General features: G+C 43.0%; 50 protein-coding genes and 1 pseudogene. 31 read left to right on the forward strand and 20 right to left on the reverse strand.

Annotated elements, in window-relative coordinates; genetic code table 11:
• Positions 1–384 precede the first annotated feature (384 nt).
• The 5 genes from FW759_RS13165 to FW759_RS13185 all read left to right on the forward strand — a co-directional run bounded on the left by FW759_RS13165 (position 385) and on the right by FW759_RS13185 (position 5,319).
• Positions 385–1,443 (forward strand): TRAP transporter substrate-binding protein, encoded by a 1,059-nt coding sequence (locus tag FW759_RS13165; RefSeq protein WP_443531146.1) that lies wholly within the window; start codon positions 385–387, stop codon positions 1,441–1,443.
• 17 nt (positions 1,444–1,460) lie between these two features.
• Complete coding sequence (locus FW759_RS13170; protein ID WP_062845576.1) at positions 1,461–1,988, forward strand: TRAP transporter small permease; 528 nt, start codon at positions 1,461–1,463, stop codon at positions 1,986–1,988.
• Positions 1,985–3,274, forward strand: coding sequence for a TRAP transporter large permease (locus FW759_RS13175; protein WP_062845575.1), 1,290 nt, complete (start codon positions 1,985–1,987; stop codon positions 3,272–3,274). The genes FW759_RS13170 and FW759_RS13175 overlap by 4 nt, the downstream gene beginning before the upstream one ends.
• A gap of 347 nt (positions 3,275–3,621) precedes the next feature.
• Positions 3,622–4,674, forward strand: coding sequence for a 5'-nucleotidase (locus tag FW759_RS13180; RefSeq protein ID WP_446443224.1), 1,053 nt, complete (start codon positions 3,622–3,624; stop codon positions 4,672–4,674).
• Between the two features lie 39 nt (positions 4,675–4,713).
• Positions 4,714–5,319 carry a rhomboid family intramembrane serine protease gene (locus FW759_RS13185; RefSeq protein ID WP_443531143.1) on the forward strand — a complete coding sequence of 202 codons (606 nt, stop codon included), beginning with the start codon at positions 4,714–4,716 and terminating at the stop codon, positions 5,317–5,319.
• Positions 5,320–5,423: 104 nt separating this feature from the next.
• On the opposite strand, the gene FW759_RS13190 is transcribed toward FW759_RS13185, so the two are convergent.
• The 3 genes from FW759_RS13190 to FW759_RS13200 all read right to left on the reverse strand — a co-directional run bounded on the left by FW759_RS13190 (position 5,424) and on the right by FW759_RS13200 (position 8,256).
• Positions 5,424–5,963: a hypothetical protein gene (locus FW759_RS13190; RefSeq protein ID WP_443531142.1), complete on the reverse strand. Its 540-nt coding sequence runs from the start codon at positions 5,961–5,963 to the stop codon at positions 5,424–5,426.
• Between the two features lie 159 nt (positions 5,964–6,122).
• The gene (locus FW759_RS13195) at positions 6,123–7,991 is read right to left on the reverse strand and encodes a sodium:solute symporter family protein (RefSeq protein ID WP_062845571.1); all 1,869 of its coding nucleotides are present in this window, start codon (positions 7,989–7,991) and stop codon (positions 6,123–6,125) included.
• Between the two features lie 4 nt (positions 7,992–7,995).
• Positions 7,996–8,256 (reverse strand): DUF4212 domain-containing protein, encoded by a 261-nt coding sequence (locus FW759_RS13200; protein ID WP_062845570.1) that lies wholly within the window; start codon positions 8,254–8,256, stop codon positions 7,996–7,998.
• Positions 8,257–9,136: 880 nt separating this feature from the next.
• Here FW759_RS13200 and FW759_RS13205 point away from each other — a divergent pair.
• Positions 9,137–10,633: an alanine/glycine:cation symporter family protein gene (locus tag FW759_RS13205; RefSeq protein WP_446443225.1), complete on the forward strand. Its 1,497-nt coding sequence runs from the start codon at positions 9,137–9,139 to the stop codon at positions 10,631–10,633.
• Between the two features lie 180 nt (positions 10,634–10,813).
• Here the strand turns inward: FW759_RS13205 and FW759_RS13210 are convergent, their stop codons facing one another.
• Positions 10,814–12,664, reverse strand: coding sequence for an electron transfer flavoprotein-ubiquinone oxidoreductase (locus tag FW759_RS13210; protein ID WP_443531141.1), 1,851 nt, complete (start codon positions 12,662–12,664; stop codon positions 10,814–10,816).
• A 405-nt stretch (positions 12,665–13,069) separates the two neighbouring features.
• On the opposite strand from FW759_RS13210, the gene FW759_RS13215 reads away from it, so the two are divergent.
• From FW759_RS13215 to FW759_RS13230, 4 genes are all read left to right on the forward strand, one after another.
• Complete coding sequence (locus FW759_RS13215; protein WP_446443226.1) at positions 13,070–13,783, forward strand: DUF1285 domain-containing protein; 714 nt, start codon at positions 13,070–13,072, stop codon at positions 13,781–13,783.
• A 326-nt stretch (positions 13,784–14,109) separates the two neighbouring features.
• Positions 14,110–14,979 (forward strand): glutamate racemase, encoded by an 870-nt coding sequence (gene murI / locus FW759_RS13220; RefSeq protein WP_443531149.1) that lies wholly within the window; start codon positions 14,110–14,112, stop codon positions 14,977–14,979.
• A gap of 165 nt (positions 14,980–15,144) precedes the next feature.
• Positions 15,145–16,131 (forward strand): DUF4062 domain-containing protein, encoded by a 987-nt coding sequence (locus FW759_RS13225; RefSeq protein ID WP_443505801.1) that lies wholly within the window; start codon positions 15,145–15,147, stop codon positions 16,129–16,131.
• Positions 16,132–16,376: 245 nt separating this feature from the next.
• Positions 16,377–16,676: a hypothetical protein gene (locus FW759_RS13230; RefSeq protein WP_443531139.1), complete on the forward strand. Its 300-nt coding sequence runs from the start codon at positions 16,377–16,379 to the stop codon at positions 16,674–16,676.
• Between the two features lie 127 nt (positions 16,677–16,803).
• On the opposite strand, the gene FW759_RS13235 is transcribed toward FW759_RS13230, so the two are convergent.
• The gene (locus FW759_RS13235; protein ID WP_443531138.1) at positions 16,804–18,276 is read right to left on the reverse strand and encodes a lytic murein transglycosylase; all 1,473 of its coding nucleotides are present in this window, start codon (positions 18,274–18,276) and stop codon (positions 16,804–16,806) included.
• A 295-nt stretch (positions 18,277–18,571) separates the two neighbouring features.
• Here FW759_RS13235 and FW759_RS13240 point away from each other — a divergent pair, with 295 nt between their 5' ends.
• Positions 18,572–20,125, forward strand: coding sequence for an AAA family ATPase (locus tag FW759_RS13240; RefSeq protein ID WP_446443227.1), 1,554 nt, complete (start codon positions 18,572–18,574; stop codon positions 20,123–20,125).
• Entirely contained in the window at positions 20,112–20,717 is a 606-nt protein-coding gene (locus FW759_RS13245) for a retron system putative HNH endonuclease (protein WP_443531135.1), read from the forward strand. The genes FW759_RS13240 and FW759_RS13245 overlap by 14 nt, the downstream gene beginning before the upstream one ends.
• 31 nt (positions 20,718–20,748) lie before the next feature.
• On the opposite strand, the gene tmpT is transcribed toward FW759_RS13245, so the two are convergent.
• Positions 20,749–21,414, reverse strand: a complete 666-nt coding sequence (tmpT, locus tag FW759_RS13250) for a thiopurine S-methyltransferase (protein WP_443531134.1) — start codon at positions 21,412–21,414, stop codon at positions 20,749–20,751.
• 137 nt (positions 21,415–21,551) lie between these two features.
• The gene (gene msrA / locus FW759_RS13255; RefSeq protein ID WP_095569706.1) at positions 21,552–22,073 is read right to left on the reverse strand and encodes a peptide-methionine (S)-S-oxide reductase MsrA; all 522 of its coding nucleotides are present in this window, start codon (positions 22,071–22,073) and stop codon (positions 21,552–21,554) included.
• A 212-nt stretch (positions 22,074–22,285) separates the two neighbouring features.
• On the opposite strand from msrA, the gene cmoA reads away from it, so the two are divergent.
• The 3 genes from cmoA to FW759_RS13270 all read left to right on the forward strand — a co-directional run bounded on the left by cmoA (position 22,286) and on the right by FW759_RS13270 (position 25,355).
• Positions 22,286–23,068: a carboxy-S-adenosyl-L-methionine synthase CmoA gene (gene cmoA, locus FW759_RS13260; RefSeq protein ID WP_443531132.1), complete on the forward strand. Its 783-nt coding sequence runs from the start codon at positions 22,286–22,288 to the stop codon at positions 23,066–23,068.
• An 83-nt stretch (positions 23,069–23,151) separates the two neighbouring features.
• Complete coding sequence (cmoB, locus tag FW759_RS13265) at positions 23,152–24,186, forward strand: tRNA 5-methoxyuridine(34)/uridine 5-oxyacetic acid(34) synthase CmoB (protein ID WP_446443228.1); 1,035 nt, start codon at positions 23,152–23,154, stop codon at positions 24,184–24,186.
• A gap of 32 nt (positions 24,187–24,218) precedes the next feature.
• On the forward strand, positions 24,219–25,355 hold the full coding sequence (locus tag FW759_RS13270) for a DUF1176 domain-containing protein (RefSeq protein ID WP_446443229.1): 1,137 nt from the start codon (positions 24,219–24,221) through the stop codon (positions 25,353–25,355).
• Positions 25,356–25,479: 124 nt separating this feature from the next.
• On the opposite strand, the gene FW759_RS13275 is transcribed toward FW759_RS13270, so the two are convergent.
• The gene (locus tag FW759_RS13275) at positions 25,480–25,698 is read right to left on the reverse strand and encodes a DUF2788 domain-containing protein (protein ID WP_062845557.1); all 219 of its coding nucleotides are present in this window, start codon (positions 25,696–25,698) and stop codon (positions 25,480–25,482) included.
• Positions 25,699–26,160: 462 nt separating this feature from the next.
• Between FW759_RS13275 and argS the strand changes: the two genes are divergently transcribed.
• From argS to FW759_RS13290, 3 genes are all read left to right on the forward strand, one after another.
• Positions 26,161–27,990 carry an arginine--tRNA ligase gene (gene argS, locus FW759_RS13280; protein WP_443531129.1) on the forward strand — a complete coding sequence of 610 codons (1,830 nt, stop codon included), beginning with the start codon at positions 26,161–26,163 and terminating at the stop codon, positions 27,988–27,990.
• A 120-nt stretch (positions 27,991–28,110) separates the two neighbouring features.
• On the forward strand, positions 28,111–28,914 hold the full coding sequence (locus tag FW759_RS13285; RefSeq protein WP_095569711.1) for an SPOR domain-containing protein: 804 nt from the start codon (positions 28,111–28,113) through the stop codon (positions 28,912–28,914).
• Positions 28,915–29,072: 158 nt separating this feature from the next.
• Positions 29,073–30,167 carry a PTS transporter subunit IIC gene (locus FW759_RS13290; protein ID WP_443531128.1) on the forward strand — a complete coding sequence of 365 codons (1,095 nt, stop codon included), beginning with the start codon at positions 29,073–29,075 and terminating at the stop codon, positions 30,165–30,167.
• Between the two features lie 264 nt (positions 30,168–30,431).
• Here the strand turns inward: FW759_RS13290 and FW759_RS13295 are convergent, their stop codons facing one another.
• The 5 genes from FW759_RS13295 to rdgB form a co-directional block, all read right to left on the reverse strand.
• Positions 30,432–31,460, reverse strand: a complete 1,029-nt coding sequence (locus FW759_RS13295; RefSeq protein ID WP_443531127.1) for an SDR family NAD(P)-dependent oxidoreductase — start codon at positions 31,458–31,460, stop codon at positions 30,432–30,434.
• A 353-nt stretch (positions 31,461–31,813) separates the two neighbouring features.
• Positions 31,814–33,088, reverse strand: a complete 1,275-nt coding sequence (gene clpX / locus FW759_RS13300; protein ID WP_443531125.1) for an ATP-dependent protease ATP-binding subunit ClpX — start codon at positions 33,086–33,088, stop codon at positions 31,814–31,816.
• Between the two features lie 107 nt (positions 33,089–33,195).
• Positions 33,196–33,870, reverse strand: coding sequence for an ATP-dependent Clp endopeptidase proteolytic subunit ClpP (gene clpP, locus FW759_RS13305; RefSeq protein ID WP_062845552.1), 675 nt, complete (start codon positions 33,868–33,870; stop codon positions 33,196–33,198).
• 415 nt (positions 33,871–34,285) lie between these two features.
• Positions 34,286–35,629 carry a trigger factor gene (gene tig, locus FW759_RS13310; protein WP_062845551.1) on the reverse strand — a complete coding sequence of 448 codons (1,344 nt, stop codon included), beginning with the start codon at positions 35,627–35,629 and terminating at the stop codon, positions 34,286–34,288.
• A gap of 512 nt (positions 35,630–36,141) precedes the next feature.
• Entirely contained in the window at positions 36,142–36,798 is a 657-nt protein-coding gene (gene rdgB / locus FW759_RS13315) for an RdgB/HAM1 family non-canonical purine NTP pyrophosphatase (RefSeq protein WP_443531124.1), read from the reverse strand.
• A 382-nt stretch (positions 36,799–37,180) separates the two neighbouring features.
• Between rdgB and FW759_RS13320 the strand changes: the two genes are divergently transcribed.
• The 3 genes from FW759_RS13320 to FW759_RS13330 all read left to right on the forward strand — a co-directional run bounded on the left by FW759_RS13320 (position 37,181) and on the right by FW759_RS13330 (position 39,017).
• Entirely contained in the window at positions 37,181–37,810 is a 630-nt protein-coding gene (locus FW759_RS13320; protein WP_062845550.1) for a superoxide dismutase, read from the forward strand.
• A gap of 177 nt (positions 37,811–37,987) precedes the next feature.
• A complete protein-coding gene (locus FW759_RS13325) occupies positions 37,988–38,536 on the forward strand; it encodes a GNAT family N-acetyltransferase (protein WP_095569716.1) in 549 nt (182 codons plus the stop codon).
• A 76-nt stretch (positions 38,537–38,612) separates the two neighbouring features.
• On the forward strand, positions 38,613–39,017 hold the full coding sequence (locus FW759_RS13330) for a hypothetical protein (protein WP_443531123.1): 405 nt from the start codon (positions 38,613–38,615) through the stop codon (positions 39,015–39,017).
• Between the two features lie 219 nt (positions 39,018–39,236).
• On the opposite strand, the gene FW759_RS13335 is transcribed toward FW759_RS13330, so the two are convergent.
• The 3 genes from FW759_RS13335 to FW759_RS13345 are packed head-to-tail and all read right to left on the reverse strand — an operon-like array spanning position 39,237 to position 42,020.
• Positions 39,237–40,013, reverse strand: a complete 777-nt coding sequence (locus tag FW759_RS13335; RefSeq protein ID WP_443531122.1) for a hypothetical protein — start codon at positions 40,011–40,013, stop codon at positions 39,237–39,239.
• Positions 40,013–40,831: a DUF72 domain-containing protein gene (locus tag FW759_RS13340; protein ID WP_443531121.1), complete on the reverse strand. Its 819-nt coding sequence runs from the start codon at positions 40,829–40,831 to the stop codon at positions 40,013–40,015. The genes FW759_RS13335 and FW759_RS13340 overlap by 1 nt, the downstream gene beginning before the upstream one ends.
• A gap of 52 nt (positions 40,832–40,883) precedes the next feature.
• The gene (locus FW759_RS13345) at positions 40,884–42,020 is read right to left on the reverse strand and encodes a polyprenyl synthetase family protein (RefSeq protein ID WP_446443230.1); all 1,137 of its coding nucleotides are present in this window, start codon (positions 42,018–42,020) and stop codon (positions 40,884–40,886) included.
• A 763-nt stretch (positions 42,021–42,783) separates the two neighbouring features.
• Here FW759_RS13345 and fadB point away from each other — a divergent pair.
• From fadB to FW759_RS13370, 5 genes and pseudogenes are all read left to right on the forward strand, one after another.
• Entirely contained in the window at positions 42,784–44,943 is a 2,160-nt protein-coding gene (gene fadB / locus FW759_RS13350; RefSeq protein ID WP_062845544.1) for a fatty acid oxidation complex subunit alpha FadB, read from the forward strand.
• A 230-nt stretch (positions 44,944–45,173) separates the two neighbouring features.
• Positions 45,174–46,346, forward strand: a complete 1,173-nt coding sequence (gene fadA / locus FW759_RS13355; RefSeq protein WP_446443231.1) for an acetyl-CoA C-acyltransferase FadA — start codon at positions 45,174–45,176, stop codon at positions 46,344–46,346.
• A gap of 276 nt (positions 46,347–46,622) precedes the next feature.
• Complete coding sequence (locus tag FW759_RS13360; protein WP_062845542.1) at positions 46,623–47,198, forward strand: isochorismatase family protein; 576 nt, start codon at positions 46,623–46,625, stop codon at positions 47,196–47,198.
• Positions 47,199–47,342: 144 nt separating this feature from the next.
• A pseudogene (locus FW759_RS13365) lies at positions 47,343–47,936 on the forward strand (HD domain-containing protein).
• A gap of 149 nt (positions 47,937–48,085) precedes the next feature.
• Positions 48,086–48,637 (forward strand): DUF1287 domain-containing protein, encoded by a 552-nt coding sequence (locus tag FW759_RS13370; RefSeq protein ID WP_062845540.1) that lies wholly within the window; start codon positions 48,086–48,088, stop codon positions 48,635–48,637.
• A gap of 97 nt (positions 48,638–48,734) precedes the next feature.
• Here FW759_RS13370 and asd read toward each other — a convergent pair whose 3' ends face one another.
• Complete coding sequence (gene asd / locus FW759_RS13375; RefSeq protein ID WP_446443232.1) at positions 48,735–49,568, reverse strand: archaetidylserine decarboxylase; 834 nt, start codon at positions 49,566–49,568, stop codon at positions 48,735–48,737.
• 112 nt (positions 49,569–49,680) lie between these two features.
• Here asd and dtd point away from each other — a divergent pair, with 112 nt between their 5' ends.
• The 3 genes from dtd to phoR all read left to right on the forward strand — a co-directional run bounded on the left by dtd (position 49,681) and on the right by phoR (position 52,130).
• Complete coding sequence (dtd, locus tag FW759_RS13380) at positions 49,681–50,136, forward strand: D-aminoacyl-tRNA deacylase (RefSeq protein ID WP_446443233.1); 456 nt, start codon at positions 49,681–49,683, stop codon at positions 50,134–50,136.
• 125 nt (positions 50,137–50,261) lie between these two features.
• Positions 50,262–50,966, forward strand: a complete 705-nt coding sequence (gene phoB / locus FW759_RS13385; protein ID WP_095569724.1) for a phosphate regulon transcriptional regulator PhoB — start codon at positions 50,262–50,264, stop codon at positions 50,964–50,966.
• Between the two features lie 84 nt (positions 50,967–51,050).
• Positions 51,051–52,130, forward strand: coding sequence for a phosphate regulon sensor histidine kinase PhoR (gene phoR / locus FW759_RS13390; RefSeq protein WP_257011725.1), 1,080 nt, complete (start codon positions 51,051–51,053; stop codon positions 52,128–52,130).
• Between the two features lie 58 nt (positions 52,131–52,188).
• Here the strand turns inward: phoR and FW759_RS13395 are convergent, their stop codons facing one another.
• Complete coding sequence (locus FW759_RS13395) at positions 52,189–52,779, reverse strand: M23 family metallopeptidase (protein WP_446443234.1); 591 nt, start codon at positions 52,777–52,779, stop codon at positions 52,189–52,191.
• 203 nt (positions 52,780–52,982) lie between these two features.
• Here FW759_RS13395 and FW759_RS13400 point away from each other — a divergent pair, with 203 nt between their 5' ends.
• Positions 52,983–53,681: a putative quorum-sensing-regulated virulence factor gene (locus FW759_RS13400; protein ID WP_446443235.1), complete on the forward strand. Its 699-nt coding sequence runs from the start codon at positions 52,983–52,985 to the stop codon at positions 53,679–53,681.
• Positions 53,682–53,694: 13 nt separating this feature from the next.
• Here the strand turns inward: FW759_RS13400 and FW759_RS13405 are convergent, their stop codons facing one another.
• Entirely contained in the window at positions 53,695–54,657 is a 963-nt protein-coding gene (locus FW759_RS13405; RefSeq protein WP_446443236.1) for an alpha/beta hydrolase family protein, read from the reverse strand.
• Between the two features lie 335 nt (positions 54,658–54,992).
• Between FW759_RS13405 and FW759_RS13410 the strand changes: the two genes are divergently transcribed.
• Positions 54,993–55,676, forward strand: coding sequence for an LOG family protein (locus FW759_RS13410; RefSeq protein WP_062845534.1), 684 nt, complete (start codon positions 54,993–54,995; stop codon positions 55,674–55,676).
• A gap of 129 nt (positions 55,677–55,805) precedes the next feature.
• Here the strand turns inward: FW759_RS13410 and FW759_RS13415 are convergent, their stop codons facing one another.
• The gene (locus FW759_RS13415; RefSeq protein ID WP_446443237.1) at positions 55,806–57,407 is read right to left on the reverse strand and encodes an FAD-dependent oxidoreductase; all 1,602 of its coding nucleotides are present in this window, start codon (positions 57,405–57,407) and stop codon (positions 55,806–55,808) included.
• Positions 57,408–57,671 lie beyond the last annotated feature (264 nt).

Raw genomic sequence — 57,671 nt, forward strand, 5'->3', positions numbered from 1 at the left:
CTAGCCCCTTGATACTAACGTATCAAGGGGCTTTTCTTTGCGCGCTGTTTTATACAGGCTTGCCCTAATTCTTACCAGCTCATAATCTCAATTCGGCCATATCTTCTTTTCATTCAAATCATAAATTTTTGAAAACCATCGTTGTATCTAAAATAGTAGATATTGGGTTTTGTGACCATTATCTTTTCCCTAAGAAATATAGCGTTATAGAGCCGTATTAAAATGATTTGACTTATATCGTTTTAACTGATAATTTTAAACAGTCTTTTTATTTAAGTTAATAACACGGAGGTGTTAACTGATTAAATAAAGTAATTTCTATCGAATCAAAGTATTAAATTTACGTGCTGTTCCTACCCCTACAATTATCAAAAGGAATTGATAATGAAGTTAGCTCCTCTTTTTTCAATTGGTGCTTTAGCCGCTATCAGCCTTTTTGGCTGTTCTAACCAGTCAGCTGACACAACTGATGGATCATCTGCAACCTCTCAAGATACGACCGTCTTACGCTTCTCTCATTTTTGGCCAGCGACTTCTTCCATTAGTACAGAAGTTTTTGAACCTTGGGCTAAGCAAATAGAAACAGATTCTAATGGTCGCTTAAAAGTAGAGTTATATCCATCAGCAGGTCTTGCGAAAGCTGACGTCACTTATGAATCGGCTGCTAAAGGTACCATTGATATCGGTTCACAAGCCCATGGCTATACTAGTGGTCGCTTTCCGCTGACTCAGATTACTGAGCTTCCAGGTTTATCAAATTCAGCCACTCAGATGGGTTGTATGCTACAGACGCTCTATGAAGACGGAACGCTTGCCAGTGAATACAAAGACACGCATATGCTATTTATGTATGGCGCTGGACCAGGCTCTCTGCATACTACTGATAAACTGATTCGTACACCTGCGGATATGAAAGGTATGCGCATTCGTCGTCCTTCGGCAGTCGCTGGTGACATTATTGAAAGTGCGGGCGCATCACCTGTTGGTCTACCTGCAAATGACATGTATACCTCTTTACAGCGCGGTGTTGTTGATGGTCTCAGTTTCCCATGGGAAGCCGTAACGGCTTTTAAAATTGACGAAATTACTAAGTACCATACCAATATTCCTTTTTATAGCTCAGCACTCATGGTGACGATGAATAAAGACAAGTACGACAATCTGCCTGATGATTTGAAACAAGTTTTGGATAAAAATTCAGGTATGGCCCTTGCTAATAAAGTGGGTGAAGTATTTGATAAACATGATCAGATGGCCATACAAGCGGCTAAAGATAAGGGCGACGAAATTATCGAGATTCCTGACCCACTCAATGATCCAAATTGGAAAGGTCCGCTTGAAAAGGGTACTAAGAAATATTTGAGTGATGTCAAAGCATTAGGTCTGGATGCTGATAGTGTCTATGAAAAAGCCAAAGCTGCTAGCGCAGCCTGTAAGGTATAGCCTACTGGAGGTATTACATGATCTTTTTAATTAAAATCAGTACCTTCATCTCTAGGTTATGCCAGTTTTTTGGCGGTATCAGTCTTATCATCATCGTGTTAGCGACCATGCTAGATGTGACAGCTCGTTATATTTTTAAGCTCACGGGTGGCGAGTTTGGGTTTACGGTAAAAGGCAGTGTAGAGATTGTCTCTTACTTTATGTTATTTGCTTTACTCGCCGCTTTTGCCGCCTTTGTAGAGCGATCACAAATTATCGTCGATGTATTCACTCAAAAGATGCCTCAGACTATTAAAGGTTACATGATGGGCGTCTTTATGTTGGGCTTTTTCGTCATTGGGATCGTTTTCTCGTGGGGGCTCTATGAAAGTGCAATTGATGCTATAGAGTATGGCAAGGTCACTCAAGATCTTAGAGTTTCAATGATGCCCATTTATATGTTTAGTGCCTTTCTGAGCCTTTTGCTTGCCATTCGCTCGCTGATAGAATCCATCAATATTTTTAAAACGGGCGAGTTCTTTGACGCAGAGGAGACAGGCGCATGAGTCCAGAAATTATTGGTGCCATTGGCCTGCTGGTCATGATTGTATTGGTGGTGCTGCGAGTGCCAGTGGCATTGGCCATGTTGGGCGTGGGACTGGTCGGTTTTGGTGCTGTGACTGCGCCAAGTGGGGCACTGCAAATGCTCAAAGACATTCCAGTGGATGTTTTGGCAAAGTATGATTTTAGTGCCATTCCTTTATTTATTCTAATGGGTGTATTTGCGACTCATTCAGGTATGGCTGGCAAATTGTTTGACGCTACTAGAACTATATTTGGTGGGGTAAGAGGTAGCCTTGGTATTGCAGGTATTGGCTCATCTGGTATTTTTGCTTCTATTTCAGGCTCTTCTTTGGCGACTGCATCTACAATGACAAAGGTCGCGTTACCTCAAATGGAAAAGTATGGCTATCAGCCAGGTTTTGCCTGTGGCGTTTTGGCGGCTGGCGGTACGTTAGGGATTATGATTCCTCCCAGTATTGCATTACTGGTCTATGCTATTTTAACTCAGCAATCTGTCGGTGATATGTTTATCGCCGGTTTTTTGCCTGGCATCTTAGGTATGGTGATGTACTCTATCACTGTTATGATTATGGTACGCTGGAAACCGCATCTCGCACGTCGCGGTGAACCAACGTCTTGGAAAGCAAAACTACTATCATTGACTGGTTTAATACCGTTCAGCTTTATTTTTATCATTATTATCGCTGGTATTTTCTTTGGGCTATTCACTCCAACAGAGGGCGCAGCAGTTGGCGCTTTTGTATCATGGGCCTATGCTTTTGCCAAAGGCATGCGCTTAAAAGGCCTGAAACAGTCACTCATTGAAACGCTTGCACTATCAGCAGTGGTCTTTTTTATGCTACTTGGTGCAGAGGCGTTGGGTTATTTTATTTCCGTATCACGTCTGTCTTATACAATGGCCACTTGGATTGGGACTCTATCGGTCAGCCCGATGATTGTACTGATTTGTATTCTAGTCATGTACTTTTTACTGGGGCTATTTATGGACGCCTTAGCCATGTTGGTTATTACGATTCCAGTGGTTTATCCCATCATTGTGGCTCTAGGGTTTGATCCTGTTTGGTTTGGTATTATTGCTGTATTGACGGTAGAACTGGGTTTGATTACACCGCCTATGGGGATGAATATTTTTGTCATCAAAGCGATGGCACCGCATATTAAGCTTAGTGACATGTTTCGGGGAGTCGCACCTTTTATTGTCTCAGATGTGATCCGATTGGGCATTTTGGTCGCTTTTCCAGCCATCTCTTTGGTGTTATTGACGTAAGTTTTATTCGTAGTAATAAACCCACAAGCTAAAAATCCACGGTTTAATAAGCCGTTCTATTTTTTAAGCCATATTGTTGTCATAACGATGTGGCTTTTTTATGGCAAATCAAAAAGTTGGTAAACTGAATTGATATAGCGATGAGTAACTAAAAGATGCCCTACGCGACATCCAAAATAACTATAAATAGCAAAAATTGTTTGAGACAGTGTTTGGTTACCAAGGTGGTTTTTGATTACAGTGTATGGCAGGACGATAACTTTTCTTATCATTCTAAAATCTGATGGATGTAGTAAACTGATTGATATTTTCGTATTCACCCTTTTATATGATAAGTAGAGACAGTCATGGCAGTCGATTTTAGTAACACGCTAATAGTCGCAATTTCTGCAACCGCACTTTTTGATTTAACAGAATCTGAAAACCATTTAGTACAATTATTGGAGCAAAAACCGGCAAGCGCTATCAAAGAATTTCGCGATTATATGACTGAACGTGAGAATGAGCCTTTAAGTATTGGTGCCGGTTACCCATTGATCAAAGCTTTATTAAATTTGAACGAGTATTGTGAAGACAAAAATGGGCAAGATTCAGAAATCGAAGCGCCGTTAGTCGAAGTCGTTATTGTCTCAAAAAGCAGTCCAGACACAGGCATCCAAGTACTTAATGCCATTTTGGCGCATGGACTGAATATTTCACGATCCGCTTTTATTTCGGGTAGTCCAATTGCCCCATATATTAAAGATTTTAATGTTGACTTGTTTTTGACCACCAACCGTGATGATGCACAGCAAGTTGCAGATGCCAATATCTGTGCTTGCGCAATCTTGGATGCGACCCCTGTCAATACTTATGAGTTGGACACCAATCAGCTACGCATTGCATTTGATGGCGACGCAGTGCTTTTTGATGATTCGGGGGAGCTGCTATATAAACAAAAAGGTCTGCGAGCTTTTCATGATCGCGAAACACAAATGCGTGATTTGCCAATTGAAAAAGGACCTTATGCTGAATTGCTGATTAAATTATCAAACTTACAAGAGCGTCTACCAGCTGGGCTTCAATACTCTCCAATCAAAATTGCTTTGGTCACCGCTCGTAATGCGCCTGCTGACTTGCGGGCGATTAAAACGCTGCGAGAGTGGGGCGTCAATGTGGACATGGCATTTTTCTTGGGCGGTTTAGAAAAGACAGCAGTATTGAGAACCTTTGCCCCGCATATCTTTTTTGATGATTCCATCAAACATATTGATGCCGCACGTGATTTTATTCCTACGGCATTGGTACCTTATCACTCAACCTCATTGTTGCATGGCGACAGTTATTTGACGCCTGATAAAGATGCAACCTTAATGGATTTTGAGCCCGTAGAGCGACCGCTTTTTACCACACGTCACTAAAACATATCTAATAATTCAATCAAAAGGATAAAGTCGTCTATGAAGTGGCAGCAATTGCTCAACTTGATCATGGTACGTATCAAGCAGGTCATTGGCTTATATGCGTTTGTACTCATACCAATGTGGGGCATGTTTTTTTTAAATGATGTATTGTTATTTGGTATGTGGAATATCTTTGGGATTGTGCCGCGCACCTTTGATGTAGGAAGTATGATAGGAGTGTTTGCATCATGGACGATGCATGGAAACTTCTCACATTTATTGGGTAATACGTTAACGTTATTACAAATTTTGTTTTTGTTCGGATTGTTTGAAAAAAATGCCTACCGTACTGTACTCAAGCTGATTATCGCATCAGGAGTGGTCACATGGGTTATTGGCTCGCCCTTGTCCATTCACATTGGAGCGTCAGGATTGTGTTTTGCAATGCTCGGTTATATGATCGGTGGGGCAGTATTTGCCCGACGCTGGGGTTACTTACTGGCTTGTATTATCATGGGCACAGGATACTGGTTAACGATCAAACAAGGGCTGATGCCGCAACAAGGCATCTCATTTGCGGCGCATTTTGGTGGTTTGTGTGCAGGTCTGCTATTAGGTGCTAACTCAAAACATACGTATTCGGCGACCTCTCAGCGCTATTAAATGCTTAGCATTATGAAACCTGTATCGTATAAATGTCACTGAATCAGGTCATAAATATGTGGGTCACGATAACGTTGCTTCTAAGCAGTAGCGCAACGTTGGTTTTAATTCATGCAAACACTAGTAAATAAAGGATCATCTTTCGCCAACGATCGCCATGCTGTGGTCTGCTTAACATGCTCATCGATAGTCAGCGTGCTATCTTTTGCAGGCAATACATAATCTGCCCGAGCGGGGGCGCTGCAATCTATCACTTGCGAGACTTTTTGCACACCTCTACGTCTCTCGAACAGATACAAATTGACCAAATATACATCTGGGTCATCGACTTGTACAGTAGCATTGCCAATATCAGCGGCGATAAAACGTAGTATTTGCGGCTTAACGTAAGTCCATGGGCGAAACCATGTACTCTCTTCAATTTTTTTAACGACAGTGACACCTTCAGGAAGTTGCGTAACCTGTTGATCAAACCAGCTATACTCTTGTTGAATTTGGAAGCCAAATATACCGATGGCAGCAAATAGTGGGATAAGCCATTTTGGTGCTCTTTTACCTGCCAGTTTGCTGAGGTGAGTTATGATTAGTGCTATCCCAGCCAAACCAAATCCAGCAGCTATGGTAGCGATAAACTCGTAAAGCATAAAATCTTCCTTAATGCGATAAGCGCTTTTAATTAAGCGTCTGTAGTAGAGCAGAATTTAAGAGTTTTTGTAAAAAATAGAGGATAAAAAAATCACTCACAAGCAGCAACTGCCTGTGAGTGATATATATTAACGCAAAATATATCCTCAGTCGTGCGCTTAGTGGTCGACTGCACCGCCAGCACCGCGTGGAGAGCGAACACTTTCAACCAGTTCTTGAATGTGTAATGGTGGTGCTGGTGTAGCATATGAGACAACAAATGCTACGATGAAGTTAAGCATAGCACCAACCGCACCAAATGATAATGGCGAGATACCAAACAGCCAATACTCTTCTGTATCAGGGAAACTTGCAGTACCACTGATGAAGAACCAACCTTTGAATAGAAAGATATACACTAGGATACTAATCAAACCCGTTAACATACCAGCGATAGCGCCAAGGCTGTTAATACGTTTAGAGAAAATACCCATCATCAGTACTGGGAATAGTGAAGCGCCCGCAATACCAAAGGCTAATGCCACGACTTGTGCGGCAAATCCTGGTGGATTGATACCTAACCATGTTGCTACTACAATCGCAATACCCATAGTGATACGCGCTACTTTTAACTCGCCTTTATCACTAATATTTGGGTTGAGGTTTCTTTTGATCAAGTCATGACTGATCGCTGATGAAATAGCCAATAGTAGACCTGCGGCAGTTGATAGTGCTGCTGCTAGGCCACCTGCTGCAATAAGACCAATAACCCATGGTGGAAGATTTGCAATTTCTGGGTTAGCTAGTACTAGAATGTCATTGTTTACGTCAAGCTCGTTACCTGCCCAACCTGCGTTTGCAAAGCGACCATCGACTTCTAAATCGTGTGCAGTACGAGCCTGTTCGACAGCAGCAGTAGCAGCGGCAACATCGCCACCATCAGTTTCAGCAGTATTTAGCGCCAACTGAGCGGCACCAAGTCCACTGTCGTTGTACATCTGAATACGGCCATCATTATTGAGATCATTATACTTAATGAGGCCAGTCTCTTCCCATGTTTTCATCCAATCTGGACGTTGATCATAGGTGATAGACTCTGCTTCAACACCTTGTGGATAGATAGTATCAATCAGGTTCAAACGCGCCATCGCACCTACTGCAGGAGCAGTGAAGTAAAGTAACGCAATGAATACTAGCGCCCAACCTGCTGACCAACGCGCATCAGATACTTTAGGTACAGTGAAAAAACGAATAATAACGTGTGGTAGACCTGCTGTACCAATCATTAGCGACAAGGTAAATAGCACCATGTTTAACTTATTTGGTACATCAGCGGTATAAGCAGTAAATCCTAAGTCAGTCACTACCTGATCAAGCTTAGTCAATAAAGGTATACCTGATTCGGTATGGTTTGAGAACAAACCGAGACCTGGAATTGGGTTACCCGTCAGCTCAAGTGAGATAAAGACAGCAGGGATAGTATAAGCAATGATTAGAACGACATACTGTGCAACCTGCGTGTAGGTAATACCTTTCATACCACCTAGTACGGCATAGAAGAAAACAACCACAGCAGCAATAAGAAGGCCAGTCGTATTGTCGACTTCTAAGAAACGTGAGAATGCGACGCCAGCCCCTGTCATCTGACCAATAACGTAAGTAGTCGACGCAATAATCAAACACACGACTGCAATCATAGCGGCAGTCTTAGAGTAAAAACGGTCCCCAATAAAATCAGGAACCGTAAATTTACCAAATTTGCGCAAGTATGGTGCTAGCAGCATCGCTAGAAGTACATAACCCCCAGTCCAGCCCATTAGATACGTTGAGGCACCATAGCCACCAGCAGCAAGAATACCTGCCATTGAAATAAATGATGCAGCACTCATCCAATCAGCGGCGGTTGCCATACCGTTGACGACGGGGTGGACACCACCACCTGCGACATAAAATTCACTGGTTGAACCAGCTCGCGCCCAAATTGCAATACCGAAGTATAGAGCGAAGGATAGACCCACAAAAATAATATTAATTACAAATTGACTCATAGCATTATTCCTCGTCTACGCCATATTGTTTATCTAACTTATTCATACGCCAGGCGTAAAAGAAGATTAAGACCATAAATACTATAATCGCGCCTTGCTGAGCAAACCAAAAGCCCAGATCAGTACCACCGATTCTAATACCTGCTAAGAGAGGACGTAATAAGATCCCAAAACCATAAGAGCATAGTGCCCAAATGACTAGGCAACCTAAAATGAGACGGACATTGGCACGCCAATAACCGGATGAATCGTTGTGGTTTTCCATAGAGCAACTCCTTTTGTCTTACCTAAAATATTATTGTTGGTCTCATCCTAATAATTATGATGGTCTTGCATCTGTAGACGACAACGGCAGTATCTATAGGGTAGTGTTACTTAATAGACAGTCTGTGTTGAATTTTTCAAAACAAATAATGCGAAGAGCAACATAAGAGAGGCGGTGACTATTCCTTATCACTTAACCTGTCATAAAAAACAGAAACATGCGACTTTATAAAATGAGCATTATAAACAATGAGATTAACAGTACGTAATGGCACTACGATGACTAAAAATCATTTACTTTAAAATAATAGCTAAGTTATTAAATGTTGTTTTGGTCACTTTGATCAAAAATAACGTTTGAAATGCACAAAGTGTATCGAGGAAGAAAGAAGGGGCAGGACAATCCGCTGTCTTTTTCACAACTTGTCTTCCTGACAAGCGTTTGAAGTTCTAAATGTTCTAATCATTTATGGTAACATCTAGTCTGGATAAATGTTCAAAAATAAGTTTATCAATATCTGATAAAAGCAACTATAAATAATTATTTATAGATATCATCCACTATTATAAAAAATAGTATAAATTCTCTTAGACTAAATATTAATGTTACTAGAATATTACTAAATTTGTCTAACTTATAATGTTAAATTGTTACTCAATAGATTCTATAGGATATCAAGTACATATAACATTTATTTTATAAATAGCGATTATAGACTGATAAGTAAATGTGATACCGCAGACGGCTGAATATCTATAAAATGCTTATGATATTTTTATGCCAAATTTTTTAAGTAGTCACACTTGTGGTTTAGATATTCTGAAAGTAACGTCTGCAAGACAAACACATAAGCTGTATCAAGTATAAATGAGGAGTCCGTATGACCGAAGGGATAGCTGGTTGGTTTAATAACATCGTAAATTATGGTGTCAGTATTATTTGGGGAAACAATGAATGGTTGGTTGCTAGCAACCCTTGGTATGGACTATTAATGTTCGTATTGATTGGCGCTGGTCTTTACTTCACTATCGCCACACGCTTTATTCAGTTTCGCCATTTTGGCCATATGTGGAAATTATTACGTGTTTCGAACCAAGGTCGCAAAGATGGTGGTATCAGCTCATTTGAAGCTTTAATGACATCATTAGCCGCGCGCGTCGGTACAGGTAACTTAGCAGGGGTCGCAATCGCGATCTATCTTGGTGGTCCAGGTGCAGTGTTTTGGATGTGGATGACGGCTTTAGTCGGTATGTCGACCAGTTTCATAGAGTCAACGCTAGCACAGGCTTATAAAGTGCCTCATACAGACAATGTGTACCGCGGTGGACCAGCTTATTACATTGAGAAAGGCCTAGGAATGCGCTGGCTAGCGATATTTTTCTCGCTATGTTTGCTTGTGGCGTTTGGTCTGGCATTTAATGGTGTACAGTCAAATACGATTGCTCAAGCGACTAATGAGGCTTTTGGCGTTCCAACATGGATGACCGGATTGATATTGGTCGTATTGGTTGCGCCAGTGGTATTTGGTGGTCTGCGTTCGGTCGCTCGTATTGCTGGTAAGATTGTACCTGTGATGGCGATTTTATATATTTTATTGGCGCTATTCATCATTGTTACTAACTTTAGCCAGTTTCCAGCGGCGGTTGCCTTGATTGTCAAATCAGCCTTTGGCTTTGAGCAAGCAGCAGGCGGTGTGATTGGTTACGGCATCGCTCAGGCCATGATCAATGGTATCAAACGTGGTTTGTTTTCGAACGAAGCGGGTATGGGTTCAGCACCGAACGCGGCGGCAACGGCAAAGAGCCATCCTGATCATCCAGCGGTGCAAGGGTTTATGCAAATGCTGGGTGTTTTTCTAGATACTCTTGTTATCTGTACGGCAACGGCTTCAATCATCATATTGTCTGGCGTGGTCGATCCAAACGTTGAACAAGAAGGTATTCAGCTGACTCAGTTGGCCTTATCGCAATATGTTGGTGATTTGGGTGTGACGTTCGTCGCCATTGCGATTTTCTTTTTCTCATTTACCTCTATCATTGCCAACTATAGTTATGGCGAGTCAAATCTTGAGTTTATCTCTGGTGCCAAAAATGCCAAAGTCATGATCATGATATTCCGCTTCATGGTACTTGGTATGGTATTTGTGGGTGCTGTCGCTAGCTTACCAGCAATCTGGAACTTTGCTGATTTATCAATGGGTCTCATGGCATTGGTCAACTTGTTTGCTATCTTAATGCTGTCTCCAGTGGCACTAAGAGTCTTACGTGATTATGAACGTCAAGTCAAAGAAGGCAAAACGGGAGATCAAATAAAATTCGATCCCAATAATTTTGTGAAGCTAAGAGATGAAGCCAATCGCGATGCTTGGACGGATTGATAAAAGCTATTCGTATTGTCATTTCAAGATAAGAATATTGCCTAGAATAAGCATTATTCTTAGATTGTATTGACTATATATAGGTGTAAAAAGATAAATATAAAAAAACCGCCCTTTCGAGAGCGGTTTTTTATTGGCGTATGATTGAGTGATCAAAACTAAAATCAATGCAACTCTGGTCTACATGTTGGGATAATTAGGACCGCCGCCGCCTTCTGGTGTTACCCAAGTGATATTCTGTGATGGGTCTTTAATATCACAGGTTTTGCAATGCACACAGTTTTGGGCATTAATGACAAACTTAGCACCTTCGGCATCTTTTACCACTTCATACACACCCGCTGGGCAATACAAACGCGCAGGTTCGGCATACAAAGGCAAATTGATCGAAATAGGAACTGTAGGGTCGGTCAATTTCAAATGCGTCGGCTGATCTTCAGCATGGTTGGTATTGGAGATGAAAACGGACGATAATTTATCAAACACCAATTTACCATCAGGCTTCAAATAAGTCGGTTTATAGGCGTGATTGGCACGCTCTAGCTGGTCATAATCAGGGAGGTTGTCATGTATAGTGAATGGCATTTTACCTTTCAAGATGTTGTGCTCAAGAAAGATAAACGCCCCGCCCATGAATTGACCCATACGGTGCATCGCAGGCGAAAAATTGCGTGATTCGTAGTTGTCTTGATAGAGCCATGACTCTTTATACATGGTGCTATAAGCAACAACTTCATCGTGTTGACGCCCAGCCTGTGTGGCTTCAAAGATTGCTTCGGCAGCGAGCATACCTGACTTCATAGAAGTATGTGTGCCTTTAATCTTGGCAGGGTTTAGGAATCCAGCGTCATCACCTACTAATACACCACCTGGGAAGGTGAATTTTGGTAGGGAGTTCAGCCCACCTTTGGTCAAGGCACGGGCGCCGTAAGAAATACGTTTACCACCTTCTAATACATTTTTGATGACAGGGTGGGTTTTTAAACGCTGTAGCTCATCAAACGGTGACATGTATGGATTATGGTAAGACAAATCAGCGACCAGTCCAAAGCTGACTTGATTGTTTTCATCAAAGTATAACCACCAACCACCGGTAGAACCTGTTTCGGTCAACGGCCAACCAAGACCGTGCATGACGACGCCTTGCTCGTGTTTTTCTGGTGCAACTTCCCATAGCTCTTTCAAACCGATACCGTAATGCTGAGGATCTGAGTCTTTATCAAGACCAAAGCGGCTAATCAGGCGCTTGCCTAGATGACCACGGCTGCCTTCAGCAAAGACCGTGTATTTGGCGAGAAGTTCATAACCTGGCTCAAAACTTGGCTTGGCTTCGCCATTGGCGGCCACACCCAAATCACCCGTTATAATACCTCGAACGGAACCGTCATCGTTGTATAAAATGTCGTCAGCGGCGAAACCTGGGAACATCATGACTTCAAGCTCTTCTGCTTGTACTGCCAGCCAGCGAACCACATTACCAAGTGAGACTATATAGTTGCCATTATTATGCATTGGCGCTGGAATCAAAGCATCTGGAACTTTGGTAGAGCGCGTGGCTGAGTTTAGGTAGTAAAAGCGATCTTCGGTTGCGGGCACGTTTAGCGGTGCGCCTTTTTCTTTCCAATCTGGTATCAATTCGTTCAAAGCACGTGGCTCAATAACTGCGCCCGATAGAGTATGGGCACCAAACTCAGAGCCTTTTTCAACCACACAAACCATAAACTCATCGTTACCTGCTTCAATAGCAAGCTGACGCAAACGGATAGCAGTAGAAAGACCGGCTGGTCCACCGCCAACGATAATAACGTCAAACTCCATAGATTCACGTTCGACTTCAGGCTCAGCTACGACAGGTGCTACGTCGTCTACAGCGACAGGTTGGGTCGTTTGCTCTTCTACAGCGACCTCAGCAGCCGTCGCTTCTTCGGTCTGCTCTACTTTGTCTAGATTTGCCGTCTCTGTCGCTACTGTTGTGTCAGTATTCACAGTGTCACCATCAATGACTGGCTTTTGATTGTCTTGCTCTTGCATACCTACTCCTAAACTTTTAGTGGCTCATCTCAGGGCATCATTAGCTTAACACTTGAATAATCGACTTGCGGCGCTAACTTTACTCAGACATATGGCTGCCCAATAAAAACCGTGTTGACAAGATTAACCGACTTATTTCTGTCAAAAACAGTTCATCTAAGGATATCAATATATAACGTAAAATGTGCCATTAATACGACACTTACTTTATCAGGGCAATAAAAAACCGTTACTCATTATAAAAGAAAAATTCCACAAACACGACACGCATTTATGAGTAACGGTGTTAAGGTAAACGTGAAATAATACGGGTACTAAAATGATAAAAGCTAATCATACCCTAAACTAAAATTTATAGTAATAATAGATTTGCCAAACTTTGACTACTTAGTAAAGGAATACGTGATGAATGACCATATAAATAACACTATGGCAAATAGTAAAAAGACCACTGAGACCATAAACAATCAGCCCTCCCATTTAAATGATATCGACGCACTCAGTCAATATATAAAGGATACGGCAGGGGTACGTGAGGGGCGCGCCATACCACCTTTAGAAAATTGGCATCCTCAAAATGTAGCAGACATGGACTTAGTGATAAAATCAAATGGGGAGTGGTGGCATGAAGGTGAAAAAGTGACCAGAGAGTCATTGGTTAGCTTATTTGCTTCTATCTTATGGAAAGAAGACCATGACGGTATTGCTGAGTATTTCTTAAAGACGCCAGTACAAAAACTTCGTATCCAAGTAGAAGATGCACCGTTATTCATCAATGATGTGGGTATTGTCAAAGAAGACGATGAAAGTTGGCTAGAATTTACGACCACGACGGGGGATGTGATACGTTTAGATAATGAGCATCCCATCACATTACAAGCGTATAATCCCACTCTGACTCATAACGCAAATGTCAGAGCTGACAACAAGCAAGATCAAACAAGCGAAGTATCCGTAAGACCTTATATGACCGTTAGGAATGGCTTGACTGCGCTTATTGCTCGTCATACTTTTTATCATTTGACTGAGATTGGTGAGTTAACAGAATGTAATGGCGAAACGATACTTACTTTACAGAGTGGCGCTGAGTCTTATCAGATTTCGATGCCAGCCGATTAAAAGTCATTGATATGAGTTTGGCAAAAGTAACCTTCTCACAGCAATTTACTCATTGCAATCCACTTATTAGCTATTATAATTTTACGAATTAAACACTGTATTTGGTAGTGCTCCTAATTGGATAAACATTATTTAGATACATACTACGAATTGGATAAACAGCATGAAGATGACATGTGTATAAAAATGATACGAAAGCGATAATGGATATTACGGCAAATCATTCTATAAATATCGTGAAAGTACGAACAGATACTTTCACAGGCAGTGCGTCTGTAAAAATGAACGAAGTAGATATAAAGGAAGTGGCCACCCAGACAGGGACAATGCCTAACGCCTGTAACTCTCCCATTGGAGTGTTTGACTCGGGTATTGGAGGCTTATCCGTTTATCTACATTTAGCGCGGCAATTACCTGCCGAGCGTTACGTATACTATGCTGATACGTTGAATGTCCCTTATGGTAATCGCGATAGCGAAGATATTGAAGCGTTGACTCTGACCGCAGTGGAGTGGTTATATCAACAAGGCTGTAAGCTCATTGTTATGGCATGCAACAGTGCCTCAGCTTATGCACTTGAAAAAGCCCGACGCTGTTATCCGCAATTATTGATCGTCGGTTTAGTACCAGCCTTAAAACCTGCCGTATTGGCGAGTAAAAGTGGTCTTGTGGCCGTATTGGCGACTAAAGCCACCTTAAATGGGTCACTGCTCAATGATGTCATTGATAATGTTGCAAAACCCAATCATACAGAAGTTGTAAAGTATTTTGATCCGCAACTGGTGCCGTGGGTAGAAGCAGGGATGCCAGAACAGGATGCGACCGCTGAACGCTTGCGTCAGCAATTACAAGCTTTTGCTAACGATGGCATTGATCAATTGGTGTTAGGCTGTACTCATTACCCATTTTTTAAACCATTTTTGTTGGATGAGATCGCAAGGCAACAGCTGTCTATGCAAGTCGTAGATTCTGGGCAGGCCATTGCTGAGCGAGTTAAGCAGCTGTTGGCTATGAACCAACTGTCTGCATGTGCTAATGATGAAGCAGAAGATAACCATTCAGACATTAACGAAAAAACAAATGTCGACATTAAGTATCCATTAACTTTTTATGCCACAAGATATGATGATAAACTAAGTGTTTTGATACAGCGCCTGCTTGGTGAAGAGACAATATTGCAATACTATGTTAAATAGTTGCTATTATTCATGTTTAAATAGGTGCCTTACTTTTGGTATAGATTTAATCGAAATAAGTTGAGCTCACTTTTACTAGAATATGCTAGCCTGTAAAAAACAAGATATTTGCGCTTTGTCTTACATCATATTCTATTGTGTCACGACCTAAGTCTAGAGGTAATTGTGCCAAACCGCCGCTACCATATCCATGTTATATGCGCTGACAACGATCAATTACTGGCCTTAGACAGACTAGCCATATTTTTTCAGACCCGCGCATTTTTGACTTATGATGTGTCCAGTAAACTGGCAAAAGCATCATTGTATGGGCGACAATGTATCGATTCTTGTGATTATGCATTGATGCTAATCGGGGACAGCTACGGCACAGTACAAAAAACTGGTGTGAGCCAAATGCATTTGAGCTATTTGAATGCCAAAGCCAAAACCAAGCCTTTAATCATACTGATCAAAAACCATCGTCAGGATGCAAGTATCAGTCGTCAGTTGCAAGAGTTTATCAAGTTAGTTGTTAGACAAGATAATCAGCTTTATTATTACGATACAGAAGAAGACATCGACCAACTTATAGTGCAGGCTTACTACAATACATTGAGCCATCACAAAGTGGTAGGGGGCTGGGCAAGAGGCAGTGAAGAACTCATTGAGTTTAGCAAACAGACGGTATCTGAAAGGTTCTCTGATCTTCTGTCTAATAGTAAAGCCATCAAAAAAGATGAGTCTTTTGATAATGATGTCATGACCGACAGTGTTAGCAAACCAATAGCGTTGCAAGAATCTTTCAATATTTATTACAGTGCTCAGGCCTATGAGGGCGGTAATTTGACAGATGTTACTAGAAGCATGATATTAACTTGGCAGGAAGTACTGACCGTGTTGATAAAAATACCGACGACTTTTTCCAGCTATGGACTGCAAAATTTCATTAATCGTTTGATAGCAACCAAAGCTGAACAAGATATCAAACAAGATATGCCAAACGTCCACGCGGTTTCGCGCTGTCAAATTTCTCAAGATGACTTTAATAAACTGCAGCGGCAATTGGTCAGTGCAAATTGGATACAACTCACTACTTATGGCAATCGAGTCTCACAAGAGCTTTGGAAATTGACGTTTTATGCAAAAAGTTTGTTAAATACTGAAGAGTGAGATTATTATCGTCCCGTACTGACTGTTGACGGCATCAATATGCTTTTATAAGAAGGATGTCTAGCATAGTATCAATGTATGTATAGCCAAGACTACGTTTTGTAATACAAAGCATACGCGCTGACGGTTGTGAAATGGCGTGAGACTGACGATAATAAAGTTTATAAGGTAGGAGTTTTATTTTATTACTTGTACTAAAATTATAAATGCATCAAACAATACGGACTAGTTAAGGAGAGTGCACCATGAGTAACTCTAAAAATGATGAATTATTAAAAGAATTGGATGGTTTAGAAAAGTCCATGCATGATGCTGAGAAGTTTCATACTTTAGAAGAGCAAATAGCAGATATGAAGCGTCGCGGTATTGATCCAAGCCAAGTGTATAAAGAGCTAGATAGAAAAGAAGAAGATGCCGATTGGGGCGATACCACTTGGAAAGAAAACGGCAAATGGGAGCCAAAAACGCCAGCCGATTTGGATGAGAAGGCGCGTGAGAATTGGAACGGTGACAATGGCAAACCGAATCCACCACCGATTGTCTAGGCTCTTTTCGGGCTAACTGCCATTCATTACTGATCTTCAGAGCTTTGAATCATTAATGTTATAAACCATATAAAAGGCCACGCTTCTATCAGCGTGGCCTTTTTTGTACCCACTAGATCATTTAATACTACGACCCTTCATCCACACGAACCAACTTCACAGCACCACTAGCATCAGTGACACGGCGATAACGCACATTACCAGAGTTTGCTGGTTGAGCTGATGGCTGTGTTGAGTAAGTATTAGAAGGGGTCGTTTGCTGTTGAATCAGCTGTCCCATACGGTCAGCAGAAGCAGGTTGTAATGGCTGGCTATTTGATGGTTGAGCATATTGATTGGTAGATTGAGCGCCACTAGGTGCAGTATTGCCAACAATGGCACGATAGAACTTTTGACCAGCGCGGCCATCGGCTGGGAATATGCCGCGACTAGACTGGTATTGTTGAATAGCTGTGCGCGTACCGTCTCCGATGATACCATCAACACCGCCAATATCGTAACCTGCATTGATTAATGCCTGCTGAATATCTTTGGCTTGCTGGCGGCTGATACCTGGATCGTCTGTCGGCCATGCAGTCACAAAGTCGGTTTTGCTGCTGTCTTCGCGCGTGATCAAATCTGATAAGTGAGCGATGGCCAATGCGTAGTTTTCTGATGCATTGTACGAGTAAAACGTATCAAAGTTTTTACCGACCAAAAACGCAGGACCCTCCATACCAGCTGGTAACAATAAGCCTGCGCTGCTCAAGTCAGAAGGTAATGGGCTACCATTGGCAAGCGTGATGCCTTGGTTGCGCCAGTGGCTGATAGATTTTTTGTCTTTGCGATTAGAGGCTGCCCAGAATCCACTAGGTAATTTGACTTCATAACCCCAAGGCTCGCCCGTACGATAGCCACGTTTGTCTAAGAAGTTGGCGGTAGAAGCCAAGGCATCAGGCACGTTATTGACCAAATCACGGCGACCATCACCATCAAAATCCACGGCCAATTCTAAAAAAGTGCTCGGCATAAATTGCGTTTGACCAAAGGCACCTGCCCAAGAGCCTGTCATGTCATTCGGTGCAATATCACCGTTTTGTACGATTTTTAGGGCGTTGGCATACTCCCCTTGAAAATAGCTTTGACGACGATCAAAGCAGGATAGCGTCGCTAAAGACTCAAATAAGGGTTTTTTGCCCAAGGTTTGCCCAAAGTTAGATTCGACACCCCATACCCCTAAGACATGCTCAGCTTTTACTCCATAACGCGATTCGATTTGACGGAGTGTATCACGCCATTGACGCTTAGCTCGGATACCATCTTCGACACGCTCTTTATCTACGAGTACGGATAGATAATCCCAAACGTCTTTTTGAAATTCAGGTTGGTAGTTGAGCGATTGAATCACACTAGGATCGGGCTGGGTAGGGCGATAGTTATTAAACGTAGAGCTGTTGACGCCGCTAAATTTGCTAGAGCTTTGCAGTCTATCCAGACATTGTTGAAACTCACTGTTGGATAAGTCTGGTGCTGGTGGCCGCGCAGCTTGTGCTGTGCTGGCAAAACTGAGGCCAACTGCCATACTAAGCAGCGATAAAGTAGAGAAAGGAGTCAAACGCATGAAAATATCCTATAAGCATCGAAATCGTGAATGGAGATAAAAGCGATTAAAGGCAGTATGGACTTAGAGTAACCAATCTCAATAATAAAGAAAAGGTATCGCAGCACTCAGTTACTATAAGCTGACGTTACCGTGATATTGGGAGAGGGTTTCTGATTAAAGTGAGACTTTTCTCAGGCTAATAGTATCCCTCAATTATCTCTTAAGTTGTTATACTGATTGGCAGAAAGTTATGCCAAGACCAAGTCTGAGCATTGCATTGATATATTGCACTCTATAAAAGAGAAAAATAAAAATGAAAGTTAAACGCTTACATCTACAGAACTATGGTCGATTTGAAGACCTAAACATCGACTTTTCACCAACTGCTGAGAAGATGGGTAATGTCACTGTTATCGTGGGTAATAATGGAGCTGGCAAGTCGCAAATTTTGCAGGCGTTAGCGACTGGACTGAGCTGGTTTGTGAATGGTTTACTATATTATACTGAAGAATCAGTTTCTAATACTATGAAAGACAGAGATACCATAGTATTTCCACATGAAGGGGAATATATCGATCAATATAGAATTAAGAAAAATAGAGACAGAGTTAATCTGGAATTGTTATTTTCTGATATGAATAACGAAGTAAAAGGTTTTAACTTGAATGTAACTAGAGAGGATATTTTAAAACCAGCTGTTTACGGTACAAGTGATAATGGGTTTAATTACTTAATTAAAAAATATGTAAAAGTTTTTGGAGGTAGTAGAAAATCAAGCTTGCCTTTAATAGCAAACTATACAATCGACAGAAATGTCGAAATTAATAGTATAGAAGCTAGCTATAGTTTTGTATTAGATCAGCTATCAGCTTATAAGGACTTCTCAAATGCAGGTAGTAATTACGAAGAGTTCTTTGAATGGTTTCGCGATAACGAAGATGTTGAGAACGAGATAAGCAAAGATAAAATTCAGTCTAAAGAGTTAGATAGTATTGAAAATCAGTTGCATAAGTTGAAAATGGAAAAGGAAGTTATCGAGGGAATTATAAATGATGTGGGAACTGAAAAAGAAGTGTTTCTATATCGTAGCTTATCTAAAATAACCGCTGAGATAGACTATAAACAGAGTGAGATAAATCAGTTTTTGATAAGATCTGATATGCTAGCCGCATCAGTTATAAATGGTTTCAAAAGTCAACTAGAACACGTTAGAAAAGCAATTGAGCGTTTTACTAATTTTAAAAATATTCGCATTCGCCGGCTGAATAAACCAAAAATGACAGTAGAAAAAGACGATGAAGAATTAGATGTCAATCAACTATCACAAGGCGAAAAGTCTTTATTAGCATTAGTTGGTGATATTGCGCGTCGCTTAGTCATACTTAATCCTAGCCTTGATAATCCGTTAGATGGCGAAGGCGTGGTCATGATTGATGAAGTCGATTTGCATCTTCATCCAAAATGGCAGCATGACTTGATTGATAAATTCGTCAAAACTTTCCCCAATGTGCAATTCATCTTAACTACTCATTCGCCACATGTTATCAGTGACCGTAATGATATTTTATTATACTCATTAGACGATGGTGAATTGACAGAAATGCCTAATGTCTATGGTGAAGATGCGAATACAGTGCTTACCAAAATATTTGATGTAGATATTCGTGACAGTAAGGTAGAGGAACAATTGAACGTGATTCGCCGCGCTATCAGTAAGCATGATTATGTGACAGCGGAAAATTGTATAACAGAGCTAGCTGAAAAACTGCCATCTGACCATTTAGAACTATTGAAATGTCGCTTGCTTTTGGCTCAATCTAAATTGGCAAATAACCATAAAGATGAGTCCAGTCATGCAGAAGATTGATAAATTAGGTTCAATGCCACTTGAAACAGAAAAGAGTTTTAAGAAGTATAGAACTAAGAATTGGGGTGAAATTCCAGAAGTTATTAAAGCGCCTTTGCGTCAGCAGTTGTATGATGAGCAGCATGGAGTTTGCTGTTATTGCTGTAAAAGTCTTGGCAAAGAAAATACCACTATTGAACATTTACAAAGTCGTAATGACTATCCCCATAAATGTTTTGACTATCACAATTTATTATTAAGCTGTAGAACGCCTAAGCAGTGTGACAATGCTAAAGGTAGTCAAGAATTACCTTTAACGCCGCTTATGGATGAGTGTGACAACGAAATAAAGCTAAACCTTGCAGGGGAGTTAGAAGCTGAAAGTAAACGGGGTGTTCAATCTATTGAAATACTAAATTTGAACAGTCGTCAAGCTCGTCAACATCGCAAAAACCTGTTCACTATGATGGGCGAGGTCTTTGGTTATGACCTTCCTTACAAGCCACCTATAAAAATAGAAAATAAAAATGCTCTTGAAATGCTTTTAATGTATCTACCCGATGAAGGGCAAAGAAGTGAACTTAAATATATTGTCAAAAAATTGACTGAATGAGTGAGTGCTAAGTAGATAGCTGATACATTATTTATAGTTCTGATTTACTCAACAACCAAATATGCTCCGTAACTTCTAATTCAGGTGCAGATCCTATAGAGGCGGGTTCACTTGCTAGCTCACAGAGCTGATAGTGATTGCCATAATATTGCTGCACTTGCTCATGATTGATAGAGAAGGGCGGCCCATCCTTTTTACTTTGATCGTAATTAAGCGTTATTAGTAACTGTGGCGCATTGCCGCTAATTTCGCTTATCTGTTCGCTATAGTTGGAACGCATATCAGCTGGAAGAGCAATCAGTGCCGCTTTATCATAAACTGCGTCAACAATTCCGATATTTTCAGCCGTTAATGCAAAGATATCCGCGACCCATAGCTCTACTTTTTGACCTAGAAGCTTTCCTTGGTAGCATTTAATATCTGGGTTTTTTGCATGTTGATGGATAGTCGGCTCGATGTTTTGTTCCCCAAAGAAGTCTTGTACGGCCGATTCCACCAATTCAACACCGACCACATCATAACCTTGTGTTGCTAGCCAAACCATATCGATTGATTTGCCACACAAAGGCACAAAAATACGGCTACCAGCTGGCAGGTTTAGCTCTGACCAATGTTTTATTAACAACGGATTAACTGCAGATTGATTAAAGCCGATGCGCTTTTCTTGCCAACGATTTTGCCAAAATTCGGGATTCATAATTTACGCCTACCTATAGTTATCTGTTGATATCTTTATAATAACGTCTTATTTGAAAAGGCTGAACCCAATAAAAAGCCAAACACTTATTGTATAAGCGTTTGGCTAGTATTGAGCATGATTTTTTAATCACTCATTCAACTTGTCATATACTGACTAAACTCTTTACGCAGTTTGGCAAGCTTTGGCGGTATTGCAAAGTTGCAATACGCTTGGCCCGGATTTCTGTTAAAGAAGTCTTGATGTTCGTCCTCTGCTTCAAAAAACTCAATTGCAGGATGGACTTCTGTGACGATATTAAGACCCATATCACGCAGTTTATTAATAGTGCGGTCAACTGTTGGTTTTTGATCTTCGTCTGTGTAAAACACGACGCTACGATATTGGCTACCGACATCATTGCCTTGACGATCCATTGTGGTTGGGTCATGTGTCGCGAAGAAGACGTCAAGGATTACTTCTAATGGCACGACAGACTCATCAAATTCGACTTTGATGACTTCGACATGTCCAGTATTGCCACTACAGACATCTTTATAGTTGGCAGAAACCGCATCTCCGCCCATATAGCCAGATACGACAGACTGTACGCCTTTTATAGATAAAAATACCGACTCGGTGCACCAAAAGCAGCCGCCGCCTAATACGATGGTTTGCATAATTTTTTCCTTATTTTTATAAGTATGAGCCAAGTGCCAGTCACTCATTAACTAGTCACTCAGCAATACGCATTTAGCTTAGCAGGGCATCTAGTCGCGATAAGTAACAAACAGTAATGTTATAATGGGCTTTTGCTACGTTCGCCTACTCTTGATTGACGGATTTGGCAAAATACACAACTATATTCTAATGTAAGCTTTATTATCAAAAAATGAGTCGCCCCATGAGTCAACTTGATCCTGCTAAACATGACATCTTATTTACCACGCCACTAGACAAAGCGGCGCGTTTTTCCTTTGATGAGCAAGTGGTGGCTTGTTTTCCCGATATGATTCGTCGTAGCGTGCCCGGCTACGGTCAGGTATTGGCCATGCTGCCCATCTTTGCACGTCGTCATTGCAAGTATCGCCAACAAAGCAACAGTGGTCAACGTGTCAGCCGTGTTTATGATTTAGGCTGCTCGCTTGGTGCCGCAAGTATGACGTTAGCTGGCGAGTTCGACCCGCAAGATTTGCAGATTAAGGCGATTGATATCTCCCCTGCGATGACGACCGAAGCCACAACGTTATTAAGTGACAATTATCCTGATCACGATATAGAAGTCATCACGGCGGATATTCGTGATGTGGAACTTGAGCCGTGCGATATGGTTATCTTAAACCTAACGTTACAGTTTTTGCCAGCCGCTGACAGAGTCGCGGTGTTAGAGAAAATTTATGCGGCGCTGAGCGAAGGCGGGATACTGGTATTAACGGAAAAAACCCATGCCTTTGATGAGCAGTATGATGCGTGGTTGGTTGAGCGTTATTACGACTTTAAACGCGCCAATGGCTATACCGAGATGGAAATCAGCGGCAAACGTAATGCGCTAGAAAATGTGCTGATTACGGATACGCTAGATGAGCATCATGCGCGGCTTGATCACGTTGGTTTTCAGCGTCATTTGACGTGGTTTCAGTTTTTAAACTTTGTCTCTATTGTGGCGTTTAAATAATGCTGGCGAGGCATGAAAATAACGTTTAACTTTTTAAAAAATAACTTTCATATTGTCTTTGATTCACACGGTAACCTGTTTTTATGCTTAACGACACGATCACGCACGCCGAACGCAAACTGTATTTAACCCTATTAGAACTGGCCCAGCAGCAGCCAAGTGCTTATGAATGGCTGACGCGATTACCCACATGGTTAAATGCTATCAAAGACAAGGCCAATTACGCACATGCACCTGCTTATCAAGCGTCAGTGGCGCGTTTACCACAGTTGCCCGTCAATCACGTCGATCTTAATAGTGATACATTGACGATTGACGCGAGTCTTAATCAGTCTCAGCATAAACAAACGACAGCGTTGTTAAAGCAGCTGATGCCGTGGCGCAAAGGCCCTTTTCAGATTGGTAATGATGAATCGTCGATAAAGATTGATACCGAGTGGCACAGTGATTGGAAATGGCGACGAGTTGCGCCGCATTTGGGTAGGCTTGACGGTCGTCGTGTATTAGACGTGGGCGGCGGCTCTGGTTATCACGGTTGGCGCATGGCTGGTGCTGGTGCTGACACGGTCATCATTATTGATCCGTCTTGCTTGTTTTATCATCAGTTCATGGCGATTAGGCATTTTATCGGTAGTGCTGATGCTCATGAGACTGGCCGCTACCGTACCCATTATATTCCTGTACCACTAGAAGCGTTACCAGAGTATAGCCAGTTATTTGATACTGTATTTAGTATGGGTGTGCTCTATCATCGTCAGTCGCCCTTTGAGCATTTACAGCAGCTAAGAGGGCAACTTGTCAAAGGGGGTGAGTTGGTACTTGAGACGTTGGTCATCGAAGGCAATGCCAATACCGTACTGGTGCCGCATGATCGTTATGCTCAGATGAATAACGTGTATTTTTTACCCTCAGTCGCAGCATTAATCGGTTGGTTAGAAAAGGTAGGGTTCTCAGACGTGCGCTGTGTTGATGTGGCCGTCACGTCTGTGGAAGAGCAGCGTCAAACCGAATGGATGACCTATCATTCGTTAGCAGATTTTTTAGATCCCAATGACTCCACAAAGACAGTTGAAGGCTATCCTGCTCCGATGCGCGCAACCTTAATTGCCAAAAAATAGCACGTACTGACCTATCATAAGGAGAATGGATAGTGAAAAAATTAACGATTTTACTCAGCGCTATGATGGGTGTTCTGCCATTAACGATCATATCAGCTCATGCTGCCTATGGGACACCGTCTGAAGGCTGGGGCTTTGTACAGGACGATTGGCAAGTGGTTTGTGATAATACGTTGACTTGTCGCGCAGCAGGTTATGCAGAGGAGAGTCAATTAGATACGCCAGCCTCAGTTTTACTCACCGTACTACCAAAAGTAGCCCTGCCAACAGCACAAGTTCAATTTACATTAGAATCTTCAGAGGATAGCCTTGATTATGCTGAGCTTTGGTTAAACGGCAAAAATTATGGGACTTTACAGCCAGCTGCAAAAGACTCTCCAATATATGATTTATCCGCCAAGCAAACGCAGGCACTGATCAACCATGCTCGTGTCGCAACCAAGATAGAGATCAGAGCGGATGACAAGCAATGGTATATCAGTGACAAAGGGATGTCGGCAGTATTGCTCAAGCTGGATGATGTACAAGGAAGAGTAGGAACACCAATAGCACTGGTCAGTAAAAACAATCGCAATCGACAAACCCCTAAAGCAGCATTGCCAATACCCACCATCAAAAAAGCATTTGCGTATTCAGCAAAGGATAGCAATGCACTAGCCCCATCAAAACTTAAATACTTTCAGCAAAATATAAACAAGTGGGTCGATATTGATTCTGAGCAGCTCACAGGCGCTGGAAATGCGATGGGTGCTTGTGAGCTGGTTAATCCAAAAACCGAAGCGTATCAACAGATGTCAGAGTATGGCACTGATAGACTAGACTGGGAATTTACACCCGTAGACGCCACCCATACGTTAGCCAGCCATCTCTGTTGGTCTGGTCCTTATAACTCAAGCACTGGTTATTGGCTCATTAATAACGAAAAACCTAGCAATCCTATGCTTATCACGACAGCAGGCAATGAGTATGAGGCAGGTGAAATCTGGGCAGCTAATAAAGACCGCGGCATCGGTGATTGCTGGAATCATGCGACATGGATTTGGGATGGTAAAACATTTACTAAAAGTGAAGAGACGAGTACAGGAATGTGTCGCGGCTTTGCTGGTGGCGCGTGGGATTTGCCAACCTACGTAAGCGAGATTACAAACAAAGTGGATGACACTCAATAAAGTCGACTTTAATATAAACTGATACGACGCTATCAAATAAGGCGGTTATAATCTGTCAAGTGAGACAGGCATAAGTAATTACGTTGCTACGCTACGCTGACAGAATAAAATAAAAAAAGACAGGTTATATTAGCCATCTTTTGAAAGCCACTTCCATTATTATCTTAAGTATAAAACCGACAGAACCTGCGCCCAATGCGACAAATATCCAAAAAGTACCGGCACGACCAGCTTCAGATGTTTTGGAGATGTCCCACATAATAAAGAATAAAAAAGCGATGAATATCGGCAATAAAACGTACAAGCCCCAACTGGTAATAGTACTGGCAGCAATAGCAAACATGGCGTAATCCTATAAAAAAGTAGTAACGCGTCTTCTAGGATTTATCTGGTTTAGAAGCGCAGTACAAACCACTATTATAACGCGGAAGCAGATAGGTATAAACGACTGCTCAGTATCGAAAAACAGGAACGCTACAATGGGCTTAGCCAGTTATTTAGTATTTACTTGCAATACGAAGCGATAGATAGAATATAACTGAATTTAATATAGTCAAAAGTACAAACCCTTCTTGTCATTTGATAGGTTATTAAGGCTATTTGTCATAAGCGTAAGATTTTAGTGCTAATTTTGGCGCAAATGATGCAATGAAGCGCAAAGATTGCTATATTTACAGGTTATTTATTTTTATATTTTTTGTCACCTGCAATATCGGTCGCTATTATAATAAGCAGTTATCGATTGCTCGCATTCGCCACATTTTTGCCCTGTTTTTGTTGTTTATTTAACTGAGTTCAAAACCCTATGTCACAAACCCAAATTGATACACTTGCATCCCTATTTAATGATGCCATTCAAACGCTACAAGCCGACGGTACGCTACCTAATGATTGGCAAAATAACAGCCAAATCACGCGTACCAAAGATCTGAGCCATGGTGATTTTGCCAGCAATATTGCGCTGACTGCGGCCAAAGCTGCCAAAGCCAATCCGCGTCAGCTTGCCGAAAAAATCGTCAACGCGCTACCAGAAAACCAAGACATTCGCCAAGTAGAAATCGCAGGTCCTGGTTTTATTAACGTATTTTTAAACTCGGAAGCCAAGTTTTCGGTATTAGATGATATCTTTACTTTACAGGAACGTTTTGGTCTGAGTAATCAGTTTGACGGTCAAAAGGTACAAGTTGAGTTCGTCTCTGCCAATCCAACGTCAAGTCTGCACGTCGGTCACGGTCGCGGTGCTGCGTTTGGTATGAGTGTCTCAAACCTCCTAGAAGCAATCGGCTACGATGTCACGCGCGAGTATTATGTCAATGACGCGGGTCGTCAAATGGATATTTTAGCGACCAGTACCTATTTGCGTTATTTAGAGTTAAATGGTGAGCAAATAACGTTCCCAGTCAATGGCTACCAAGGTGACTATGTCAGTGATATCGCCCAGACACTAAAAAATCAACATGGCGACAGCTACGTCCATGGTTTTGCAGACGTTGCCAAGGATGCGCCAGAAGATGCTCAGTTTGAGATCAGTGCTGATGGCGAAAAAACGGTCGTCTCAGGCGATAAAGAAGCGCATATTGATGGCTTGATTGCGGGTAGCAAAGCCCTGCTTGGCGATAGCTACGAACTGTTTTTAAATGCGGCATTGAGCAGTATCTTGGCCGATATCAAAGATGATTTAAATGACTTTGGTGTGAGTTATGAGTGCTGGTTTAGCGAACGATCTATCGATAGCGAGATTGAGCCAGTACTACAAGTTCTAGATGAAAAAGGTTACCTATACGAAAAAGACGGCAATATCTGGTTTAAATCGACCGATTTTGGCGATGAAAAAGACCGTGTGGTACGCCGTGCCAATGGTCAGTCAACGTATTTTGCCTCTGATATCGCTTATCACAAAAACAAGTTCGATCGCGGTTTTGATAAGGTTATCAACGTTTGGGGCGCTGATCACCATGGTTATGTGCCACGTGTAAAAGCTGCTCTATTGGCTTTGGGGATCGATGCAGAGCGTTTAGACGTAGTACTTGTACAGTTTGTGGCGTTATGGCGTGGTAGTGAAAAAGTGCAAATGTCGTCGCGCTCGGGTCAATTTGTTACCCTACGCGATCTGCGTGCTGAAGTGGGCAACGATGCGGCACGTTTTTATTATGTCGCTCGTAAGCCTGAAGTACATATTGATTTTGATTTGGAGCTTGCCAAATCACAAAGCAAAGACAACCAAGTCTATTATATCCAGTATGCACATGCGCGCGTCTGCCGAGTGTTAGAGAAGCTACAAAGTCATGGTCTTGCGGTAGATGATACGCTTGGTTTGTCACATCAGGACTTGCTGACCGCGCCCAATGAAGACGAGTTGATTAAATTATTGGCAGGATATCCGGCAACGTTATTACGCGCCGCGACAGGCTACGAGCCACACGTTTTGACCAACTATCTAAAAGAGCTTGCTGCCTTATTCCACGGCTGGTACGACACCAATCGTATCTTGCCAGTGAGCGTCACCTCAGGTGAAACGCCAAGTGCTGATGAGCTGGACTTAATGCAGGCACGTTTGCGTTTGTCAAAGGCAGTCAGACAAGTATTGGCCAACGGCCTTGGTTTGTTAGGATTGTCTGCACCGTCTAGTATGTAGTAACTTTCTAACATGTGGTAGCTGTCTGATATATGATAGTTTTCTAGCATGTAGAATGAGTATAGACAGCTGATAGCAATAAATTGATGATAGATAGATTCTGTAGGGGGAACCAGATCCATGCTAGCCAAAAAACCTAAAGGCGCAACAGAAAAGCGCAAATCAAGTAGCGTATCAGGCTTATTATGGATGTTTGTCGGTGCGATTTTGACGTTAATGATCGGGGTATTTATCTACCTTTCACCATTATTCGATTTTAGCCCTGCTAATAGCAGCGCTGAGAATGATCCTGACAGGCAGGTACAGCCACGCGTTGATACAGATACTGATAACAGCGATTATGAGTTCTATGATATCTTACCCAATCAAGAAATGGCCACCATTCCTGATGAAGAGATCACTGATACGGATACTGATCAATCAGATAATATGGGTGCCTTTGAGCCGGATGTTGTTGTGACTCAGCCTGATGATACGGGTAATTTTGGTATCGCTGAAAGTACGACAATTGAGCCAAGTGGTGGTAATAACGCAACAACCAGTAATGGTAGCAACGATATTGTTATCGTTGAAGAAGATGCGACTTATGATGAGGCGCCAGCGACCAATAGCAACAGTAATAATAATACGAGCAATCGGGCAAACAATGCAGGTGCTGGTACGGCAAGTGTGCAGCCAGCTAAGCCTGCTACCTACATTTTGCAAATCAACAGCTTCGGTGATGCAGATGAAGCAGATCGTCGCCGTGCGCAAGTACTGATGGCGGGTGTCGACGCAAGAGTGGTAAAAAACACCACAGGCAATGGCTTACCAATTTATCAGGTCATTTCACGTCCAATGAATAATCGTCAGGCAGTGACCACCGCTCAGCAGCGTCTACAAAACAATGGTATTGATTCTATTATTGTCGAACAGCGCCGTTAGAGTGAAGGATGTTTAGTAGCATTAAAAGTCTGTTTATCAAAAAAAGCGTCGCAATGACGCTTTTTTTGATTCTAATTCTCTATAAAAACCTCTGTCTTTAAAATCTTCTATCTTTTGGTTTATCCAATTTTATTTTACCCTTTATAAAGAGTAAGGCCATGACTGTATCTGACTCAGCAATACCGCCAGCCAGCACGATCAAAGCTTTTTTTCAAAAGTATTTTATCGATGCATTCACAGGTATGGCATTGGGACTATTTGTCACGTTGATTGCAGGTCTAATCATCTCGCAGATTGGTGGATGGTTAGGTTTGCCAGCATTGGTGACAGTTGGCAAGCTGGCCTCAGTGTTGATGGGCGCTGGCATTGGCGTCGGAGTTGCTTATTATCTAAAAGCGCCAACGCTAGTGATGCTTAGCTGCTTGGTAGCAGGTATGCTGGGTGCGCATTCTGAAGCATTAATGGCAGGGACGCTTTTTACCTCACAAGTCGGCGGCCCTGCGACATTTGTAGCGGTGCCGGGTAATCCTATAGGGGCGTATTTGACGTCGGTATTTGCCTATCGCGCTGGTACTTGGATCGCTGGCAAGACGAAGCTTGATATTTTATTGGTGCCGTTGCTGGTTTGCGCAGTGGCTTTATTGGTCTGCGCACTGCTCAATCCGCCCATCGTGGCAGGTGTTGCTGCTATTGGGCAAGGTATTCAGGCAGCCACTGAATTACAGCCATTACTAATGGGCATTGTCATTGCCGTTGTGGTTGGTATTTTATTAACACTGCCGACCTCAAGCGCCGCTATTTGTATTGCGATTGGACTTGGTGGTTTGGCGGGCGGTGCCGCAGTTGTTGGTTGTGCAGCACATATGATTGGCTTTGCGGTTGCCAGTTTTAAGGACAACGGTATTAGTGGCGTCGTCTCTCAAGGTCTTGGCACCAGCATGCTTCAAATCCCCAATGTATTTAGAAAACCTTTAATCCTGTTACCAGCGGTTATCGCCAGTGCGATTGTTGGGCCGATTGCCACCGTTGGTTTTGGCTTGGCCTGTACGGCGACAGGTGCTGGTATGGGTACGGCTGGCCTAGTTGGTGTGTTTGGTGTCATTGAAGCCTCACAAGGTATTATGAATACGACGCAGCTATGGGTTGCCATTGTCTTACTGATGTTTGTATTGCCTGCGATAATCGCAGGTTTGGTTGCTTATATCATGCGACGTGTGGGCTGGCTGGTTGATGGCGATATGAAACTGCCTTAATAGCTGTATGCTATGGTCACTCCCAAATAAAATGATGACAAACGTGGCAACGCGCTACTAAGATAAATGTTCCTTGTTGGCTGTGTCTGCGCGGATAAAGGCGACATAACAATTACCTTCGCAGCAAGATATGTATTTTATAGTGGCTTGGCTATATTTGGTCTGATTTGAATGGTCATTATCACTCACGTACTGAGTAAAAAACCCAGCTGTCTAGTTAGCTGGGTTTTTTGATTTTGAGTGCTTACGATAGAACGTCTTTACTTATGACGTAACATCCGTTTTATGATTGTGCTTAGACGTACGTCGCGGTTTTAGCTTTCGAGAAAATTTGGTGATGTCGTTTAGCACTTGACTATAATGTGACGGAAAGACCCGCTGAATCGCATCAACCATCTTGGCATCATTGCCAATCAAGCAGCGCTGCTGATTGGTCGCGGCAGCATGTAAAATAACCCAAGCCGCTTCGCTGGCATCGAATTTTAACAACTTGTTAAAACTCTTAATGGCTTTTTCACCCGTATGCATACCAACCGTACTAACGCTATCATTACCGCGCGCACTATTGGCAATATTGGTCTTAATACCGCCAGGATGCACGCAAGTTGCTGACACACCACAGTGTTGAATATTAAGCTCTTGACGCAGGCTTTCTGTAAAGCCGCGCACCGCAAATTTACTGGCATTGTAAGCAGAGTAAGAAGGCTGAGCGGTCAAACCAAATAAGCTTGAGATATTAATAACATGACCGTGTTCTTTAAACTGGCGGGGTTGATTGTCTTCATGATCACTCGTCACTTCGCTTTGCTTCACACTGTTTTTGATGAGTGGTAAAAATGCCTTGGTGCCATAAACCACGCCCCAAAAATTGATATCCATTACCCATTCAAGCTCCTCAATACTAGCGCCTTCTATCGTCGAGGAGAACGCCACGCCTGCATTATTAAAGATAAAGTGCACTTTGCCATGATTACTCATTACACTATCCGCCCATGCTTGCATGGCCTGATAGTCCGAGACATCAAGCACAGTCGTTGTGACGAGGATATCGTAAATGGCCAGCATATCTTTGGTTTGAGCCAGTTGCTCTGCGTTAATATCTGATAGCGCCACATGACAGCCCATTTTTGCTAGATGAAGCGCAAGCTCGCGCCCCATGCCAGAACCTGCACCAGTGATAGCAGCAACATGATTACGATAATAAGGCGTAGTATCATCGTTCTCATGGTTGGAGGGGAGAAAGAGTAGGTGTTGACGTAATGATGTTGCCAGAGTGGTTATATTATTCAGCATGATAAACAATCCTTTGTTTAATGAGCGATAAGTGAGCAATAGACCAGTAATAATATTAAAAGTTAGATAGGACTATTTAAATAGACTATATACCTTAGCATGATTTATGAGTATCACGGTTTACGTTTCATAGACGCGGCTGTCATTTAAGTTGCTTAATAAGTCACTGTTAAAACAGAGATAAAAAAAGCGTCTGAGCCACAGATGCCAGACGCTTTTTTGTATAAGCCAGTCGATGTTAAATAAGATCGATCCGTTACTAGTTACGTGCGATTGATCTAAATTTTCTTTGCTTGCTGCTAAACAAAGGGTACAAAAAATTCATCTCAATCGCACTGTGTCGGTAAACGACATTATGCAATCTTAGGAATTTTGCCTTCATTGATGACATCCGCATCAACCATAACGGTTTTGGCATCTTTCATCGATGGCAGCTCGTACATGGTTTCAAGTAGCGCGTTTTCTACGATAGAGCGCAAACCACGCGCACCTGTTTTACGCTCCATGGCTTTTTTGGCGATGGCATCAAGTGCTTCTTGTGTGAAAGTGATTTCAGCGCCTTCCATGTCGAACAAATATTTGTACTGTTTCACCAAAGCATTTTTTGGCTCAGTGAGAATTTGCACTAACGCTTCTTCATCAAGCTCTTGTAACGCAGCAAGCACAGGCAAACGACCAATCAATTCAGGAATGAGACCAAATTTGATCAAATCTTCTGGCTCAACTTGTTGCAACAAATCTGAGCTGCGACGGCTGTCATCTTTTGAGCTAACATCCGCGTTAAAGCCAATGCCGCCTTTTTCAGTACGCTGCTGAATCACTTTATCAAGACCAGCAAATGCACCACCAACGATGATAAGAATGTTGCTTGTATCAACTTGGATCAGCTCTTGCTGTGGATGCTTACGACCACCATGAGGTGGAATGGCAGCAACCGTGCCTTCGATTAACTTTAGCAAGGCTTGCTGTACGCCTTCGCCTGATACGTCGCGTGTGATAGAAGGGTTATCCCCTTTTTTACTGATTTTATCGATCTCATCAATATAGATGATGCCTTGCTCAGCCTTACTTACGTCATAATCAGATGCTTGCAATAGTTTTTGCACGATGTTTTCGACATCTTCACCGACATAGCCTGCTTCGGTTAAAGTCGTCGCGTCAGCCATAGCAAACGGTACATCAAGCAGGCGTGCTAGGGTTTGCGCCAGTAATGTCTTACCAGAACCTGTTGGGCCAATCAGCAATATGTTGCTTTTGGCAAGCTCTACCATAGCATCATCCGCACCAATTTTGGCTTTTTTGCTGTCACGGGCTAGTGTCTGGCTAACTTTTAGACGCTTATAATGGTTATAAACGGCAACAGATAACGCTTTTTTGGCAGCGTCTTGGCCAATGACATATTCATCAAGCTTGGCGCGCAGCTCTTTTGGCGTTGGTAGCTTTTTATTGACCCAAGAGGTATCAATCTCGCTATCGTCGTCATTGTCTTCGGCACTGTCTGCGATTAGATCGGTACATAGCTCAATACATTCATTACAAATATTGGCATCGTCAGCAGCAATCAGCTGCTGTACATCGCTTTTGGCTTTGCCGCAAAACGAACAATGCGGGGTAGTATCTTCTGCCATAAAAGGCGCTCCTAAAATTTAACGCTTATAAGTATTCTAATGATTCACACGAATGCCAGCGCTTATACGCTGAGGCATTCGATGATTAACAAGGTTTTATCTCAATATTATAAAGAGTCAGGGCGACGCTCTAATACTTCATCAACCAAACCGTATTCTTTGGCTTCTTGCGCATCTAACCAAAAATCACGCTCGACGTCTTTTTCGATTTTCTCTACTGGCTGGCCCGTACGCTCGGCCAAGATTTGGTTTAAGCGAGCACGAGTTTTTAGAATTTCACGCGCATTAATCTCGATATCGGTCGCCTGACCTTGTGCGCCGCCTGAAGGCTGGTGAATCATCACACGCGCATTGGCAAGTGAATAACGTTTGCCTTTTTGACCCGCTGCCAATAAGAATGAACCCATGCTATAAGCACCGCCCATACAGATGGTAGATACTTCAGGCTTGATGAAGTTCATGGTATCAAAAATCGCCAAACCTGCACTGACTGAACCACCTGGTGAATTGATATATAAATGGATATCTTTATCAGGGTTTTCTGCTTCTAAGAATAACAACTGGGCGACGATTAGATTGGCCATGTGGTCTTCAACTTGACCGGTCAAAAAGATCACACGCTCACGCAATAGGCGTGAAAAGATATCAAACGAGCGTTCACCGCGTGATGATTGCTCAACAACCATAGGGACTAATGCAGCTTGCGTATTTTGCACCTCATTGTGCGCACTCATCAGCATATCAAAATGTGGGTTGGCAGTAATGCGATCATAATCTGTCATAAAAATGTCCTGTTTATACGTACATAAGATAAGGGTAAAAAATGAACGACTAAGCTTTTATCGGTGTTTATCATTATAAGTATTGCCGCTGAGGGATAACACTCACTAGATACAGTGGTACGCTCTACATGCCGTTCAAAATAATTGCACTAATGGTAACTTTTTTATTGAAGCAATGGTAATTTTTTCATGTGCAAAATGTTTTTCTATCAATAATAGGAGTGACTTCCTATTAATAAGGCGTCTGTCTACGTTTATCAAGGGGATTGCCTATAAACTGTTTATAAAAAAGATATATAAGCCCCAATAAAAATGCCCTAACAAGTTTGTTAGGGCATTTTATTAGAGCATGTTTCGATAACACTTAGCACTGAATGCCAGTAACTAGCAAATTGCTAAGTAATATCCTACTAAATTACATGCCTTGCTGCTGTTGTTGTTGAGCCGCTAGCAAGTCTTGATAGCTAACTTCTTTGTCAGTTACTTTACCTTGGCTGATCAAATAATCTACCACTTGGTCTTCTAATACCACAGACTCAATGTTCGCGCGCTGCTGCTTGTCATTGGTGTAGTACTCGATGACTTCTGCTGGATCTTCGTAGTTTTCAGCGGCTTCTTTGATGAAGGTTTCAACACGCTCTTGATCTACTTCTAGACCTTTGGTGTCGATAACACGGGCAACGATGATGCCAAGACGGGCAGCACGTAGCGCTTGCTCTTCAAATAGCTCATTTGGCAGCATGTCTTTGTCGAAGCTATCAGCGTTAGCGCCGAATTGCTGAGAGAAACGTTGCATCATCATGTTGCGTTGACGCTCGATTTCTTGCTCTAGCATGGCGTTTGGTACGTCAAACTCGTTCTTTTCTAGTAGCGCATCAAAAGTCGCTTGTTTTACTTGGCTACGCGCAGCGTTTTTGATTTCGCGTTCCATGTTTTTGCGTACGTCTTCTTTTAATTTCTCAACGCCGCCCTCAGTCACACCGAATAGCTCTAGGAACGCATCATCGATTTCAGGTAGCTTAGATTTTTCAACCAATTTCACATTGATTTTGAACTGAGCTTCTTTACCCGCTAGGTTCTCAGCTTGGTAATCTTCTGGGAAAGTTACGTCGATGACTTTTTCTTCGCCAGCTTTCATGCCTTTGATGCCAGCTTCAAAACCTGGGATCATCTGGTTGCTACCGATAACCAATTTGAAGTCTTCAGCTGAGCCGCCTTCAAATTTTTCGCCATCGATTGAGCCTTCAAAATCAAAAGTGACTTGGTTGTCTTTAGCAGCCATGCCTTTTTTCTCAACGAACTCTTCACGTTGCTTTTGTAGGTTTTCGATCATGGTGTCAACGTCTTCCTCACTCACTTGTGCAGTGTGACGCTCAACTTCGATTTCATCAATACCTTGTACATCTACTTCTGGGAAGATTTCAACAGTGGCTTGATAGACCAAGAAATCGTCTTCAAGTTTTACGTCGTCGATGTTAGGCATGCCAACCGCGCGGATGTCTTCAGATTTGATCGCTTCAAATACAGTATCGCGGATTACATCGTTGATCACTTCTTGTTGAATGCCAGCACCGTACTGAGAGCGGATGTGTGACATAGGGACGTTGCCTTTACGGAAACCGTCGATTTTGGCAGTTTTCGCAACTTGGCGAATACGGCCTTCAACTTTGTTTTGAATCTTTTCGACAGGTACTTTAACCGTTAGCTGAGTCTCTTTATTAGATAGCTTGTTGGTTGTGACTTGTAAATCTGTAGCCATGTTCATTACACCTTTAGGATTAAATAGTACGTTTGATTTAATAGTACTTGGAGTTAAATGGTAATAGACAACCGCGCCTCAAAATATGAGCGTGTACGACGGCTTGCCGTTGGAATAAATAGGGGCTAATGATAGCGCGCACGCTCATTATCTGTGCCAGAAGCAATCACTACTGGTACTAATGATTGAGAATGTCGAGGCTATAGACGCTATCAAATATCAATCATAAACCGTTAATAAGCCGCATAATAACGTTTTTTGGTGAATTATACAGCCAAATTAGGGCTTTCAACAAAATTTTAAAAGTAGAACAGTATAATCTATCTGCTTATTAAAGTAAAAATTATCTGTTTGCTATGGTCAGTGCAACATGAAAACGATATAGGTATTTTGAGTTCGACTGGTAAGTATTTCTCTTGCTTGCTGTTCGTATAGCGTGACAGAGGCTACAGAAAATGCTGACCAGTCAATCTATATTGGCGCTAGACAGATTTTATTACTTATGTAGAAATCTATAACGACAGCTGGGCCAGCAATTGCTGAATTGCTTGACCGCGATGACTGATGCGGTTTTTATCCGCAGGGCTTAGGCTTGCTGCTGTCGCTTGTCGCTCTGGCAACCAAAACAAGGGATCATAACCGAAACCACCATCCCCATACGGCGCTTCTAAGATTTCACCCTGCCACAAGCCTTGAGCGATAATTGGCAGCGAATCATCCGCGTGGCGCACCATGGCTAGAACGCAAACGAATATACCTTGAATAGGCTGCTCACCGCGCATCGCCTGCAAATCAGTGACAAGCTTGGCGTTGTTTTTATCATCATTGCCGTGTTCGCCTGCATAGCGTGCAGAGTAAATACCAGGCGCGTTGCCCAGTACGGGAACACACAAACCAGAGTCATCGGCAATCGCAGGTAGACCGCTGATACGGCTGGCATGACGTGCTTTGATAATGGCGTTTTCTACAAAGCTTAAACCATCTTCGACGGCGTCTTCGATACCCAGCTCACCTTGCGGTACAATCGTTACATTCAGATTTGCTTCAGCAAACAACCTTTGAAACTCAGCCAGTTTACCTTTATTATTACTGGCGAGTACCCATTGGTTATCGGGTGCTGATTGGGTAGAGAAAGTTTTAGAGAGTATCGGGGTGTCAATGGTACTCATGGTATCATTCCGTCATGTGGATAAGGATGGTTTTCTGTGCGCTTGTAAGCATGGTCTATAACATTTGGTAACTGATACTCTCGGTCACGTTTGCTATACTAGCCCGCAAGCTACAGTGAATTATATCTTATGGCTTATGAATATTAAGTTAACAAACATATATAAAGCCAGCCACTTGGCGTTGGGGCAAAAGCAATAGCCCAATCAGTTTTGGCTCCATCATAATACGTGATACTGTGTTAAGCAATAACGTGTATTAAGCGATAAAATTTAATTCAAACAATAAACTCAGCCACTTTAGACCGCTATTTTGTGAAGTAAGAACAGTGTAGAATTTAGCTTTTATAAAGTAACGGTCAAAAACAGCAAGGATAAAATAACTATGTCAAATATTACTTTACCAGATCTACCATATGCAAAAGACGCACTAGAGCCACATATCAGTGCAGAGACACTAGAATACCATCATGACAAACATCATGCTGCTTATGTTAACAAGCTAAATGAGCTATTACCAGGTTCTGGTTTAGAAGACAAAACATTGCCAGAAATCATCGAAGCAACTGCTAAAGATGAGAGCAAGCAAGGTATGTTCAATCAAGCAGCCCAAGTATGGAACCACACGTTCTATTGGAACTGCATGACGCCAACCAACGGCGGAGGTGAACCTACTGGCGATCTAAAAGGCAAAATCGAAGAAGATTTCGGTAGCTATGACAAGTTCCGTGAAGAGTTCAAAAACGCAGCATTGACTCAATTTGGTTCAGGGTGGGCATGGCTAGTCGCTGACAAAGTCGGTGGCAAATTGTCAATCGCCAAAACAGCAAACGCTGATACCCCACTTGCACATAATCAAGTAGCCGTATTGACTTGTGATGTATGGGAACATGCGTACTATGTTGATTACCGTAACCGTCGTCCTGACTATGTTGACACGTTCCTAGACAAGCTTGTGAACTGGGACTACGCAAACGCGAAATATAAAGGTCAAGACGCTGGCGTTGAAGAGTAATCTTTAACCAAGCATTTGATACAAAAAAGGACACTGAGAGGTGTCCTTTTTTTGGTTTGGAGTTTGATCATAAAAACCAATGAGACATTAAATATATCGAAATAAGATAGCTGTGCTTGGTACCAAAACTGCCGACTTTAATAAAGCATGACCCAGACAAATAATGAGATGACAATAATGACAACCATACACACACCGCGGCTCATTTTACGAGACTTTGCAGCACATGACGCTGCTGACTTATTGGCATATCTGTCCAACCCTATACCCAGCTGTTTTATAGGCGATAAAATCACCTCGATTGATGAAGCACTGACAAAAATTGCCAAAAGACAAAAAGACGGTGATTATATTGCCGTATGTCTCAAAGACTCTGATAAGCTGATTGGTGAGATTTTCTTCATCAAAGAAGAGCCTGATACCTACTCTGTAGGCTGGAATTTTAATGAGCAATTTCACGGCAAAGGATACGCCAGCGAAAGTGCGCGTGCGTTTATTGATTTTTTATTTACCGAACAGGACGCCAGACGCATTTATGCGTATGTCGAGGTTGACAATACCGCCTCACAAAAGCTGTGCGAGCGTTTGGGCTTTCGTCAAGAAGGGCATTTTGTAGAGTTTATCTCGTTTATCAAAAATGCAGACGGCACGCCAAAGTACGAAGATACGTTGCAATATGCCATTTTAAAAAAGGAGTGGATAGCGAATAACGATGCTGCCAGCTAACCTTTATCAATAAAAACGGTATTGATAGCGCTATAATACAGGCGACACGAACCTAAAATGCAGACAGGAGGATAGGGTGAATAAAGCGCGCATTGCAGTACTGGCCACATTGACACTCTCGGTGCTGAACCTGTGCTTTATGATACTCAGCGTATTGACTAAGATGCGAGTATTTCCCGATTATCCACCAATGGTCATCACGTTATTTACGGTGTTTTTGATCACTCTTGTGGTGCTCAGCATCTGGCAACTGTTTGCGGGGCTAGACAGTCAGGTGATGAGTGGCAAGATACTGCAACTACTCGCGGTAGAATATTTTGTGGTATATGTGACGGACATTGCTAATATCTTCCCGCGCTCGGTCGCGCCAATGGGGCAGACACTGTTTATTATGGAGATGCTTGGCGCTGGGCTGGCGGTATTGCTATTTATCAGTGCAAGCGGGTATATCAAGTCTATGCCCACAAAGAACTCTATGTAAGCAGTGATGCAGTGATTGCGGCGACAAGGTGATGGCGTGCTGTTGATTTAGCTCCTGACTATTTAGGTAAGTTACTAGACAATCTTGTGAATTGGGACTAGGCAAACGCAAAATATAAAAGTCAAGATGCTGGTGTTGACGTGTAATTTTTGGCTAAGCATTTGATTGATGAAAAAGGACGCCGCGAGGTGTCTTTTTTTTGGCTTATGAATAGCTGAGTCACCAGTACTCAGCACCGTAAATCTTATTATCTTCTAGTGAGTCCATTGAGTTATCGGTTATGTCACTGGCTTTTTTTATCAATGTTTCAATTAATTTTTGTTCTTTAGATTTTAAATGATACTTAGTGATAAGGGTTTCATAGTGGGCAGGATAATGTAATGTTGCTGAATAATGCACATACCATCTATTTTTTATACATGAAAGTATGAGCTCTAAATGACTCTCACATTCTATTCCACTTAAATACAAATAGTCGCCGAGATTATACTTTTGAAGATCGTCAGCGTCCTGCCATTGAATCCTTGAAGAACCATTACCTTGACCAACCGTAGATAAAGGCGATATTTTAGTTTCAGGAATTTCAGAGAAGTAATTGATTAGTCTTGTATATCTTTCGATTTGAAAGTCAAAAAAATACTCGCGTTTTTCATAATTTGAGACGGTATTAGATAAAATACCTTCTAATACGTAGGATTTGAGAATTTCAGATGGTCGTTTGTCCCACCACCCATTAAGCTCTGAGTGAGGCGGTGACCATAATATGTATGCTTTTCCTTCCTCTGCATATTCTTCATTCTCATCAAGTTTTATATGGTATGTTTTACCTGCTTTTGGTAGTAAGCTTTCTAGCTCTATCACATCCTCCCAACTTTCATCCCAACACAATTTTGACCATTGCATCGTTTGTAACAGCTGAATAGATTTTTCGTGCTCATTTTCTGGTTCTTTACGAGACCGAAAAAAATCAAATAAGTTCGCTAAGTTTATCGACATTACAACACCTCAAACCCAAACTTACCCAACGCTTCTCTAAGCATCGCGATATTATAATACGCATGCGCGTTGACCGTGTTTTGAAAGAAAATATAAAGCGTATCAAAGTGCTGGCGCTGATTGGCAATCGCTTGCGCCCAGTCCTGCATTTCTGCCTCGCTATAGCGATAATCATGACGGTCACTTGCGCTCATCGCATCCCACCAGTTCAGATTGTTGCCATGCATACGTAGATAACCTGTACGCTCAGTGAATATGAGTCGTGATGGTGGCAAGCCATTCACTTTGGGGTAATCGACGCTGCACCAAATCAACCCTTGCTCGCGAAAACTATCGACCACTTGCGGCGTGTGCCAGCCGTTGTGGCGAAACTCAACGGCGAGCGGATAGTCTCTAAACCAGCTGACAAGATTGGCGAGATACAGACGATGCTCGCGAGTACGATCAAAGCCATGCGGGAACTGGAGTAATAATGGCGCTAAAGCATTCGCTTCAATAAGCGGGGTGAGCGCCGTTAGAAAGGCCTCGGCATGCTCGCTTGTGCCTTTACGTGCATGAGTAAAGTCTTGATGGAGTTTTACGGCGAATTTTAGCTGACTGTCAGTTTGCACATAGGCTTTATCAACCATACCCGCAAAGGCTTTTTGCCCGATGGGTGCGTAGAATGTGCTATTAATCTCGACGGCGCCGTATTGTTTGGCGTACTCGCGCAAAAAGTCCGTTTTTTTGGTGCCAGTGGGATACAGCGTACCGAGCAAATCGGTATCGCTATAGCCACCAGTGCCGAGATAGATACGCGGGGTAGGGTTACTGTCCATGTTGACCACTCATTATTTTTTTATGATTTACTTTTTTATGATTCAGTTTTGGCTATTTTTTACGTGCCCATAGCCAGTCTATCAACGCCAGTAGCGCATCATTGTCTTTATTGATGCTGTAATCATCACGGCTTACCTCATCACTATTTGGCTCACGACTGCCTAGCTCACGAATAATCGCGGTGCGTCCGTCATCAAACAGTGATTGTGCATAGGTTTTGGCATTCTCCACACCCATCAATTTTACATAGGTGGATTTGTCCAGCTTTTCATCGCTACCAGCAGGTTTGCCAAGCGTGTCGGTGCTGGTGGTCACATCCAAGATATCATCTTGGACCTGGAAGGCAAGACCAATGTGCTGAGCGCAATCCTGCAATGCCATGCGTTGTAAAGCGGTCGCGCCAGCACAGATACCGCCCATTAGCATGGCCGCTTCAATCAAGGCACCGGTTTTATCGCGGTGAATGGATTCTAACTCACTTTGCGAGACGTCATCTTTTGCTTCAGCATTGAGATCCAGCATTTGACCAGATACCATGCGCCGCGCCCGCGGTGCAAATACCGCGAGCAGCTGGCTTGCGATATCAGAATCAAAATGCGCAAAGGTCGGCATCTCTGCGGTCAATACCTCAAAGGCCAGCGTCTGTAGCACATCCCCTGCCAATAGGGCAGTCGCTTCATCAAAGGCGATATGGCAGGTTGGCTGTCCACGGCGTAGCTCATCATCGTCCATACAAGGCAAATCATCATGCACCAGTGAGTAGGTATGCAGTAGCTCCACTGCTAGGGCAGCACGGCGACACATATCATAATCTGAGTCGTTCTCTAACAATGATGCCAAATCATCGCTTTGCATGTCATTGGTTATATTGGTAGGGGTAGAGTCAACAAGACCTGATGCATCATCGGATTTTAAACTTGCTTCAGCATTGTCCGCATTACCACTTATATTGTTATTGTCAGTGACGCTCGCAAACACACTTGCGACCAATAGGGGACGTACCGTTTTGCCTTGACCGGTCATCACATAACGACAGGCGTCCATCAGCGGACTTGGGAGCTTGGCATACGTAAATAAAACTTCAATGTCTTGCGCCAATTGTGCGCGTACTGCGCGATGGAACTGCTCGGTATTTTTAAAAGACGGAACGCTTGCTGGCATTAAGCTTAGTATAGAAGAAACAGTCATAACCCAACCATTTATCAGAGAAGAATAAAAATACCCTTAGTGTAGCATGATAGGCGATATTCCTTGTATGGCACGTAGACGCGCTGAATTATTTTTTGCCATTCAACAGCAAAAGGAAAGAAGATAATCCCATAAGTTCCCGTTACGTATTGGTGATTTAACTTAGTGGTTGAATGTGCTTTGATAATGGAGGAAGCTAAGAGGTTGATAATGATAGTTTATGCACTTTGATAAGTTCATTTGTATGATGTTAACAGGCACTTAAAGGACGCCGGACACGAGGTAAAGGGCTGTTATCAATTTAAGAGTGACTTGTGAGTATGGTATTAGCTTGTGACAGTCAGGGGCATAATCCCCTACACTAATTGGCGTGAAAGTCATCGTCAGACCGACAACTGTAGTACTTAAAGCAGCTGTACTGAAAGCAAGAGTATATAAATGAAGCGCCGTATGATGTTGTGCAACACACTTAAAATAAGTACAGAGCAGTAAAGACAAAAACACGCGCGCTGGATAATAAAGATATTTTGCCTGATTGACTTGCCAGCTGACTAATACAATAAATGGTTTGTCTTCATAACGATTTGTTGTCATAAAAGGGCAGGCTGATGGTGCATTACCCATTTTTCTAACAATAACGAGTTATGTGATTTGTGCCAAAACGTCGCTTTTAAGACGAAAGGTTTGTCGCATGGCTTTTGAGAGCTAGTTTTTATTACATCGTTTTTATTAAATAGCCTTTATGAATAACAAGGAGTTCCAAATGGTATACCAAGGAAATCGCATCACGGTGACAATGCTAGAGGATGGCATCGCCAACATGCACTACAACGCCGAAAACGAGAGCGTGAATAAGTTTGATGCCGAAACCAACAAGCAGTTTGGCGAAGCCGTTAGCGCGTTAGAAAAAGCTGATGACGTAAAAGGTCTTATCGTCACTTCAGGCAAAGGCGTATTTATCGCTGGTGCTGACATCACAGAATTTGTGGCTTCTTTCAAAAAATCAGAAAGCGAGATCAAAGATTGGGTCGTTCATGTTAATGACGCTTTCAATCGTTTTGAAGATTTGCCATTCCCAAAAGTGGCTGCCATCAATGGCGCGGCAATGGGTGGCGGTTGTGAGATGACCTTGGTGTGTGAATACCGCGTCATGAGTGACAAAGCAATCATTGGTCTACCAGAGACTCAACTGGGTATCTTCCCAGGGTTTGGTGGTACGGTTCGTAGTACCCGTATCATTGGTATCGACAATGCGCTTGAGCTGATCGCCACTGGCACACCAAAAAAACCGCTTGATGCGCTAAAGCTCGGCTTGGTTGATGCAACCGTACCAGCTGACGACTTGCAAGATGCCGCCATTGATTTGGTCAAAAAATGTATCTCGGGCGAGCTTGATTGGCAAGCCAAGCGTGAAGAAAAACTGGTACCAGTGAAGCTAAATCAGCTTGAGCAAGCCATGGCGTTCAACAGTGCCAAAGGCATGATCTTTGCCAAAGCCAATCCTAAGCAGTACCCAGCACCAGCCCTCGCTATCGAAGCCATCGAAAAACATGTCAATCTACCGCGTGACAAAGCAATTGAAGTTGAAGCTGCTGGCTTTGCTAAAGCGGCTAAAACCCCACAAGCAGAAAGCTTGGTTGGTCTGTTCTTAAACGATCAATTGGTTAAAAAGCTGGCCAAACAACACAGCAAGCAGGCGCATGACATCAACGAAGCTGCTGTACTAGGCGCTGGCATCATGGGCGGTGGTATCGCGTATCAGGCAGCCAGCAAAGGCTTGCCAATCATTATGAAAGATATCAAGTCTGAGCAATTAGATCTTGGTATGGGCGAAGCCAGCAAATTGCTTGGCAAGATGGTTGAGCGCGGCAAGATGACCCCAGCGAAAATGGGCGAAACCTTAAGCCGTATTCGTCCGACTCTAAACTATGGTGATTTTAGCGAAACAGATATCGTGATCGAAGCCGTGGTAGAAAATCCAAACGTGAAGCGTAGTGTCTTAAAAGAAGTAGAAGGCTTGGTAAAAGACGATTGTATCCTAGCATCAAACACCTCAACCATTTCTATCACTTATTTGGCCGAAGCACTTGCGCGTCCAGAAAACTTCGTCGGTATGCATTTCTTTAACCCAGTACACCGTATGCCACTCGTCGAAGTGATTCGCGGTGAAAAATCCTCTGAAGAAGCCATCGCGACCACTGTTGCGCTCGCTTCAAAAATGGGTAAAGTCCCTGTTGTGGTCAATGACTGCCCAGGTTTCTTGGTAAACCGTGTGTTGTTCCCATATTTTGGCGCGTTTGATTTATTGCTTAAGCAAGGTGCTGACTTTGCTCATGTCGATAAAGTTATGGAAAAATTCGGCTGGCCGATGGGTCCTGCTTACTTGATCGACGTCGTCGGTTTGGACACAGGTGTCCATGGTGCCGAAGTGATGGCAGAAGGTTTCCCTGATCGCATGAAGCCCGACTACAAAGGCGCAATTCAGCATCTATACGAAAACAAGCGCTTGGGTCAGAAAAACGGCGTTGGTTTTTATAAATACGAAACAGATAGCCGCGGTAAGCCAAAAAAAGTGGCTGATGACGCGACTTATGAGTTGCTACAAGCGACGAGTGACAGTGACAAGCAAACCTTTGATGATCAAGCCATCATCGATCGCACCATGCTGGCTTTCTGTAATGAAACCGTTCGCTGCTTAGAAGACAATATCGTGAGCACGCCTGCCGAGGCCGACATGGCCATGATCATGGGCGTCGGTTTCCCGCCATTCCGTGGTGGCCCTTGCCGTTATATCGACCAGATGGGTCTAGATAACTACTTGGCACTGTGTGAAAAATACGCGCACCTTGGCAAAGCTTATGAAGCCCCGCAAAAGATTCGCGATATGGCAGCCGCAGGCGAGACCTTTTACGCCACCGCGTAATAGGCAGTCATTACTAGGATGAAGTGCAGTACGTTTGCCTTTGAGCAAAACAGCCATTGATAGAACCCTATTTTTCAATCGCAAACGTACAGTTATAGTCAGTTCCATTGAATGTTAATACCAGTGCATCAAACGCAGAAGTACCTATCGTACTTTGGGTAAGATTGGCAAGGTAAAAGCGTCAAAGTGAACGGATGACACTGACAATAAAAATTGAAAAGGAAGATAGTATGACAACTTTAAGTCCAAAAGATGTGGTCATCGTAGATGGCGTACGCTCAGCGATGGGCAAATCTAAAAACGGTATGTTCCGCCATGTTCGCGCGGATAGCATGTCTGCTGAATTGGTACGTGCCTTGGTTGAGCGTAACGATTTTGACCCACGTGATGTCGAAGATATCATCTGGGGCTGTGTGAACCAAACGCTAGAGCAAGGCCTAAACATCGGTCGTAACATTGGCCTATTGGCGGGTATTCCAAAAACGGCAGGCGGCCAGACCGTCAATCGTCTATGCGGCTCATCAATGCAGGCGCTACACACGGCCGCTGCCCAAATCATGACCAACCAAGGCGAGATTTTCATCATTGGTGGCGTTGAGCACATGGGCCACGTTGGCATGATGCATGGCGTGGATCTTAATCCTGAAGCCTCAAAGCACTATGCAAAAGCCTCGAACATGATGGGCTTGACCGCTGAGATGCTGGGTCGCATGAATGGCATTACGCGCGAAGAGCAAGACGCCTTTGGTCTTGAGTCACATCGCCGTGCGTGGGCTGCGACTTCTGGAGGTCGTTTTGACAATGAAATCATCGGTATCGAAGGTCATGATGCGGCGGGTCGCTTGCAGCTATGTACCGTTGATGAAGTGATTCGTCCAGATGCGACGATGGAGCAAATGCAAAAACTACGTCCAGCCTTCGATCCAAAAGGTGGTACGGTGACGGCAGCGACGTCATCTGCCTTATCAGATGGTGCCGCAGCAATGCTGGTCATGAGCGCCCAAAAAGCCAAAGACTTGGGTCTAAAGCCACGCGCTCGTATTCGTAGTATGGCTGTTGCTGGTTGTGACGCCGCTATCATGGGTTATGGTCCTGTACCAGCTACCAACAAAGCCCTCAAACGTGCCGGCATGAGCATCGATGACATGCAAACCATCGAGTTAAACGAAGCATTTGCAGCGCAAGGTTTATCAGTTCTAAAAGCACTGAACCTAACGGACAAACAAGACATCGTCAATATCAACGGCGGCGCGATTGCCTTGGGTCACCCACTTGGCTGTTCAGGCGCTCGTATCACAGTGACACTACTCAATGCGATGGAGCAGTCAGATACTGAAATTGGTCTGGCAACGATGTGTATCGGTCTTGGTCAAGGTATCGCGACCGTGATTGAGCGCGTTTAAACACTCGAATCGGTAGTCGATTTGTAATATTTAACCATTGTAAATATTTAGATAATAGCCTCTAGTCTTCATGACTGGAGGTTTTTTTTATTAGAATTTAGACAGTTAAGTCAGTTATAGGTAGCAATAAGAGCTACTCGTAAATAACAGAGCAAAATTATGTCCATTGACGCACTTGCTAAACTGTGACTAAATAAGCATTAGTGGAGTCATTACGCTATTGGTACTCACACAATAGTTTTTAATGATAAACGTCAGTTGTACAAGGAGTGTGCTATGTCTACCATGATTACCGATCGTACTTATCGAATTGCTCGTGAAAATACCCAAGCAATGGTCATTGATGTCCAAGAGCGCTTAACGCCGCACATTTATGACCATGAAAACATATTAAAAAAGACAGTCACACTGATAAAGGGTCTACAAGCGCTGAACGTGCCTATTATGCTCAATGAGCAGTACAAAAAGGGTCTAGGCGATACGTTGCCCGAGATCAAGGAAGCACTAGAAGGTAATAATACAAAAAGTTTTGAAAAGGTCACATTTAGTGCCTGTGATAATGATGAAGCATGGCATCATCTGGCCCAGCAGAATCGCAGTGTCGTTATTTTATTCGGTGTAGAAGTACACGTTTGTGTCATGCAGACGGCGCTTGATTTACTTGATAACGGCATGCAACCTGTCATTATTGGCGATGCCGTTGGCTCGCGCTACCCTTATGATAAAAAGCAAGCGATTCGTCGTATTCGCCGTGCAGGTGGTGTTATCAGTACGGTTGAGTCTATTTTGTTTGAGCTGTGCCGCAGTAGCCAAGATCCTGCCTTTAAAACCATCAGCAATTTGATTAAATAGTTGATGCAACAAAGGGCTGTAGTAAGCGGCTGCTACCATTTTATTTAACCATCGTAAAAACAGCGCTTGATCAGACAGGCGCTGTTTTTTATCTAATCAGAGAGAAGTATGTCTTTAAGTATGCCTAGACCACTGACCAGCCAAATGCTTGTAGCAAGTATCGATGTCAATGATGTCACCCATTTTTTGTTGGAGTTGGATGCGCTCAAACGTGTCAATCGCCGCAGCTATGTGACCCATACCACACGCCGAGAAAACTCTGCCGAACACTCTTGGCACTTGGCAATGGCTTGCTGGTCAATTGCTGAATTGTTTGAGCTCGACGTCAATCATGAGAAACTACTAAAGATGGCGTTGGTGCATGATTTGGGCGAGATTGATGCAGGAGATACCTTTTTATTTGCCAGCAGTCGTAACGCCGCCCACATCGAAGAGCGTGCTGGTATCGCTCGATTGCAAGCAGAACGCGGCAATGGGATTGCCAATCTCGCTTAGATTTGGGAAGAACAAGAGACAGGTAGCAGCAAAGAGACCCAGCTGCTCAGAGTCGTTGATCGTTTGTTACCGTTTTTACTTAATCTAAATACCGAGGGAAAAACGTGGATTGAATCTGACGTCACGCGTTCGCAAGTGGCAGCAGCATTGGCATTTATTGAGCACAGCTTCCCTGTGATTCATGATTGGCTCACAGAAAATATCGAGTATGCAACGCATCAAGGGTGGCTGATTGACTCATAAATAACACCCATTATCCTCTTCATATTATTCAACTTACCTATAATTTACCCTTGCTAACATATTGATCATTAGCGTCACAAAAGAGAAGTCAATAAATGAGTCTATCTGTAACTTATAGAAAACTATGCAAATCACTTGTCCTTGTAAGCATGCTGAGCCTTGCGCATATGGCGCAAGCTGCGACGCCTATTAGTGATGGCGATAAATTGGCCTACGATGCCAAAAAACAAATTGGCGTGACCACAAGCTATGATCCTGCTTATCGTAAGTTGGATTTTCCGCGAGGTGACGTACCCATAGAAACAGGAGTCTGCACCGATGTCATCATTCGCGCGTATCGTTTGCAAAATATCGATCTTCAACAGCTGGTCAACCATGATATGAAGTCCAACTGGTCAGCTTATCCAAAAAGATGGGGACTTAAATCGACCGACAAAAATATCGACCATCGCCGTGTACCCAATCTTGAAGTGTTTTTTGAGAGACAGGGACAAACGTTATCGATTACTGACAAAGACAGTTTTCAAGCAGGCGATATAGTGACGTGGCGGTTGCCGAAGGACAGTTTACCTCATATCGGTATCGTCTCCGACAAAAAGGCCGCTGATGGTACGCCATTGATTATTCATAATATCGGACGTGGTACTCAAGAAGAAAATATTTTGTACTCGTACCCAATTCTCAAGCATTTCCGCTACTAACTGTCATTGATATATACCAGTTATAAGTAAAAAGCCCAATGAAACGTCGTTATTGACGCCTCACTGGGCTTTTATTTTTTATTATGACAGAGATAAATTACGAATTGGTGACACCCAATAACTGTCCCATTTTTACAAAACTATCGGCTTGCATGGTGCTTTCCCAGTCAGCGTTTGCTGCTTTTGGTAGTATGACAATCGCCGTCGACCCTAGGTAAAAACGCCCAAGCTCATCGCCTTTTTCGAAGCGCATGTCATGATTGGCCTCTTGTACATCATCAGTACGGGCAATTTTGCCAGTCGCTACGGTTTCGATACCAGCGACAATCATAGCGCCTACCATCACCACTGCCGCTTTGCCGTACTGAGTATCAAACATGCAAACCAAACGCTCATTTCGCGCAAACAAGTCAGGGACATTGGCCGCAGTGGTATTGTTCACCGAAAATAAGGTACCGGGCACGTAGCGAGTTTTGGTCAATGTACCAGCAAATGGCATATGAACACGGTGATAGTTGCTGGGCGCTAAATACACAGTGGCAAAACTACCATCAGCAAAATAACGACCATCTTCACTATCAGCAAGCAGTTGCCCAACGTCATAATGACGACCTTTTGCTTGCAGCATTTTATGGTCATTAATCTGTCCTAACTGCGAGATAACTCCATCAGCGGGACTTACAATACCGTTAGCTGTGGTGTCGATAGGACGAGCGTCTTCCTTTAGCTCACGCGTAAAAAAATCATTGAAGCTTTCATAGGCATTGAGGCTTTGGCGCTCATACTCATCTAAGCTGACATTATATGCTTTTGCAAAGCTACGAATAAAAGTGCGTTTGACATAAGGATGGCGACTGGCGGCCAAACGTCCAGCAACTTTACTTAGCTTCTGTTGTGGGACAAGCTGTTGTAAGGTGGTGAATAAATTCATAATAGGGCTACCAAAATAAAGTGTGGTGTAATAAATAATAGGCAAGTAAATAGCCATATTTTATCATGGACAGCGTATGATTGTATGGCCATAATCTGTAAGGAGTTAGGGAGTGAAAGCACTTATACAGCGAGTACGCAGCGCGAGTGTCGTGGTTGAGGGGTCTAATATCGGTGCCATTGAGCATGGACTATTGGCTTATATTGGTTTAGGACACGATGATAACCTACAAACCGCGCAGCGCATGATTGATAAAATCCTGACGTATCGTATTTTTGAGAATAACGACGATCCTGCCAAGGTCGGTAAACTGGACAAAAATGTCCAGCAAGTGAATGGCGGATTGTTATTGGTATCGCAGTTTACCTTAATGGCCACAACCGACAAAGGTCGCAGGCCTGATTTTGGTGGGACGATGGCACCTGAGGCAGCACAAGTGCTGTTTGCTCAGTTGATTGAGTATGCAAAGAGTCAGCATCCTATCATTGCTACTGGGCAGTTTGGTGCTAACATGCAAGTTGAGAGCATCAATGATGGCCCATTAAACTTCATATTAGAAGTCCGGTAGTTTATGTCATACTGAATAATAACTGTCATCAAGCTGTCACAATTAATCCGTTTAATAGATAAAAGCTGGCGAATATGTATCGCCTTTTACGTGCTAAACTTTGTACTTAACACTGAGAGTGCTGTATGTATAACGAGCAAATTTTGATTGTTGAAGATGAACCTGCGATTCGTGAAATGGTGGTCATGACGCTAGAGATGGCTGGGTTTGATAGTCTACAAGCCGCCGATGTGTCAGAAGCGCATCAACAAGTCGTGGATCATAGACCAGCGCTGATTCTACTAGACTGGATGTTGCCAGGCGATAAGAGTGGCGTGGATTTTTGCCGTATGTTAAAAAACGACGATCTGCTCTCTGAAATACCCGTCATTATGCTGACGGCAAAGAGCGAAGAAGACAGCAAAGTTCATGGTCTGGATGCAGGTGCTGACGATTATATGACCAAGCCTTTTTCGACGCGCGAACTTATCTCTAGAATCAAGGCGGTGCTGCGGCGTAGTAATGCGCTCAGCAGTGATAAATCTATCGAAGTCGGCAAGCTCAGTTTGGATCCAAGAAGTCAACGTGTGACAGTAGCGGGTAAAGTGGTTGAATTGGGCCCTACTGAATATCGGTTATTGGCATTTTTTATGAGTCATCCAGAGCGTGCTTATACGCGCACACAGCTACTAGATCAAGTATGGGGCGGCAACGTCTATATCGAGGACAGAACCATCGATGTCCATATTAAACGTCTGCGTACCATATTAAGACCTTACGGCTGTGATACGTTGATACAGACCGTTCGCGGTACAGGCTATCGATTTTCTAATATCATGGCGCCGATATAGCTTAGCCTAATTAGAAGTCTCATGGCAGTCGCAACCTAAGATGACACAGCAAAAAAGTAGTAGGGATGATGAATGAGCACAATAATGACAAAAAATAATCAACAGAGTCCATCAGAATCAGTTTCTCACCAACACGCCTCGGATCAATTGACAAAAATCAGAAGCGCCTTACTGGCTTTACGAGATGCTGTGATTTTGCTCAACCAAGATGACAATGTGGAGTGGTGGAATCAGTCGGCACAAGATTTATTGTCACTACAAGTAGGCGATGCAGGCAAAAGTATTTTTGATTTCATTCGAGTACCTGAGTTTCGTCAGTACTATCAAGCGACCACTACGGCTCTCAGTGAGGGTGTACACATAGAATCTTGGCAAGATCCTAAACGCTACCTGAAATGTGAACTCACGCCTTTTGGTGACCAAAAATTACTGATTATCTATGATGTGACACGCTTGCAGCATTTAGAAGAGATGCGTCGTGACTTTGTGGCAAATGTCTCGCACGAATTACGTACTCCACTAACTGTAATGATGGGCTATTTAGAGAATTTCTCAGATCAGCCAGACATGCCGCCGCATTGGCGACGCGGGTTTGAGCTTATGAGTCAGCAAACGGCGCGTATGAATAGAATTGTGAATGATCTATTGTTGTTGTCTCGAATTGAAATCGAAGAAACTCACGAGCTCAACTATATTGATATGACCAAACTACTGACCCATGTGTATGACGATGCGCAAGCATACAACCAAGCATACGGGCATATCATCCATTTGCAGATAGACACTTATGATGGGCTATATGGTTCTGAGATGTACCTAAACAGTGCCTTATCTAACCTTGTGATAAATGCCATTAAGTACACACCCAAGGGTGGTAATATAACCATTAGCTGGACAAAAACCTCAGAAGGCTGCCGATTTGCCGTGGAAGACAATGGTATTGGTATTGCAGCAGAGCACATCGCACGTCTAACGGAGCGCTTTTATCGCATCGACAAAGGGCGTAGCCGCGCCACCGGTGGTACAGGGTTGGGTCTCGCTATTGTAAAACACGTTTTGTATCAACACGAAGCCAGTTTGCAAATTGAATCCGTAGAAGGGGTGGGGTCGACATTTAGTGTGGTTTTCCCAGCAGCTTATGTCCGAACGGCTTCTACAGGCTGATGCTATCTATACTATCTGTTACTACCAATAATGTTTGTAGGAACGAACGCTACAGGCATCACTCTTTTTGCATGAGTGGATAGGGATTCACAGCACTACCATTAATATAAATTCCATAATGAAGGTGAGGTGGGGTGCCTTTGGCATTACCGCTATCACCAACATAACCGATGATATCTCCAGCATTTACCCAGTCATTGGGAGAGATATCGGCATAGTCTTCTAAATGCGCGTAGTAATGTCCTGCACCGCCTGGTCCGACGACGACAACGACGCGACCGCCCAAATTATTATTCCCCACTTTGCTAACAATCCCTTGCGTTGTTGATTGTATTGGCGTGCCCCTCGGAGCAAAGATATCAATCCCTTCATGTGTGCGACCTTGACTGCGAGCCGCGCCCCATGTATCAGCCAATCCTTGCTCTGGTAGCGGGTTGGGTAAACTGTTTGCAGCAGGAGGGTCTTGTTGCAAAAGGCTTAATTGCTGCCATTTTTCCATCACAAAAGATTGAGTTTGTTGGCTGATGGTTGGCAATAATCGATCGAATACAAATAATAGTGCCAACAGTACAACTGCTTTAATCAACACGCTGAGCACACGGCTTATCAATGTCGGGCGGGGTGGCTTGCTGTTGTCTGTCGGTTGCATCAATACCTCTTATCTTTCTTATATAGTGTTTATACTAGTATAGGGGGCTTATCGATTTACGTATGTATCGCATTGTTATATCAGTGTTTTAACCCCATAACGGATTGGTGGGTCTCAAAACATGATGATTAAATAAAGTTGTTAAGCATAGTCGTTAAATACAAGCGTTAAGTACAAGGGCAATTATTTAAGGGTCATACTTTATGACAGAGGTTTTCAACATCGCGAACACAGCACTGGTGATCGATACTGAAACCGATCAAGGGCGTGATCCAAGACCAATCCAAGTTGCAACCATCAATGTAATGACTGGTTTTGAGTGGATGAAGTACTTTAATAGCGGTCGCACTATATCGCCTATCGTCATCAAGGTACACGGCATTACCGATGAGGATGTTGCAGGGCTTGAGCGCTTTGATTTGGCTGAGTTTGAATTGCCAGAGTATCTGATTGGTCATAACGTGCGCTTTGATTGGCGAGTGATCGGTAGTCCTTCTGCCAAGCTGATTTGTACAATTAGATTGGCACGCGTGGCTTTTCCAGAATGGCGTGCTTATGGGCAATCTAAATGTATTGAGCAACTACTCGGTAAAGAAGAGGCAAGCCGTATGACGATTGCCGCTCACGACGCGCTCGGTGATGCTCGTATGTGTTATCTGCTGTATCAAGCGTGCTGTGAGCGCTTAGAGATTGCACCGACAGATTTTGCCGCTGCTCATGCGATAGCTAACAAAGCCAATCCCGTCAGTAAAATGCCCTTTGGTAAACATAAAGGCACGCCAATTAAAGACGTACCTATTAGCTATGTAAAATGGATGCTCGGTAATATTCATAATATGCAGCCGTCGCTGTATTCTGCGTTGACCAAACGGGTTATGGCAGAAGAAGCAAAGGATAAATAGACGATTCAAAAAGTCATTGTCTGATAGTTGGCGCCTTGTCGTTCAACCAATCCACTGCCATTTGCCATAACTCGGGTGCTTTGGCATAAGTTTTACTACTGAAGTAACGCATGTGCCCGATGCTATCGATACCAAAATCTTTGGGGTCTAAAAAGCGTTTTTCGACAGGCATTGCCGTAAACACTCGTGTCATGTCATCTATGTTCTTACTATTGGCGATGTCGTCATCGCTAAAGCCAAGCCACAATGCTGGCATGTCAAGCTCATCATAAAAATGCGTGTGTATGCTGTTGCCAAACGCTGTCTTGATATATCCTGCACCATTGCACCATTCACGCCATTGTCTCGCCACGCCGCGCGGTAACGGCTCACCCATACCGATTTTGTCCGAAGGCGTGTAGCCCAATGTCAGATTGGTCATTGGAATAAAGGCATCCATAAAGCCCATCGCTTTGAGCTTGTAAGGCATGGCCATGTTTTTGATACGACCTGAGGAGCAGGCCACGTTAAAGACGGACGTGATACCTTTATGGTTGGGCATCAAGCCAATCAATTGACCACCTGCGCTATGACCAACCAAATGATAAGTCGCCTCAGCAAACTCATCTTGCAACGCATCGAGTACGGCCGGCATGTCATGACGACCCCAGCTAATGAGTGAGGCGTCACATTTTGCCAAATCTATCGATAGTGACTCACCAATCCCCTCATTGTCAAAGGTCAATACGCCAAAGCCATGACTTGCTAAATACGTCGCAAAATTGTGATAAAACTGCCGCTTGATACCAGTTGCAGGGCCGATCATAACGGCTCTTTTTACCTCTGCATTAGGACGATATACTGTCGCTGCTAATGGCTGATTGCGCTCAGTCATGATAGTTAAAGCATAGGTGTCGATATCAGGATTCGTATTGAGAGCGCCATCGTTGATATGATTTTTTTGCTCGCTAGAAGATGTTGTGTGCTGGCTGTCCATGCTGTACCTCAATGGTTTGTATCGTTTTTGGGTATAAAGTAGGTGTGTTTATCAGAAATAATGTATTAACAGTTAATGTTAAGATGTCATAATTATGTCAGGATAAATCGTTGATACCATGTGATCATATTGCTTATGTTAAGATAAATGCTGGTCAGCGAAGCAATCAAATATGACTTCCAAGTTCTATAGGGTTTGTCTTTAAAAATAATCCATAAAACTTTAAATGAACACTTATTTTAGACAATAAAAATATGCTTATGCTCTAATAAATACGTAATAATAAGCACACGCACTCAATAAAAGACAATCGAGATAAACACTAAGGAAGCGGTATGCAAATGAACATTAACAATGATACTTACGAAGTAATCACGAGCCAAGACATTCATAATATTGAGCAAGCGGTGGATAAATCGGCATTGTCCATGCCATTGGTAGCGGTCTATTGTGGGTCACGTTTGGGTAATAGCGAAGTCTATGAGCAGGCCGCACGCGAGCTTGGTTTGGCTTTGGCAGAAAATGGCTTAGGTTTGGTTTATGGCGGCGCTAGCATCGGGCTGATGGGTGCCGTCGCGGATGAAGTTATCCAAAACGGTGCACAAGCGGTTGGGGTCATTCCAACGTTTATGCTCAAGCACGAAATCGCACACGAACAGCTGACCCGTCTGCATTTGACGGATACCATGCACACCCGTAAGACCGTCATGGCAGAGTACGCCGATGCTTTTATTACGTTGCCAGGTGGACTTGGTACGCTAGAAGAGATTATGGAGATTGCCACATGGCGTCAGTTGTACCAACACGAAAAGCCAATGATTATCCTAAATATCAACGGCTTCTATGATCGTATGATTGAGCATTTAAAACATACCACAGAGCAAGGCTTTATGAAGCAAGAAGATCTTGACCGTTTGGTGGTTTGTAACACTATTGGTGACGCGATTGATTTACTCAAAACAGTTGTAAAGATACATGACGAAGTGGATACAGAAAAAATGGCAGGTAGCGAAAGCTGATATTTTTTTAACCAATGCCACAGACAATACTAAAAGTCATTGTCTGACTGTGAAATAAAAAATTATAAAATAAAAAAAGGAGTCACTAACCATTGGTTACTGACTCCTTTTTTATGACTCAATAAAATACTAAGGAGTGCTTGTAGGCATCTCATCAAGAGAAGATGAGTCATCCGACGACAAGTTGTCTAAAGTTGCTTCGCGGATACCATGATTCACATGAGCCATCGCTTGCGGAAAACCACGCTCGCAAGCCAAGGTGCGGGCAACCTTATCAATCGCCAGACTGTCATTGTGTACCAAGTAAGACCATTCATGCGCATAACGCTCTCGGTTTACCTGCGTGTCATTATCAATCAAACCAAGATTTGTCAATTCATCAACGATTTGATCTGCTGCAATCAGGGTTGAGGACGCCTTAACGTTTTCGGCACGCGCATAGCGTATGTTTGAATAGAGGCTAACATCGGCCACTCGCAAAGTATCGTCTTCGCCGGGGATTTGTTGACCGCCATAAAGGGCATTGCCAATGGTGCGCGCGCTATTAAATGTCGGTACAAATTCAGCCACATAATCAATGGCTTGTTGGCTACGCGCTTGGAGTGGTGTTTTGTCCCAGCCATCGTCAATGTAATGCACGTATTGCTCAGGTAACTTAGGCTGGGCACTCTCTTCACTAGATGCAACCAATCCATCATCAAATAAAGTGATAAATTTACTCATACCATGGATTTGAAAGTAACCATCTGGATAAGGAGTCAATTGAGCCATACCTTCTGGCGTACCGCGATTGCCGTAGATAATAATTTCTGGTATCTGACCGCCTGTTTCTTTCCAACGGGTAATATAAGAAGATTTGAACTCGACCATGCGTGTTACCTTCACACCGACCATGTCATCAATGACGCCAGTACGGAAGCCGCAAGCATTGATCAAATAATCCACTTCGATGGATTCTAATGCTTCTGGGTCAACCGCTTGTTGATCATGTGCTCGTTGATAGTCGATACGCCATTTGGTGACATGGTGGTCAGCGTTGGTGCAATTCTCACAATCAACGGGCAAGACTTGCTTGACTTGAGTATCCGTAAATACATGCGCATGCTCATAATCTTCTAGTGCCAATTGGGCGGAAGCTGCGAGACGGAAAATATTCCAACCATATTCTTGTACGACAATCAGCGGGAATTTAACTTTGTCTAAGTCCAAATATTTTGCAACCGGTATCATCCATTCATCAACCGTACCGGGTATGGCGACTTGTTCGCGTTCAGACAGCGCAATCAGCTGTTCGTGGCTATACAGCTGATAATAATTTTCAGGCTCACCCAAGACTTTATTGTTGCTATCTTGAGCAATCAGTTCGCGATATGCGTCTGTTAAAATATCAAGACGTGGTAACAGATCTTCAGGAGACCCTTCATCACGAGTGGGAACAGCAAACACCGTCGGACGTACATCGATGGTATAAGGATAAAGGCGCAAAATGTCGATGCATTGTTTGAGTAGCGCAACGCAGTCTTCGTCAGGGATTTCGCGGTATAAGTTGCCACCTGCATGCAAATGACACATCGGAGGACCATCGATCAGCGATTTGTTTTTTTCAAATAAATAGGTCTCAAGCCCTAACGCAGCCAAGCGAATGGCAATGGTGGCACCTGCCGTACCACCACCGAGAATGCCGACGCGTTTTGGAGTTGATATAGAATTTGTGGTCAAAGAGTGAGTCATTATCGTTATTATGTCCTTAATAGCATCTACAGTGGATCATGCTGAATATAGTCATTAATCTGGTTGTTAAGTCGTTCGATTTTTAAGTAGAAAGTTACTGCTGATATGTGTACAAAGAGCGTTGACTTCAACAGGTATATTAGAAGTAATGAATATATTTTTATAGTGAAGCTACGCTAAATTTCTATAAGGATATTCTACAAAAAAATGTCGCCAAAAAGATGGCAAATACGTAAGTGGATACATGAGTTTTGTCAGTGGACT

The sequence above is a fragment of the Psychrobacter sp. 1176_08 genome (assembly GCF_052850615.1).

What these genes read in the sequence shown, in the direction of transcription:
- FW759_RS13165 (WP_443531146.1), top strand. Translation starts at nt 385, where the DNA reads ATGAAGTTAGCTCCTCTTTTTTCAATTGGTGCTTTAGCCGCTATCAGC.
- FW759_RS13170 (WP_062845576.1), top strand. Translation starts at nt 1,461, where the DNA reads ATGATCTTTTTAATTAAAATCAGTACCTTCATCTCTAGGTTATGCCAG.
- FW759_RS13175 (WP_062845575.1), top strand. Translation starts at nt 1,985, where the DNA reads ATGAGTCCAGAAATTATTGGTGCCATTGGCCTGCTGGTCATGATTGTA.
- FW759_RS13180 (WP_446443224.1), top strand. Translation starts at nt 3,622, where the DNA reads ATGGCAGTCGATTTTAGTAACACGCTAATAGTCGCAATTTCTGCAACC.
- FW759_RS13185 (WP_443531143.1), top strand. Translation starts at nt 4,714, where the DNA reads ATGAAGTGGCAGCAATTGCTCAACTTGATCATGGTACGTATCAAGCAG.
- FW759_RS13190 (WP_443531142.1), bottom strand. Translation starts at nt 5,963, where the DNA reads ATGCTTTACGAGTTTATCGCTACCATAGCTGCTGGATTTGGTTTGGCT.
- FW759_RS13195 (WP_062845571.1), bottom strand. Translation starts at nt 7,991, where the DNA reads ATGAGTCAATTTGTAATTAATATTATTTTTGTGGGTCTATCCTTCGCT.
- FW759_RS13200 (WP_062845570.1), bottom strand. Translation starts at nt 8,256, where the DNA reads ATGGAAAACCACAACGATTCATCCGGTTATTGGCGTGCCAATGTCCGT.
- FW759_RS13205 (WP_446443225.1), top strand. Translation starts at nt 9,137, where the DNA reads ATGACCGAAGGGATAGCTGGTTGGTTTAATAACATCGTAAATTATGGT.
- FW759_RS13210 (WP_443531141.1), bottom strand. Translation starts at nt 12,664, where the DNA reads ATGCAAGAGCAAGACAATCAAAAGCCAGTCATTGATGGTGACACTGTG.
- FW759_RS13215 (WP_446443226.1), top strand. Translation starts at nt 13,070, where the DNA reads ATGAATGACCATATAAATAACACTATGGCAAATAGTAAAAAGACCACT.
- murI (WP_443531149.1), top strand. Translation starts at nt 14,110, where the DNA reads ATGCCTAACGCCTGTAACTCTCCCATTGGAGTGTTTGACTCGGGTATT.
- FW759_RS13230 (WP_443531139.1), top strand. Translation starts at nt 16,377, where the DNA reads ATGAGTAACTCTAAAAATGATGAATTATTAAAAGAATTGGATGGTTTA.
- FW759_RS13235 (WP_443531138.1), bottom strand. Translation starts at nt 18,276, where the DNA reads ATGCGTTTGACTCCTTTCTCTACTTTATCGCTGCTTAGTATGGCAGTT.
- FW759_RS13240 (WP_446443227.1), top strand. Translation starts at nt 18,572, where the DNA reads ATGAAAGTTAAACGCTTACATCTACAGAACTATGGTCGATTTGAAGAC.
- FW759_RS13245 (WP_443531135.1), top strand. Translation starts at nt 20,112, where the DNA reads ATGCAGAAGATTGATAAATTAGGTTCAATGCCACTTGAAACAGAAAAG.
- tmpT (WP_443531134.1), bottom strand. Translation starts at nt 21,414, where the DNA reads ATGAATCCCGAATTTTGGCAAAATCGTTGGCAAGAAAAGCGCATCGGC.
- msrA (WP_095569706.1), bottom strand. Translation starts at nt 22,073, where the DNA reads ATGCAAACCATCGTATTAGGCGGCGGCTGCTTTTGGTGCACCGAGTCG.
- cmoA (WP_443531132.1), top strand. Translation starts at nt 22,286, where the DNA reads ATGAGTCGCCCCATGAGTCAACTTGATCCTGCTAAACATGACATCTTA.
- cmoB (WP_446443228.1), top strand. Translation starts at nt 23,152, where the DNA reads ATGCTTAACGACACGATCACGCACGCCGAACGCAAACTGTATTTAACC.
- FW759_RS13275 (WP_062845557.1), bottom strand. Translation starts at nt 25,698, where the DNA reads ATGTTTGCTATTGCTGCCAGTACTATTACCAGTTGGGGCTTGTACGTT.
- argS (WP_443531129.1), top strand. Translation starts at nt 26,161, where the DNA reads ATGTCACAAACCCAAATTGATACACTTGCATCCCTATTTAATGATGCC.
- FW759_RS13285 (WP_095569711.1), top strand. Translation starts at nt 28,111, where the DNA reads ATGCTAGCCAAAAAACCTAAAGGCGCAACAGAAAAGCGCAAATCAAGT.
- FW759_RS13290 (WP_443531128.1), top strand. Translation starts at nt 29,073, where the DNA reads ATGACTGTATCTGACTCAGCAATACCGCCAGCCAGCACGATCAAAGCT.
- FW759_RS13295 (WP_443531127.1), bottom strand. Translation starts at nt 31,460, where the DNA reads ATGCTGAATAATATAACCACTCTGGCAACATCATTACGTCAACACCTA.
- clpX (WP_443531125.1), bottom strand. Translation starts at nt 33,088, where the DNA reads ATGGCAGAAGATACTACCCCGCATTGTTCGTTTTGCGGCAAAGCCAAA.
- clpP (WP_062845552.1), bottom strand. Translation starts at nt 33,870, where the DNA reads ATGACAGATTATGATCGCATTACTGCCAACCCACATTTTGATATGCTG.
- tig (WP_062845551.1), bottom strand. Translation starts at nt 35,629, where the DNA reads ATGGCTACAGATTTACAAGTCACAACCAACAAGCTATCTAATAAAGAG.
- rdgB (WP_443531124.1), bottom strand. Translation starts at nt 36,798, where the DNA reads ATGAGTACCATTGACACCCCGATACTCTCTAAAACTTTCTCTACCCAA.
- FW759_RS13320 (WP_062845550.1), top strand. Translation starts at nt 37,181, where the DNA reads ATGTCAAATATTACTTTACCAGATCTACCATATGCAAAAGACGCACTA.
- FW759_RS13325 (WP_095569716.1), top strand. Translation starts at nt 37,988, where the DNA reads ATGACAACCATACACACACCGCGGCTCATTTTACGAGACTTTGCAGCA.
- FW759_RS13335 (WP_443531122.1), bottom strand. Translation starts at nt 40,013, where the DNA reads ATGTCGATAAACTTAGCGAACTTATTTGATTTTTTTCGGTCTCGTAAA.
- FW759_RS13340 (WP_443531121.1), bottom strand. Translation starts at nt 40,831, where the DNA reads ATGGACAGTAACCCTACCCCGCGTATCTATCTCGGCACTGGTGGCTAT.
- FW759_RS13345 (WP_446443230.1), bottom strand. Translation starts at nt 42,020, where the DNA reads ATGACTGTTTCTTCTATACTAAGCTTAATGCCAGCAAGCGTTCCGTCT.
- fadB (WP_062845544.1), top strand. Translation starts at nt 42,784, where the DNA reads ATGGTATACCAAGGAAATCGCATCACGGTGACAATGCTAGAGGATGGC.
- fadA (WP_446443231.1), top strand. Translation starts at nt 45,174, where the DNA reads ATGACAACTTTAAGTCCAAAAGATGTGGTCATCGTAGATGGCGTACGC.
- FW759_RS13360 (WP_062845542.1), top strand. Translation starts at nt 46,623, where the DNA reads ATGTCTACCATGATTACCGATCGTACTTATCGAATTGCTCGTGAAAAT.
- FW759_RS13370 (WP_062845540.1), top strand. Translation starts at nt 48,086, where the DNA reads ATGCTGAGCCTTGCGCATATGGCGCAAGCTGCGACGCCTATTAGTGAT.
- asd (WP_446443232.1), bottom strand. Translation starts at nt 49,568, where the DNA reads ATGAATTTATTCACCACCTTACAACAGCTTGTCCCACAACAGAAGCTA.
- phoB (WP_095569724.1), top strand. Translation starts at nt 50,262, where the DNA reads ATGTATAACGAGCAAATTTTGATTGTTGAAGATGAACCTGCGATTCGT.
- phoR (WP_257011725.1), top strand. Translation starts at nt 51,051, where the DNA reads ATGACAAAAAATAATCAACAGAGTCCATCAGAATCAGTTTCTCACCAA.
- FW759_RS13395 (WP_446443234.1), bottom strand. Translation starts at nt 52,779, where the DNA reads ATGCAACCGACAGACAACAGCAAGCCACCCCGCCCGACATTGATAAGC.
- FW759_RS13400 (WP_446443235.1), top strand. Translation starts at nt 52,983, where the DNA reads ATGACAGAGGTTTTCAACATCGCGAACACAGCACTGGTGATCGATACT.
- FW759_RS13405 (WP_446443236.1), bottom strand. Translation starts at nt 54,657, where the DNA reads ATGGACAGCCAGCACACAACATCTTCTAGCGAGCAAAAAAATCATATC.
- FW759_RS13410 (WP_062845534.1), top strand. Translation starts at nt 54,993, where the DNA reads ATGCAAATGAACATTAACAATGATACTTACGAAGTAATCACGAGCCAA.
- FW759_RS13415 (WP_446443237.1), bottom strand. Translation starts at nt 57,407, where the DNA reads ATGACTCACTCTTTGACCACAAATTCTATATCAACTCCAAAACGCGTC.